The organism is Collinsella sp. 1033st1_E11_1033SCRN_220408 (assembly GCF_039062465.1).
In the GTDB taxonomy this organism is placed as follows: Bacteria; Actinomycetota; Coriobacteriia; order Coriobacteriales; family Atopobiaceae; genus Parolsenella.
Window position 1 is genome coordinate 211,774 of record NZ_JBCLNF010000001.1, and the last position, 57,671, is coordinate 269,444.

The 57,671-nt window shown below is 64.0% G+C and carries 49 protein-coding genes and 1 pseudogene (2 of these 50 only partly in view); 30 read left to right on the forward strand and 20 right to left on the reverse strand.

Annotation, left to right across the window (positions count from 1 at the left end; translation table 11 throughout):
- Nucleotides 1–1,359, forward strand: the 3' portion of a protein-coding gene (locus ABCN07_RS00830) for a transcription antitermination factor NusB (protein WP_343004975.1). The gene continues 81 nt to the left of window position 1, outside the view; only the last 1,359 of its 1,440 coding nucleotides appear in the window; its start codon lies off the left edge, out of view; it ends in the stop codon at nt 1,357–1,359.
- 148 nt (nt 1,360–1,507) lie between these two features.
- Here ABCN07_RS00830 and ABCN07_RS00835 read toward each other — a convergent pair whose 3' ends face one another.
- Complete coding sequence (locus tag ABCN07_RS00835) at nt 1,508–1,762, reverse strand: FmdB family zinc ribbon protein (RefSeq protein ID WP_343004976.1); 255 nt, start codon at nt 1,760–1,762, stop codon at nt 1,508–1,510.
- Between the two features lie 246 nt (nt 1,763–2,008).
- Here ABCN07_RS00835 and ABCN07_RS00840 point away from each other — a divergent pair, with 246 nt between their 5' ends.
- Together ABCN07_RS00840 and ABCN07_RS00845 are read left to right on the forward strand one after the other, a co-directional pair.
- Nucleotides 2,009–2,713: an HAD family phosphatase gene (locus ABCN07_RS00840; RefSeq protein ID WP_343004977.1), complete on the forward strand. Its 705-nt coding sequence runs from the start codon at nt 2,009–2,011 to the stop codon at nt 2,711–2,713.
- Between the two features lie 5 nt (nt 2,714–2,718).
- Nucleotides 2,719–3,399 carry a thiamine diphosphokinase gene (locus ABCN07_RS00845; protein WP_343004978.1) on the forward strand — a complete coding sequence of 227 codons (681 nt, stop codon included), beginning with the start codon at nt 2,719–2,721 and terminating at the stop codon, nt 3,397–3,399.
- A 212-nt stretch (nt 3,400–3,611) separates the two neighbouring features.
- Here the strand turns inward: ABCN07_RS00845 and rpmB are convergent, their stop codons facing one another.
- Complete coding sequence (rpmB, locus tag ABCN07_RS00850; RefSeq protein WP_293813977.1) at nt 3,612–3,800, reverse strand: 50S ribosomal protein L28; 189 nt, start codon at nt 3,798–3,800, stop codon at nt 3,612–3,614.
- A gap of 222 nt (nt 3,801–4,022) precedes the next feature.
- Here rpmB and ABCN07_RS00855 point away from each other — a divergent pair, with 222 nt between their 5' ends.
- The 11 genes from ABCN07_RS00855 (at nt 4,023) to ffh (ending at nt 18,217) form a co-directional block, all read left to right on the forward strand.
- Nucleotides 4,023–4,535: a MarR family transcriptional regulator gene (locus ABCN07_RS00855; RefSeq protein WP_343004979.1), complete on the forward strand. Its 513-nt coding sequence runs from the start codon at nt 4,023–4,025 to the stop codon at nt 4,533–4,535.
- Between the two features lie 13 nt (nt 4,536–4,548).
- Nucleotides 4,549–6,771, forward strand: coding sequence for an ABC transporter ATP-binding protein (locus tag ABCN07_RS00860; RefSeq protein WP_343004980.1), 2,223 nt, complete (start codon nt 4,549–4,551; stop codon nt 6,769–6,771).
- Nucleotides 6,771–8,621: an ABC transporter ATP-binding protein gene (locus ABCN07_RS00865; protein WP_343004981.1), complete on the forward strand. Its 1,851-nt coding sequence runs from the start codon at nt 6,771–6,773 to the stop codon at nt 8,619–8,621. Before ABCN07_RS00860 ends, ABCN07_RS00865 begins: the two co-directional genes overlap by 1 nt.
- A 305-nt stretch (nt 8,622–8,926) precedes the next feature.
- Entirely contained in the window at nt 8,927–9,406 is a 480-nt protein-coding gene (locus ABCN07_RS00870) for an ATPase (protein ID WP_293813981.1), read from the forward strand.
- Between the two features lie 5 nt (nt 9,407–9,411).
- Nucleotides 9,412–9,975 (forward strand): DUF177 domain-containing protein, encoded by a 564-nt coding sequence (locus tag ABCN07_RS00875; RefSeq protein WP_343004982.1) that lies wholly within the window; start codon nt 9,412–9,414, stop codon nt 9,973–9,975.
- Nucleotides 9,976–10,117: 142 nt separating this feature from the next.
- Nucleotides 10,118–10,297, forward strand: a complete 180-nt coding sequence (rpmF, locus tag ABCN07_RS00880) for a 50S ribosomal protein L32 (RefSeq protein WP_293813983.1) — start codon at nt 10,118–10,120, stop codon at nt 10,295–10,297.
- Nucleotides 10,298–10,449: 152 nt separating this feature from the next.
- Nucleotides 10,450–11,442: a phosphate acyltransferase PlsX gene (gene plsX, locus ABCN07_RS00885; protein ID WP_343004983.1), complete on the forward strand. Its 993-nt coding sequence runs from the start codon at nt 10,450–10,452 to the stop codon at nt 11,440–11,442.
- A 106-nt stretch (nt 11,443–11,548) separates the two neighbouring features.
- A complete protein-coding gene (gene rnc, locus ABCN07_RS00890) occupies nt 11,549–12,265 on the forward strand; it encodes a ribonuclease III (protein WP_343004984.1) in 717 nt (238 codons plus the stop codon).
- Complete coding sequence (smc, locus tag ABCN07_RS00895) at nt 12,256–15,843, forward strand: chromosome segregation protein SMC (protein ID WP_343004985.1); 3,588 nt, start codon at nt 12,256–12,258, stop codon at nt 15,841–15,843. The genes rnc and smc overlap by 10 nt, the downstream gene beginning before the upstream one ends.
- Nucleotides 15,843–16,742: a signal recognition particle-docking protein FtsY gene (gene ftsY / locus ABCN07_RS00900; protein ID WP_330027438.1), complete on the forward strand. Its 900-nt coding sequence runs from the start codon at nt 15,843–15,845 to the stop codon at nt 16,740–16,742. The genes smc and ftsY overlap by 1 nt, the downstream gene beginning before the upstream one ends.
- 71 nt (nt 16,743–16,813) lie before the next feature.
- Nucleotides 16,814–18,217 carry a signal recognition particle protein gene (gene ffh, locus ABCN07_RS00905; protein ID WP_343004986.1) on the forward strand — a complete coding sequence of 468 codons (1,404 nt, stop codon included), beginning with the start codon at nt 16,814–16,816 and terminating at the stop codon, nt 18,215–18,217.
- A 77-nt stretch (nt 18,218–18,294) separates the two neighbouring features.
- Here the strand turns inward: ffh and ABCN07_RS00910 are convergent, their stop codons facing one another.
- From ABCN07_RS00910 to ppk1, 6 genes are read right to left on the reverse strand one after another with little or no spacing between them, the layout of a single operon-like run.
- On the reverse strand, nt 18,295–19,119 hold the full coding sequence (locus ABCN07_RS00910) for an HAD family hydrolase (protein ID WP_343004987.1): 825 nt from the start codon (nt 19,117–19,119) through the stop codon (nt 18,295–18,297).
- A gap of 56 nt (nt 19,120–19,175) precedes the next feature.
- Nucleotides 19,176–20,267 (reverse strand): P1 family peptidase, encoded by a 1,092-nt coding sequence (locus ABCN07_RS00915; protein ID WP_343004988.1) that lies wholly within the window; start codon nt 20,265–20,267, stop codon nt 19,176–19,178.
- On the reverse strand, nt 20,267–20,935 hold the full coding sequence (locus ABCN07_RS00920; RefSeq protein WP_343004989.1) for a Maf family protein: 669 nt from the start codon (nt 20,933–20,935) through the stop codon (nt 20,267–20,269). Before ABCN07_RS00920 ends, ABCN07_RS00915 begins: the two co-directional genes overlap by 1 nt.
- 9 nt (nt 20,936–20,944) lie before the next feature.
- Entirely contained in the window at nt 20,945–21,496 is a 552-nt protein-coding gene (locus ABCN07_RS00925) for a DJ-1 family glyoxalase III (RefSeq protein WP_343004990.1), read from the reverse strand.
- A 36-nt stretch (nt 21,497–21,532) separates the two neighbouring features.
- Complete coding sequence (gene rlmD, locus ABCN07_RS00930; RefSeq protein ID WP_343004991.1) at nt 21,533–22,849, reverse strand: 23S rRNA (uracil(1939)-C(5))-methyltransferase RlmD; 1,317 nt, start codon at nt 22,847–22,849, stop codon at nt 21,533–21,535.
- Nucleotides 22,850–22,856: 7 nt separating this feature from the next.
- Nucleotides 22,857–25,562: a polyphosphate kinase 1 gene (gene ppk1 / locus ABCN07_RS00935; RefSeq protein ID WP_343004992.1), complete on the reverse strand. Its 2,706-nt coding sequence runs from the start codon at nt 25,560–25,562 to the stop codon at nt 22,857–22,859.
- A gap of 426 nt (nt 25,563–25,988) precedes the next feature.
- On the opposite strand from ppk1, the pseudogene ABCN07_RS00940 reads away from it, so the two are divergent.
- From ABCN07_RS00940 to ABCN07_RS00955, 4 genes and pseudogenes are all read left to right on the forward strand, one after another.
- Nucleotides 25,989–26,222, forward strand: a pseudogene (locus tag ABCN07_RS00940) (poly(ADP-ribose) glycohydrolase domain-containing protein); the annotation flags it as partial.
- A gap of 131 nt (nt 26,223–26,353) precedes the next feature.
- The gene (locus tag ABCN07_RS00945; protein WP_343004993.1) at nt 26,354–26,812 is read left to right on the forward strand and encodes a TIGR02452 family protein; all 459 of its coding nucleotides are present in this window, start codon (nt 26,354–26,356) and stop codon (nt 26,810–26,812) included.
- Nucleotides 26,813–27,200: 388 nt separating this feature from the next.
- A complete protein-coding gene (locus ABCN07_RS00950; protein ID WP_320679910.1) occupies nt 27,201–27,635 on the forward strand; it encodes an ArgR family transcriptional regulator in 435 nt (144 codons plus the stop codon).
- 68 nt (nt 27,636–27,703) lie between these two features.
- Nucleotides 27,704–29,026, forward strand: coding sequence for an argininosuccinate synthase (locus ABCN07_RS00955; protein WP_293836738.1), 1,323 nt, complete (start codon nt 27,704–27,706; stop codon nt 29,024–29,026).
- Between the two features lie 236 nt (nt 29,027–29,262).
- Here ABCN07_RS00955 and bilS read toward each other — a convergent pair whose 3' ends face one another.
- The 5 genes from bilS to ABCN07_RS00980 form a co-directional block, all read right to left on the reverse strand.
- Nucleotides 29,263–29,790, reverse strand: a complete 528-nt coding sequence (gene bilS / locus ABCN07_RS00960; protein ID WP_343004994.1) for a flavodoxin family protein BilS — start codon at nt 29,788–29,790, stop codon at nt 29,263–29,265.
- Between the two features lie 225 nt (nt 29,791–30,015).
- Nucleotides 30,016–30,702, reverse strand: a complete 687-nt coding sequence (pyrE, locus tag ABCN07_RS00965) for an orotate phosphoribosyltransferase (RefSeq protein ID WP_343004995.1) — start codon at nt 30,700–30,702, stop codon at nt 30,016–30,018.
- 151 nt (nt 30,703–30,853) lie between these two features.
- Nucleotides 30,854–31,654, reverse strand: coding sequence for an amino acid ABC transporter ATP-binding protein (locus ABCN07_RS00970; protein ID WP_343004996.1), 801 nt, complete (start codon nt 31,652–31,654; stop codon nt 30,854–30,856).
- A gap of 9 nt (nt 31,655–31,663) precedes the next feature.
- Nucleotides 31,664–32,317 carry an amino acid ABC transporter permease gene (locus ABCN07_RS00975; protein ID WP_343004997.1) on the reverse strand — a complete coding sequence of 218 codons (654 nt, stop codon included), beginning with the start codon at nt 32,315–32,317 and terminating at the stop codon, nt 31,664–31,666.
- A 108-nt stretch (nt 32,318–32,425) separates the two neighbouring features.
- Nucleotides 32,426–33,298 (reverse strand): amino acid ABC transporter substrate-binding protein, encoded by an 873-nt coding sequence (locus ABCN07_RS00980; RefSeq protein WP_343004998.1) that lies wholly within the window; start codon nt 33,296–33,298, stop codon nt 32,426–32,428.
- 220 nt (nt 33,299–33,518) lie between these two features.
- On the opposite strand from ABCN07_RS00980, the gene ABCN07_RS00985 reads away from it, so the two are divergent.
- The 7 genes from ABCN07_RS00985 to ABCN07_RS01015 all read left to right on the forward strand — a co-directional run bounded on the left by ABCN07_RS00985 (nt 33,519) and on the right by ABCN07_RS01015 (nt 42,041).
- The gene (locus ABCN07_RS00985) at nt 33,519–34,298 is read left to right on the forward strand and encodes a glycerate kinase (RefSeq protein ID WP_343004999.1); all 780 of its coding nucleotides are present in this window, start codon (nt 33,519–33,521) and stop codon (nt 34,296–34,298) included.
- Between the two features lie 41 nt (nt 34,299–34,339).
- Nucleotides 34,340–34,684 carry a glycerate kinase gene (locus tag ABCN07_RS00990; protein WP_343005000.1) on the forward strand — a complete coding sequence of 115 codons (345 nt, stop codon included), beginning with the start codon at nt 34,340–34,342 and terminating at the stop codon, nt 34,682–34,684.
- 99 nt (nt 34,685–34,783) lie between these two features.
- Nucleotides 34,784–36,070, forward strand: coding sequence for an NAD(P)-dependent oxidoreductase (locus tag ABCN07_RS00995; protein ID WP_343005001.1), 1,287 nt, complete (start codon nt 34,784–34,786; stop codon nt 36,068–36,070).
- A 343-nt stretch (nt 36,071–36,413) separates the two neighbouring features.
- On the forward strand, nt 36,414–37,301 hold the full coding sequence (locus ABCN07_RS01000) for an FAD binding domain-containing protein (protein ID WP_343005002.1): 888 nt from the start codon (nt 36,414–36,416) through the stop codon (nt 37,299–37,301).
- A complete protein-coding gene (locus ABCN07_RS01005; RefSeq protein WP_343005003.1) occupies nt 37,301–37,840 on the forward strand; it encodes a 2Fe-2S iron-sulfur cluster-binding protein in 540 nt (179 codons plus the stop codon). The genes ABCN07_RS01000 and ABCN07_RS01005 overlap by 1 nt, the downstream gene beginning before the upstream one ends.
- Nucleotides 37,840–40,203, forward strand: a complete 2,364-nt coding sequence (locus ABCN07_RS01010) for a molybdopterin cofactor-binding domain-containing protein (protein WP_343005004.1) — start codon at nt 37,840–37,842, stop codon at nt 40,201–40,203. Before ABCN07_RS01005 ends, ABCN07_RS01010 begins: the two co-directional genes overlap by 1 nt.
- Nucleotides 40,204–40,835: 632 nt before the next feature.
- Nucleotides 40,836–42,041 carry an aminotransferase class I/II-fold pyridoxal phosphate-dependent enzyme gene (locus ABCN07_RS01015; protein WP_343005005.1) on the forward strand — a complete coding sequence of 402 codons (1,206 nt, stop codon included), beginning with the start codon at nt 40,836–40,838 and terminating at the stop codon, nt 42,039–42,041.
- Nucleotides 42,042–42,379: 338 nt separating this feature from the next.
- Here ABCN07_RS01015 and ppdK read toward each other — a convergent pair whose 3' ends face one another.
- Nucleotides 42,380–45,169, reverse strand: coding sequence for a pyruvate, phosphate dikinase (ppdK, locus tag ABCN07_RS01020; RefSeq protein WP_343005164.1), 2,790 nt, complete (start codon nt 45,167–45,169; stop codon nt 42,380–42,382).
- Nucleotides 45,170–45,732: 563 nt separating this feature from the next.
- Here ppdK and ABCN07_RS01025 point away from each other — a divergent pair.
- The 5 genes from ABCN07_RS01025 (at nt 45,733) to rsmI (ending at nt 51,819) form a co-directional block, all read left to right on the forward strand.
- A complete protein-coding gene (locus ABCN07_RS01025) occupies nt 45,733–46,215 on the forward strand; it encodes a MarR family transcriptional regulator (protein ID WP_343005006.1) in 483 nt (160 codons plus the stop codon).
- Nucleotides 46,208–47,938, forward strand: coding sequence for an ABC transporter ATP-binding protein (locus ABCN07_RS01030; RefSeq protein ID WP_343005007.1), 1,731 nt, complete (start codon nt 46,208–46,210; stop codon nt 47,936–47,938). The genes ABCN07_RS01025 and ABCN07_RS01030 overlap by 8 nt, the downstream gene beginning before the upstream one ends.
- Nucleotides 47,938–49,788, forward strand: coding sequence for an ABC transporter ATP-binding protein (locus tag ABCN07_RS01035; protein WP_343005008.1), 1,851 nt, complete (start codon nt 47,938–47,940; stop codon nt 49,786–49,788). The genes ABCN07_RS01030 and ABCN07_RS01035 overlap by 1 nt, the downstream gene beginning before the upstream one ends.
- 52 nt (nt 49,789–49,840) lie before the next feature.
- Nucleotides 49,841–50,902 carry a cellulase family glycosylhydrolase gene (locus tag ABCN07_RS01040; protein ID WP_343005009.1) on the forward strand — a complete coding sequence of 354 codons (1,062 nt, stop codon included), beginning with the start codon at nt 49,841–49,843 and terminating at the stop codon, nt 50,900–50,902.
- Nucleotides 50,903–50,985: 83 nt separating this feature from the next.
- Nucleotides 50,986–51,819, forward strand: a complete 834-nt coding sequence (gene rsmI, locus ABCN07_RS01045) for a 16S rRNA (cytidine(1402)-2'-O)-methyltransferase (RefSeq protein WP_343005165.1) — start codon at nt 50,986–50,988, stop codon at nt 51,817–51,819.
- A 72-nt stretch (nt 51,820–51,891) separates the two neighbouring features.
- Here the strand turns inward: rsmI and ABCN07_RS01050 are convergent, their stop codons facing one another.
- The 6 genes from ABCN07_RS01050 to ABCN07_RS01075 all read right to left on the reverse strand — a co-directional run.
- Nucleotides 51,892–52,059, reverse strand: a complete 168-nt coding sequence (locus tag ABCN07_RS01050) for a hypothetical protein (protein WP_343005010.1) — start codon at nt 52,057–52,059, stop codon at nt 51,892–51,894.
- 189 nt (nt 52,060–52,248) lie between these two features.
- Nucleotides 52,249–52,908 carry an NAD-binding protein gene (locus tag ABCN07_RS01055; protein ID WP_293824657.1) on the reverse strand — a complete coding sequence of 220 codons (660 nt, stop codon included), beginning with the start codon at nt 52,906–52,908 and terminating at the stop codon, nt 52,249–52,251.
- A gap of 8 nt (nt 52,909–52,916) precedes the next feature.
- Nucleotides 52,917–53,570, reverse strand: coding sequence for a TrkA family potassium uptake protein (locus ABCN07_RS01060; RefSeq protein ID WP_126422528.1), 654 nt, complete (start codon nt 53,568–53,570; stop codon nt 52,917–52,919).
- A gap of 2 nt (nt 53,571–53,572) precedes the next feature.
- Entirely contained in the window at nt 53,573–56,431 is a 2,859-nt protein-coding gene (locus tag ABCN07_RS01065) for a cation-transporting P-type ATPase (RefSeq protein WP_343005166.1), read from the reverse strand.
- A gap of 308 nt (nt 56,432–56,739) precedes the next feature.
- Nucleotides 56,740–57,456 carry a response regulator transcription factor gene (locus tag ABCN07_RS01070; protein ID WP_330027454.1) on the reverse strand — a complete coding sequence of 239 codons (717 nt, stop codon included), beginning with the start codon at nt 57,454–57,456 and terminating at the stop codon, nt 56,740–56,742.
- Nucleotides 57,446–57,671, reverse strand: the end of a protein-coding gene (locus tag ABCN07_RS01075; RefSeq protein WP_343005011.1) for an ATP-binding protein. It continues 1,376 nt past the right edge of the window; only the last 226 of its 1,602 coding nucleotides appear in the window; its start codon lies beyond the right edge, outside the window; its stop codon occupies nt 57,446–57,448. The genes ABCN07_RS01070 and ABCN07_RS01075 overlap by 11 nt, the downstream gene beginning before the upstream one ends.

The following is a 57,671-nucleotide window of genomic DNA, read 5'->3' on the forward strand; positions in this document are numbered from 1 at the left end:
CTCATGCGTGGCGCCCGCGAGATGGAGACGCTCGGGCGTAAGGGCCGTGCTTTGGCCACAAGGCTCGTGCTTGGCGTGAACGTCGCCTCTGGAGAACTCGATCGCCGCATCGACTCGTTCGCCTCTCGCCCTGGCTCCCTTGAGCCACGCGTGAGGGACGCCCTCCGCCTTGCCTCGTTCGAGCTGCTCTATCTCGACACGCCGCGGCAGGTCGCCGTGAGCCAGGGCGTCGAGCTCGTGAGGGGAGTGCAGCCGCGTGCCGCACGCATGGCGAACGCCGTGCTCAGACGCGTGGCCGAGTGCCGTCCTGAGGTTGATGAGGCACGCGAGGCGACGGGCGCCGTCGCCGCGGGGGCCCGCATGTCCGTCTCTGTCGGCGAGCTCGTGGTTGCATCCGGCTATCCCGAGTGGCTTGTCGAGCACCTCGTCGCCGCCGCGGGCATGGCTCGCGCCGCCGGGATGTGCGCGTGCGCCCTCGAGCCCGCGCCTATCTACGCAGCAGCCGGCAAAGTCGGCGTCGAAGGAGTCGAGGGACTTCTCGGCAAGGCCGGTCTTGAGCCTGCCGCCACCGAGCTTCCCGGTTGCTGGCGCCTGGGTATGCCGGCAGGCCTCTCGAAGAGCGGCCTTCTCGGCACGTGTGACGTCGTTGCCGCTGATATGGCGGCGCAGATGTGCTGTCGAGTCGCGGCTGGGGCCGGCCGCGTGCTTGAGGTGGGGCAGGGCCGTGGCACGAAGTCCCTGCTGCTTGCGAGCCTGGCCTCTCAGCTTGGCAGAGGGGCGCACATCGTCGGTTGCGAACTGGTCGCGTCGAAGGCACGGCTTTCTGCTGCTCGCATGGAGAGCGCCGGCCTTTCGGACGTCGTTTCTTGCGTCGAATTCGATGGTACGCACCTTGCAAATGAAGACGAGCTTCCCGAGGCGCTTCGGGGCCAGTTTGACTCCGTCCTCGTCGACGCGCCTTGCTCGGGTACGGGTACTATGCGTCGCCATCCCGAAACTGCTTGGGCGCTTGAGCAGGCGATCGTCGACCCCGAGAATGTGGACTCCCTGCCCAGCCTGCAGCTGAGGCTGCTTCGCGCCGCCGCTTCCCGCGCCGCCGTTGGTGGCTCCCTCGTCTACGCGACGTGCTCGGTCCTTCCGGAGGAGAACTCCTGCGTCGTGGAGCGCTTCCTCGCGAGCGAGGAGGGTCGCGGCTTCGTGCGTGGCGACATCCTCGCGGCGCCCGCCGTTGCGACGCTCGACGAGGGGTCTCGCGCGCCGTTCGAGCGCAACCTCAACGAGCGCGGCGAGTTCCAGTCGACTCCCATCCACGACGCCTTCGATGGCCACTTCTTCGCGAGGCTGATCCGCGAGTCATAGCCGGGTCGCGGCGGTGGCGCGAGGCCGCGTGGCGCCCGCGAGCCTCGCACGCGCCGTCGAGACAGAAAAGCGGGGACCACGCGTCAACGTGGGCCCCGCTTGTATGCCATCGTATGTGTGCGCCGCCGTCCGGCGACGTCAGCTGGCGCTATTTGGAGCAGCTCGAGCAGTCGCCGCCGGAGCAGCCGCCGCAGCCACCAGAGGTGGCGCTCGTCGAGGAACCGCCGCCGCGCTGGTCGGTGTTGTAGAAGCCGGTGCCCTTGAAGGAAATCAATGCGGGCTTGAAGACGCGCTCGCACGGGGCGCCGCACTTGGGGCACGTGATGGCGGGGTGCTCGGACATGGAGTGCACGACCTCGAAGACGTTGCCGCAATCCGAGCATCGGTAGTCGTAACGAGCCATCTGAAGAACCTCCGTGTCTGGGCCGCCCACGCGGCGACCATCGTCAGCGCTCTCGCGCGTTATCGCATAGAAATACGGCCCTACGGCCGCAAAAGGTACTTTACCCAATTTCGCAGGTAGTTTCATCCCTAAGATAACCATACTTTTATATGATGGCCGAGTCTCCGCGTCCGTAGCGCTCGGCTGGTATCATTTCCGTGGAAGAATCCGCGGAGGGGCCTGGTTGCCCCGGTATGAGGGGTACTTATGGCTAAGATTTCTGGCGCTATCTTCGACTGCGATGGCACGTTGCTTGATTCTATGTGCATGTGGAACAGCGTCTTTGCTCGTCTCGTCGAGTCTTACGGCATTGATCCCACGCCCGAGCTTATCGCGCAGATCGAGGCGACCACTCTTCCGCATACGAGCGAGATGCTCCACGAGGATTACGGTGCCGGAGCGAGCTCCCAGGAAGTTCTCGACCACATTCATTCCGTCGTTCTCAACGAGTACGTTACGAACATCAAGGAAATGCCAGGTGCGCGTGCCTTCGTTGAAAGTCTTGCCGCTGAAGGCATTCCTATGATTGTGGCCAGCTCCACCACCTCGAGTGTCCTGCGCCACGTACTCGCGCATTTCGGTTTCGATAAGTATTTCATCGACATCATCTGCACGGCCGAGGTCCGCGACGGTCGCGACAAGGACTTCCCGGACGTCTATCTCGAGGCTCTGTCTCGCCTCGGCACGCCCCTCGAGGAGACTTGGGTCTTCGAGGACGCGCCCTTCGCCGTGCGCGCGTCTCGCCGTGCCGGCTTCCACGTCGCGGGCATCCACAATGACCACGATGGCCGCGACCCCGAGTTCATCCGTGCGTGGTCGGACATCTATTCCGAGAACTACGAGTCTATCTCGCTCGAGGCGATCCACGCCTTCGACGATACGACGCGCAGGCCCGTCCCCGAGGAGGCGTAGGCGCGATGCGCGTGCTTCTCGTCGCAGGCTCGCCCGCTCCTAGCTCGTCCGCCCTCGTCTCTCGCCTTTCTGCCGAGAGCGACCTGGTGCTTGCCGTCGACCGAGGTGCCGATGCCTGTCGCGAGGCGGGCGTCGTCCCCGGTGCCTTCTGCGGTGACGCCGACACCGTGAGTGCCGATGGCCTCGCGTGGGTCCGCGACCAGGCGCGCCGGTGCGAGGGCGAAGACGAGATGCCCATCCGTCTCTTTCCTCCTGCGAAGGATGACACGGACCTCTCGCTTGGTTTTTCGTGCGCGCGTGAGCTCGCTGCCGAGAGGGGCGAGGCCCTCGAGGTCACGGTGACGTGTGCGAGCGCCGGGCGCATGGACCATGCCCTGGCCGTGTTCGGCGTGCTCACGAAGAACGCGGACCTCGCGCCGCGCCTTGTCGAGGACGAGTTCGAGTGTCGCATTCTCGCGCGCGTGGGTGCTACTACCTGGGAGCTGGGGGAGGGAGCTCTCGGGCACCACTTCTCTTTCGTGGCCCTTGCGGACGACACCTGCGTGTCCGAGACGGGGCTGCGCTGGGAGCTCGACCACTTCCGGGTCGACGCCCTGCGCGATCGCGGGATCTCCAACGTCGTTGATGCCCCTGACGCGTGCGTGACCTGCCATGAGGGAGTTCTCGCGGCGTTCCTCATAAGCTAGGCGCGCAGCCGGCGTGAGACGCGTGACGGCGAGCTCTGGCGAATGCGTAGAACGTGGCAGCGGATGTTGACGAGTGCGCAGAGTGCAGCTCCTGCCAATGCCAGCGCAGAGACACGCCAGCGCACGACCGTGCTAATAACAAATAGGGAGCCGTCCGAAGACGACTCCCCTTGATCTTGCATATGTTGTCGCCGAAGAAGCGACGACCGCTACTAGGAGCGGGCAACCTTGCCGGACTTGAGGCACGTGGAGCAGACGTTCATCTTCTGCTTGTGGCCGTTGATGACAACGGTGACGTGCTGGATGTTCGGACGGAACTTACGGTTGGTGACGCGGTGCGAGTGGCTGATCGAACGGCCGGCGACAGCGTGCTTGCCGCAAATGGCGCAAACCTTAGACATTGTTGTAAACCTCCATTAAGCGGCGCGTGGTGCAGCCGCCCTCGACACATAGCTGGATAAGGATAGCACACGAGACGGCTCGCGCAAGCGAGTTTCGTCGAGATGTTGTGTCCGTGCTGTGAAGTCTACCCCAATTTGTGGGTTATGCAACCCCCAAAGGTTGATGTGGATATATTGCCTAACGTTAGAAACTAATACTAGAAGGTAGTAGGGGGTTGAGGAATGGCCGCTGAAGGTCAGGGAATGAGCGCTGAATCGCACACCCGGGCGTTCGAAGCCTACGCGAACCAACTTATCCGCGCCGGCTTCCTGATGTCTCGCCTAAGGTCAGGCCGGAGCATCGACCAGAAGCTCCGCGGCATGCCTGTCGTCCTGCGTGAGCTGATCACCTCAGGCGGAGCGCTTTCGCCGGGTGAGCTCGCGAACCGTATGGGCGTCTCTGATGCGCGCGTCGCGAACATCCTGCGCGCGCTCGAGGAGCGCGGGCTCGTCACCCGCACGGCGTCCGCGAAGGACAAGCGCCGCGTCGTCGTAACCATCACGGATGCGGGGCGCGTCGCAGCGGACAAGATCCGCGAAGAGGGCGTCGAGATGGTCGCGGACTTTCTTAGGGAGCTGGGCGAGGAAGACGCCCGGGACCTCGTCCGCGTCATCAATCGCGTGGCCGAGGTCATGGAGGCGCGCAAGCGCGAGGGCCGTCAGGTCCACATCACGCCGTCCGCGCAGGGGGAATAGAGAGGGGAGTGACATGAGGATCATCAAGCTATTCAAGAAGCACATCCTGGCGCTCGTGTGCGCCGTCGCGCTGATCATCATCAGCTGCAACGCAGACCTCACGTTGCCCACGTACATGAGCGAGATCGTCGACGTGGGCATCCAGCAGGGCGGCATCGAGAGCGCCGTGCCCGCCAACATCCGCGAGCAGGCCCTCGCGGACCTCGAGCTGTTCATGAGCGAGGAGGACGCCGCCACCGTCGAGGCCGCCTATGGCGAGCCTGACGCCGAGGGCATCCGTGCCTACGTGGGCACTGACGAGGCCCGCTCGGAGGAGGGCGAGATCGCGAGCATCATGAGTCTGCCGGAGACCGTGGCCCTCGCGCTCGAGCAGGGCATCGACGCCTCCGCTGCCGGCGCCCCCATCCAGGGGACCGTCACCATGGACGATATCCGCAAGGCCGCCTCCATGGGCATGCTCGACAGGGATCAGCTCGTCTCCGGCGCCGAGTCCATGGCTGACCAGATGGGCTCCATGGGCGGCTCGATCGTGCGCCAGCGCGCTATCTCGTTCGTTGGTCAGGAGTACGAGGCCCAGGGCATCAGCCTGTCGGACGTCCAGAACTCCTACCTCGCGTCCATGACGGCCAAGATGTTCGGCCTGTGTGCCGTCTCGCTCGTCGCCACGATCCTCACCGGCGCCGTGGCCTCGCACACCGCTTGCACCATCGCGCGTGACCTGCGTCGCAAGACCTTCGAGAGCGTCATGCGATTCTCTCCGGCCGAGGTGGGCAAGTTCAGCCAGGCCTCGCTCATCACGCGCTGCACGAATGACATCCAGCAGATCCAGATGGCGACCACGCTCGTCATCCGCATGGTGATGATGGCGCCGATCATGGGCGTCGTGGCCCTCATGCGCGTCTTCGCAACCCAGACGGGCCTCGAGTGGACCATCGGCGTCGCCGTCGTGGCCGTCTCCGCGGTCGTCGGCGTCCTCATGGGTCTCACCATGCCCAAGTTCAAGAAGATGCAGCAGTACGTCGACCGCGTGAACCTCGTCGCCCGCGAGATGCTCGACGGCATCATGCCGATTCGTGCCTTCGGTCGCCAGGATCACGAGCTCGCCCGCTTCGATGACGCTAGCACGGACCTGATGAAGACGCAGCTGTTCACCAACCGCGCCATGAGCTTCATGATGCCGCTTATGATGTTCGTCATGAACTGCATCACCGTGCTGATCGTGTGGGCGGGCTCGCACGGCATCAACGACGGCGTCATGCAGGTGGGCGACATGATGGCGTTCATCTCCTATACGATGCAGATCGTCATGGCGTTCATGATCCTCACCATGGTCTCCGTCATGCTGCCGCGCGCCGAGGTCGCCTGCGAGCGCGTCGAGGACGTCCTCAACACGCAGAGCTCGATCAGGGAGCCCGAGAACCCGCAGCTCCCCACAGCGGATGCCCCGCGCGGCCAGCTCGAGTTCCGTGACGTCTCCTTCAGCTATCCCGACGGCGACGAGAACGTCGTCACGGGTGTCAACTTCACCGTCCGCGCGGGCGAGACGCTTGGCATCATCGGTGCCACCGGCTCCGGCAAGTCGACGATCGCCCAGCTCATCCCGCGCCTGTACGACGCGACGGAGGGCACGGTCGCGCTCGACGGCATCGACGTCCGCGACATGTCCCTCTCCGAGCTTCGCCACCGCATCGGCTTCGTGCCGCAGCAGGGCATGCTCTTCTCCGGCACCATCGAGACGAACCTCAAGTTCGCGGGCGACACCGTGAGCGACGACGACATGCGTGCCGCCGCGAGCATCGCTCAGGCCACCGAGTTCATCGAGGGCCGCGAGGGTGGCTACGAGTCCGAGATCAGCCAGGGTGGCACCAACGTCTCCGGCGGCCAGCGCCAGCGCCTCGCCATCGCGCGCGCCCTCGCCAAGCGCCCCGAGGTCATGGTCTTCGATGACTCTTTCTCCGCGCTCGACTACAAGACCGACGCGAAGCTGCGCGAGGCCCTCGCGACCTCCGCGTCCGACTCCGCCGTGGTCGTGGTCGCCCAGCGCATCGCCACGATCATGCGCGCCACGCAGATTATCGTTCTCGACGACGGTCGTGTCGTCGGGCAGGGCACGCACGAGGAGCTCCTCCGCAGCTGCCCCACCTACCTCGAGATTGCACAGTCACAGCTGTCCTCCGCCGAACTCGGCCTCACCGACGAGGAGATTGCAGCGGTCATGAAGGGAGGCGAGCGCTAATGGCAGGCGAGACGAACAAGACCCAGGCCCCCGCCAGGCGCCAGCACGGGCCGATGGGCGGTCGCGGGCCCATGGGTCGCGGCGAGAAGCCTAAGGACTTTAAGGGCACCATCCGCAAGCTGCTCGGGTACGTCGGCAGGCACAAGATCGCCGTGTTCTTCGCCGTCGCGTTCGCGATGTGCTCGGTCATCTTCAACATCGTGGGCCCGAAGGTCCTCGGCAAGGTGACGACCAAGCTCTACGAGGGCCTCGTCGCCAAGGTCCAGGGCACCGGTGCGGTCGACTTCGACTGGATCGGCAAGACGCTCTTGCTCCTACTCGGCCTCTACCTCGCGAGTTCCGTCTGCAACCTCATCCAGGGCTGGCTCATGACGGGCGTCACGCAGAAGATCTGCTACCGCATGCGCAAGGAGATTGCCGAGAAGATCGCCGTCGTGCCGATGAGCTACTTCAACGGCCACAGCAAGGGCGATGTGCTCTCCCGCATCACGAACGACGTCGACACGCTTGGACAGAGCCTCAACCAGTCCGTGACGCAGCTCATCACCTCGCTCACCCAGATCGTCGGCGTGCTCGTGATGATGCTCTCGATCAGCCTGCCGCTCACGGGCGTCGTCGTGGTGACGCTTCCCGCCGCCGCGATCATCATGGGCGTCATGATGCACTTCTCGCAGCCCTACTTCCGCGAGCAGCAGCAGGTTCTCGGTGCCGTCAACGGCATCATCGAGGAGGACTTCGCCGGCCAGAACGTCATCCAGGTGTTCGACCGCGCCGACGCCGCCGTGAGGGAGTTCGACGAGAAGAACGATCGCCTGTTCATCTCCGGCTGGCGCTCGCAGTTCCTCTCCGGCCTCATGATCCCGCTGATGAGCCTCGTGAGTAACGCCGGCTACGTGGCCGTGGTCGTCGTGGGCGCACAGCTCGCGCTCACCGGAAGCGCCACCCCCGGCGACATCCAGAGTTTCATCCAGTACGTGCGCAACTTCACGCAGCCCGTGCAGCAGCTCGCGAACGTGAGCAACACGATGCAGTCGATGGCCGCCGCCACCGAGCGCGTCTTCGAGTTCCTCGCTGCTCCCGAGGAGGAGCTTGCCGCCGACCCCCAGATTCCCGAGAAGCGCGACGGCCTCGTGGAGTTCGACCACGTCAAGTTTGGCTATGACCCCGAGAAGACGATCATCCATGACTTCTCCTGCACGGCCGAGCCGGGCCAGACCGTGGCCATCGTGGGTCCCACGGGCGCCGGCAAGACCACGCTCATCAAGCTGCTCCAGCGCTTCTATGACGTCGATGGCGGCAGCCTGCGCGTCGATGGCGTCGACGTCCGCGACTGGGACCGCGCGGCGCTTCGCGGGCAGTTCGCGATGGTGCTTCAGGACACGTGGCTGTTCAACGGCACGATCCGCGAGAACATCCGCTATGGCCGTCCCGACGCCTCGGATGCCGAGGTGGAGGCTGCCGCCCGTGCGGCCCGCTGCGACCATTTCATCCACACCCTCGCCGGCGGCTATGATTTCATGATCAACGAGGAGGGTACGAACCTCTCCCAGGGCCAGCGCCAGCTTGTGACGATCGCCCGCGCGTTCCTCGCCGACAGGCCCGCCCTCATCCTTGACGAGGCGACCTCGAACGTCGACACGCGCACCGAGGTTCGCATCCAGCAGGCGATGGACGCGCTCATGCAGGGCCGCACGAGCTTCGTGATCGCTCACAGGCTCTCGACGATCAAGGGCGCGGACACGATCCTCGTCCTTCGTGACGGCGACATCGTGGAGCGCGGCTCGCACGAGGAGCTGCTCGCTAAGAACGGCTTCTACGCGGAGCTTTATAACTCCCAGTTCGAGGAGTAGAGGTGCCGCCCCGGGCAGGGTAACGCACTCGTCTATGGGCCTGATTCCGGAGCGTCTCCGGGGTCAGGCCCTTTTTGCCTTGGGAGCTGTGGGCGGAGGCGGCCGGTCGGGAGCGACCGCGGCCTGTCGGTGCATATTGGGCTCGCAGGTGAAGATTCCCTTGCGCGCCGTAAGCAGCAATCCATATAGCTGCGGGTATGGTAAAGTAATCGGGATACGCGCATGGAGCGCGCGAAGTACCTGCGATTTTCATGTCCCGCTAGCCCGCGCGTTGGGTCTGGGGCCAGCACGAAAGGAGCCTGCGCATGCAGCCAGGTGAGGAGATCGAGAACTTGGTCAACGAGCTCGAGGACATTATCTCCGATGGCAAGAAGCCCATCATGGGCGGCACCGGCAGCAATCCCAAGATTGTCGACGCTGACGCCGTCTACGAGCTTCTTGACGAGATCCGCAACGTCTTCCCGGAAGAGTTCCAGACCTCCCGTCGTATCCTCAAGGAGGAGGACGAGATTCTCGCCCGCGCCCACCAGATGGCGGATTCCATCGTTGCTGATGCCCAGCAGCAGGCCATGATCCTCGCTGGCGACCAGGAGGTCGTCCGTCTCGCCAACCAGCAGGCCGAGGAGATTCGCGACCAGGCCACGCAGTACGCGAGCGACCTTCGCTACCACATCAACGAGTACGTCGAGAACCTGCTCACCGGCATTGAGGACAACCTCAAGAGCGTTATCGGCACCCTCGAGCGCAACCGCCAGTCGCTCGATGACGGCTCTTCGCGCAGGTAATCCCCATGGAGCCTATTCGCGTTCTCATTGACGAGCGCCTCGAAGGCGCTGGAAGCGTCCTGCCCCTTTCCGGTCACATCGACGAGCCGGTCTACGAGCTTGGCGGCCGCGAGTTCAAGCTGCCTGGGGGCATCGACTACGACCTCGTCCTCACCAACGCCGGCGAGGGCATTCTCGCGTCCGGCATGGTTCGTGCCCATGTCCTCGGCACGTGTGACCGCTGCCTCGAAGACGCCGAGTTCGACGTCGCCTCCGAGGTGGACGAGTACTTCCTGTTCGAGGCTCCCGCCGAGGAAGAGCTCTCCGATGACGAGGATGAGGTGGACTTCTCCCTGGTGGACGAGGACCACACGATCGACGTCTCTGAGCCCATCATGACAGCCATCCTCATGGAGACGCCGTTCGTGGTGCTCTGCCGCGAGGATTGCAAGGGCCTCTGCCCCACATGCGGCGCGAACCTCAACGAGGGGGACTGCGGTTGCGCCGCGAAGCGCGAGGCTGAGAAGATCGCGGAGAGCCCGTTTGCGGCTCTTGCGGATCTAAACCTCGAGGATGATGACGAGAAGTAGCATATTTGCGCTTGACGTGAGAATCCTCCACCAAATACTGTGTATCTCTAGTGCGAACGCTCCATTTCGTGCTATCATTCCAATTCGTCTGTGATAGACCGTCGCGTGCGGTGCGGCGTAAGTTCAGTAAGAGAGGTCAACAATGGCAGTACCCAAGCAGAAGAAGGGCCGCGGCGCGACCCACACCCGTCGCTCGGCCAACAGCAAGCTCGCTATGCCGGCCCGCTCCACGTGCCCCCAGTGTGGCGCCGTGAAGCTCCCGCACCGCGTGTGCCCGAGCTGTGGCTACTACAATGGCCGTCAGGTCATCGTAACCGAGTAGCCGCCATTCCTAGAGTGGCCAGAAGGCCGGCCCGGAAGGGTCGGCCTTTTTTGTTTATCGGGACACGGCAGCCGTGTGCGGGATGCTAAGGTGTTAACATCCTGCGCGGGCAGTGCCCCCGAGTCGCTTATGTTCGTGAGAAGGGAACCACCATGGTCCGTGTCGTAGTCGATGCCATGGGCGGAGACGAGAAGCCCGAGGTCGTTCTCGAGGGAATCGCCCGCGCTCTCGAGGCCGATGAAGACCTCGAGGTAGTCGTTGCCGGTAACGAGGACGTCGTCGTGCCGTTCTGTGCTAAGCACGCTCGTGCCGAGGCCCTCGTGACCACTGAGGCCATCGAGATGGACGAGCATCCCACGGAGGCCGTCCGTCGCAAGAAAGACTCCTCGATCGTGCGCGGCTGCCGCGCCGTCCGTGCGGGCGAGGCGGACGCCTTCTTCTCCGCCGGCTCCACCGGTGCCATCCTCGCGGCGGGCACGCTCATCGTCGGCCGAGTCAAGGGCGTGAGTCGCGCTGCCCTCTGCGTCGCCATGCCTGGCGCCGACGGTCACATGACGACCGTTCTCGACCTTGGTGCCAACGCGGATTGCCCGCCGGAGATGATCGTCCAGTTCGCTCGCATGGGCACCGCCTACTCCCAGATCGTGCTTGGCGTGGAGAATCCCACGGTGGGCCTGCTCAACAACGGCACCGAGGAGACCAAGGGCTCCGAGGCAGCTCTCGCCCGCCATGCGGCGCTCGCGGCCACCAAGGGCATCAATTTCTCCGGCAACTGCGAGGGTCGCGACATTCTTACGGGTGACCTCGATGTCATCGTTTCCGATGGCTTCACGGGCAACATCGCCCTCAAGGCCGTCGAGGGAACGGCGAAGTTCATCGTCTCCGCGCTGAAGGCAGCTGCAGGGGAGAGCAAGAAGGTTGCCCTCGGCGCGCTCTTGGCCAAGCCCGCCATGAAGGAGGTCACCGCGCTTCTGTCCGGCGACCGCTACGGTGGAGCCGCCCTGCTCGGCCTCAAGGCACCCGTGCTCGTGGGCCACGGTGCCACCAATCCGGACGCCATCATGAACGGTACGCTGACGGCGGCCCGCTGCGTTCGCCAGAACCTGTGCGGAAAGCTTGCCGAGGCGATTGTCGAGGCGGAGTAAACCCTGCGCGATTGGCGGGTAGCGGGTACAATAACCTGATGTGTGTGACGGCGCTCCACGCGGGCGCCGTCGCCGTATCTAGCCGTTGCGACAGATGGGGGAGAGCATGCCCCGCAACACCGCCACCGAGCGGATTCGCCACATCGAGAGCATCTGTGGCCACACCTTCAATAACCGCGACCTCGTAGAGGCCGCCATCACGCACCCGAGCGCCGTCGAGGGCCTGCCGGTCTCCGCCTCCTACGAGAGGCTCGAGTTCCTGGGAGACTCCATCCTCGGCGCCATCGTCGCGACCGACCTCTTCGAGCGCTTCCGTGACATGGACGAGGGCGCGCTCACGCGCCTCAAGATTACCCTCGTCTCTGGCAAGACCCTCTCCGCCGTGGCAGACCAGCTCGGTATCGGCGAGTGCATCGTCTTTGGCGAATCTGAGAAGGGTACGGGCTCCCGCGGCCTCCACTCCGCCCTCGAGAACGTGTACGAGTCGGTTGTCGGCGCCCTGTACCTCGACGCCGGCTATGACGTCACGCACGAGTTCGTTCAGCGCACGCTTGGCCCCCACATGGTTCCCGAGCTCGCGGAGCGTCCCGTGAGCCCCAAGAGCCGTCTCCAGGAGATCACCCAGCGCGAGCTCCGCTGTGCCCCCGAGTACAAGCTTGAGGGCGAGAAGGGCCCCGCGCACAGCCCCACCTTCACCTCCGTCGTCCTCGTTGAGGGGAGGCGCATGGGCCGTGGCACCGGCTCCTCCAAGAAGGAAGCGGAGAGCGCGGCCGCAAGCGACGCCATCAAGCGCCTCGCCGAGGAGGGCGTCAATTGTTCCTGAAGTCCCTCACGCTGAAGGGCTTCAAGTCCTTCGCGGACCGCACCCATATGGTCTTCGACCCGGGCCTCACCGTCGTGGTGGGACCCAATGGTTCGGGCAAGTCCAACGTTAGCGACGCCATCCTCTGGGTCCTGGGCGAGCAGAGCGCCAAGATGCTGCGCGGCCAGGCAATGGAGGATGTCGTCTTCTCGGGATCTTCTGCCCGCAAGCCAGTGGGAGTGGCCGAGGTCACCCTCGTGCTCGACAACACGGACCACACCCTGCCGGTCGACTTCTCCGAGGTCGGCATCACGCGCAGGATGTATCGCTCCGGCGAGTCCGAGTACCTCATCAACGGCGCTCCGGCCCGCCTCATGGACATCCAGGACATCCTGCATGACTCCGGCCTTGGCAAGGACACGCATTCGATCATCTCCCAGGGCAAGCTTGACTCGATCCTTTCGAGCCGCCCGGAGGAGAGGCGCGTCCTCATCGAGGAGGCCGCGGGCATCTCCAAGCACCGTCGTCGCAAGGAGCGCTCCCAGCGCAAGCTCGCAGACATGGACAAGAACCTCGTCCGAGCCCGCGACGTCGCGCGAGAGCTCAACCGCCAGCTTCGCCCGCTCGAGCGTCAGGTTGACCGCGCGAAGCGCTGGGAGGAGCTTGACCGTCGCCTGTCAGAGCTCACCTGCCAGCTCGCCGTCGACGACGTGAGGCGTCTCCAGCGCCAGTGGACCGAGCTCGAGTCCCGCGCCAAGGAGGCCTCGGCCGCCGTCGAACTCGCGCAGTTCCGCGCGGACGAGAAGTGCCGCGAGCTCGAGAAGCTCCAGAGCCTGCTCGAGCAGAAGGGCCTCTTCGTCGGAGACCTCGGCGAGCAGCGCCGCCGCTGCAGCGACATCCTCGGCCGCCTCGAGAGCGACATGCGCCTCCTCGAGGAGAAGGGCCGCAACATGGTCGATCGCCTCTCTGAGACGCGCATGACGCTCTCGCAGGTCGATCGCCAGAAGAGCGAAGCATCGAGCGAACTCGAGGACGTCTCTGGACGCCTGTCTGACACGCGCGTCGCGACCGAGACCCTCGAGGCGGAGGTCAAGCGCCTTGAACCCGCGGCTCGCGAGGCCACGTCCGCTCGCCGCGAGGCTGGCTCGGCCCAGGCGCGCCTCAATGACGAGCAGCGCTCCTGCCAGCGCGAACTCGACGACGCGACGCTCGCACACGCCAAGCTGACGGACGAAATCAGTAACGCCGAAGTCGAGGACCAGATGTTCGCGAGCCGTCTCGCGCAGATCGACGAGCAGCTGGAGACCGCCGAGGCCGCGCTCGCGAGTCGCTCCGGCAGGCTCGAGGAGCTTGCCTCGAGCATCGAGGACGCCCGCGCCGCCGCGGAGGCCGCCAAGGAGGAGATCTCTCGCCTCGCGGCTGAGAGGGATACCGCTCGCGAGGCCGCGAAGGCCGCACGCGAGGCGTTGGGCGCCGCCAAGGCTGCGCTCTCTGGCGCCCAGGCTAAGCTCGAGGCACTTCGCTCTATCGACGCTGGGCTCGTTCCGGGTTCCGAGTCCCTCGAGGGGCGCGTGTTGTCTGACGGCTCGCTCGCGGGCCTCGTTCGCTATCGCCTCGCTGACATCGTGAGCGCCCCGGCCGAGCTCGACTCGCTCGTCGAGCGCCTTCTCGGCGACACGCTCTCCGCGCCTGTCGTTTCCGCGGGCGCTGACGTCGCGCGTCTCATGGATGCCGCCGCGGGCGAGGCGTCGGCCGCCGGCTCCCTTACGGTCCTTAACCTCTCCGAGACCGCGCCCGTCGCGCCCCAGGGGGAGGGCCGTCGCCTCGTCGACATGCTTGACGTCGAGGATGGCGCCAGGGGCCTCGTCGAACGCCTCTTGGGCGATGTCTTCATCGTCGATTCCCCCGAGGCGGCGGTGCGCGCCCACGCCGCGAACCCGGGCCTTACTTACGTTACCGAGTCCGGCGTCGTTGCGACGAGCGACGGTCGCACGCGGGCTGGCGTCTCCGCCGGCGCCGCAGCGGGCACGCTCGAGCGCAGGCGCGAGGTCGCAGCTCTTGAGGAGGGCATGCCCGCCCTCGAGGCAGCCGTCGCCTCGGCAGACTCGACGCTCGCGAACGCCTCTGCCACCGCGGATGCCGCCGCGGACGCCCTCGCCCAGGCTCGCGACGCCTCCGCCGATGCCGCCGGCGAGCTCTCCCGCCTCACCGGCGAGAGGGACTCCCTCAACTCGGAGATCGGCCGTCTGCAGTCTCAGGTAAGCTCCGCTCGCGACGAGCGCACGCAGGTTGAGGCCCGCCGCGAGAAGGCACGCGAGCGCACCCGCGAGGCCCGTCCGCGCTTGGACGAGCTTAAGGCCAAGGCAGATGCCGCAAAGGACCGTCTCGCCAAGCTGTCGCGCGATCTCGAGGAGGCCAACACCCGCCGTCGCGAGGCCTCTCGAGCGGAGGACGAGGCCACAAAGAAGGCCGCGGACGCGCGCCTCAAGCTTGCGACGAGCCGCGAGCGCCTGCATCACCTCGATGAACGCCAGCGTGAGCTCTCTGGCCGGATTTCCTCCCTTGACGAGCGCGCCCGCGCCGCGGAGGAGGTCACTCGCTCCCTCGAGGTGCTACGCCTCCGCGTCGATCCGCTCCATGAGCGCTACGAGGCGATTCACGAGGCTTGTAAGACCTGGGCAGAGCGCCTGCGTGACCGCGCGAGCCTCGCCGAGGCGGACTCCGACTCCCTCAAGAAGACCATCGGCGACGCGAAGCAGCAGGTCGCGGACGCCAATGCGGCACTTGAGCAGGCCAAGGGTGCCCAGAGCGACGTCAAGGTGGAGAGTGGACGCCTCGAGGTCCGCGTCGAGCAGGCGATCGCGCAGATTACGGCCGACGGTAGGCACGTCCTCGAAGAGGCGCTGCAGATGCCCGAGCCCGATGACCGCGAGGCCACCGAGCGCGAGGTCGCGTCCCTACGCCGCCAGATCGAGAGCCTCGGTCCCGTCAACCAGGTTGCGATGGACGAGTACACCAAGCTCAAGGAGCGTGCGGACTACATCGGAGCTCAGCTCGAGGACCTTGAGAGGGCCCGTGCCGCGCTCGTCAAGATCACCGCGGCCATCGACCGCAAGATGCGCAGGCAGTTCCTCGAGACTTTCGAGGCCGTGAACGCCAACTTCATCGAGATCTTCGGCATGCTCTTCCCCGGCGGTAAGGCACATCTCGAGATGTGCGACCCGGACCACCCCGCGGAGACCGGCATCGAGGTCGTGGCGCAGCCTAAGGGCAAGCGCATCGCGAAGATGACGCTCATGAGCGGTGGCGAGAAGTCCCTCACGGCCCTCGCGCTGCTCTTCGCCGTCTATCGCACGCGAACCGTGCCGTTCTACGTCTTCGACGAGGTGGAGGCGGCGCTCGACGACGCCAACCTCGACAAGCTTCTCGATGCCATCGAGCAGCTCAAGGAGACGACGCAGCTCATCGTTATTTCGCACCAGAGGAGGACCATGGAGCAGGCCGACGTCCTGTACGGCGTCTCCATGCAGGCCGATGGTGTCAGTCACGTTGTATCCCAGCGGCTTGACCGCGCGACAGGAAAGGTGGTCGATGCCTGATGGGGCTTGCTGACCGCTTGAGGAGCGGACTCGCGAAGTCTCGCGAGGCGCTGAACCAGATCTTCTACATGGGCGGCGACGTCGACGAGCAGTTTTGGGAGGATCTCGAGGACACCCTCGTCATGGGTGACATCGGTCCCGAGCTCGCGATGAGTGTCACGGATGACCTCCGCGAGCTTGCCGCAAAGAAGGGCCTGCGCACGGCTGACCAGCTCCGCGAGGCCCTCGCCAAGCGCCTGGCCGAGGCGTTCCCCACCTCCGAGCGCGATCCGTTCGACGACACGCCGAGCTGCGTGCTGTTCGTCGGCATCAACGGCGCCGGCAAGACCACCACGGTGGGCAAGCTTGCCGCAGCCGCGAAGGGCAAGGGCAAGTCCGTCCTCATCGGCGGCGCCGACACCTTCCGCGCCGCCGCGATCGAGCAGCTCCAGGTCTGGGGCGAGCGCGCTGACGTGCGCGTCGTCACCCGCGAGCGCGGCGCTGACCCCGCGAGTGTCTGCTACGACGTGGTCGAGACCGCGGAGCGCGAGGGCACGGAGCTCATGCTTATCGACACCGCCGGACGCCTGCACACGTCTCCCGAGCTCATGCGCGAGCTCGCCAAGATCGTGAACGTCACGCGCAAGCGCGCGAGCATGCCCGTGACCGTCGTCCTCGTCGTCGACGCGACCACCGGCCAGAACGGCCTCGCACAGGCGAAGGAGTTCAACGACGCGCTCGATCTCGATGGCCTCATCGTGACGAAGCTCGACGGCACCTCGAAGGGCGGCATCGCGGTCTCGATCGCGAGCCAGCTCGACCTGCCGATCTGGCGCATCGGTGTGGGCGAGGGCATTGATGACTTCCAGTCCTTCGACGCGCTCAACTTCACTCGCGCCCTTGTGGGCGAGACGATCTAGGCTCGAGCTTACCGAGCCTTCCCTGACGTCTGGCCAGTACTGTCCGCAATGAATCCCAGCTAGGAGCTTCGATGTTCAATAGCCTCTCAGACCGCCTCACGGATACCTTTGACAAGCTGCGTGGCAAGGGTCGCCTCACGGAGGACGATATCAACGCGGCAATGCGCGAGATTCGCATGGCGCTGCTCGAGGCGGACGTCAACTTCCGCGTGGTCAAGGACTTCGTGGCCCGCTGCAAGGAGCAGTGTCTCACGGCAGAGGTCCTTACCTCTCTGACGCCTGCGCAGAACGTCGTCAAGGTCGTTCTCGCCGAGCTTACGGAGCTTCTTGGCTCCACCGAGAGCAAGCTCACCCTCATGCCCAACCGCACGCCCAACGTGATCATGCTCGTTGGCCTGCAGGGCTCTGGTAAGACCACCGCGAGCGCCAAGCTTGCCTACATGCTCAAGAAGCAGGGGCACTCTCCGCAGCTCGCTGCGTGCGACACGCACCGTCCCGCCGCGGCTGACCAGCTCGAGACCCTTGGCGGCGAGATTGGCGTACCGGTCTACCGCGGTGACGGCAAGGACCCCGTCGCGATCGCGCGCGAGGCCGTCCAGGAGGCCGTCGACCACCTCCGCGACGTGGTCATCGTCGACACCGCCGGCCGTCTCCAGATCGACGAGCTCATGATGCAGGAGGCCGTCGACATCAAGAGCGCGGTCAAGCCCGACCAGGTCCTTATGGTCGTCGACGCGATGACCGGCCAGGACATCGTCAACGTCGTTTCCGAGTTCGCCGAGCGCACCGATTTTGACGGCGTCATCATGTCCAAGCTCGATGGCGACGCCCGCGGCGGCGGCGCGCTGTCCGTCCGCGCCGTGACGGGCAAGCCCATCAAGTTCGTCTCCATGGGCGAGAAGCCCGAGTCCCTCGAGGTCTTCCATCCGGATCGCATGGCCAAGCGCATCCTCGGCATGGGTGATGTCGTGGGCATCATCGAGACGGCCCAGGCCAACGCCGACGCCGCTTCCGCCGCCGAAGCCGAGAGGATGCTCCGCGAGGGCTTCACGATGGACGACATGCTTGCCCAGATGCAGCAGATTCGCAAGATGGGCGGCATGGGAAAGATCTTGGGTATGCTTCCCGGCGGAGACAAGGCGCTGCGCCAGATGGGCGGCGATAACTCCGAGGAGCAGATGCGCCAGATCGAGAGCATCATCTTCTCGATGACGAAGCAGGAGCGCGCTCGCCCGGGCATCATCAACGGCATGCGCCGCCAGCGCATCGCGCGCGGCTCCGGACACTCCGTGCAGGACGTCAACCGCCTCATCAAGCAGTGGAGCGAGCTCAACAAGATGATGGGCAAGATGCGCGGCATGATGGGGAGCGGCAACCGCAAGCAGGCCAAGCGCCAGATGCAGCAGATGATGCGTCAGATGGGCGGCGGCATGCCGGGCGGCATGGGCATGCCCGGAGGAAAGCTGCCTTTCTAATCTCACGGAAGCGCTATAGCAAACAATTAGGCCGCCTGCGAATTTGCCGAGATGGCAACGGCGCAGGCGGCTTGCCTCTAACGATGTTGGGGCTCGATGACGCGCTCGACTAATTCGGGAAGCGCTCCGTCGGGCCCCGTCGTGTCGAGCACGAGGTCGCAGATGGGGCGTACGTCGTCGGTCACGTTGGCCACGCCCACGCCAAGGCCCGCCGCGGCGATCATCTCGCGGTCATTGGCTGAGTCCCCGAAGGCGATCGTGTCTGCGATGTTTACGCCGAGAATCTCGGCAAGTTTCCTGAGGCCCTCGCCCTTGTCGCAGCCTAGGGGGTTGACTTCGAGGTAGCGACCGGAGGAGTAGGTGATCGTCGCTCGTCCGTCGAGCATGGGGTCGATGGCGTTGGCACCAAACTCGTGAAGCCAGTCGAAATCCATGTTCATGTAGATCATCTTCGAGACGACGGGTACGCTCGACAGGTCCGGAAGGTCAACTTTCTCGATGCGGCGGAGCGACGCAAGGTAGCGAGACTCGCTCTCGGTCATGCCTTGCACGAGAATGCGACCGTCTGGCGTGTAGGCGTGCATGGAGAGCCCGCGCTCGCGCCCAAACCTCCAGAGCTCGTCTGCGAGATCACGGTCGAGGTTGTGGGAGAAGATCGGCTCGGGGTCGCCAAAACGATTTATCGAGCCTCCGTTGTAGGAGATGACGTACGTACCCTCCATGAGGACGGGGTCGATGTCCTCGAAGTTGTCCATGATGGAGAGATAGCCTCGTCCGGAGCTGGGAACGAACAGCACGCCGAGCTCGCGCAGGCGCTTGAGTGCCGGGAGGTTTGCAGGCGGAATCTGGTGATGCCCGTCAAGGAACGTCTCGTCCATATCGCTTGCGATGAGCTTGTACATTGGAGCCTTTCCGCTATTCGTTCGTACGGGTTTGTGCGCCGGCCTGGTGGGCGACCCTAGAGATCCGCGGCGCCGGGGAGGCCGTGAGAGGTCTTGGCGCTGCGGGCGCCGTCTGCGATGGCTCGCTCGAGGGCGCGCGTCGCGAGGATGCCCACCACGTCGACGGGCATCTCAACCTCACCGGTTGCCATGACGAAGACGGTGTCGCCGTCATTGGTCGTGTGGGTGGGGCGAATCGCGTGGGCGTAGGCATCCGCCGCCATTTGGGCGACCTTCGTTGCCTGAGCCTTCGTGAGCTTGGCGTTGGTGATGACGCAGGAGATGGTCGTGTTCGTGCGCATGGGAGGCTGGGAGCTGCCGTTGTGGCCCGCCTCGAGGGGCATCCTCGCAGCCATGGAGAGTGCGAGGTCACACTCATCCACGAAACCCGCGTCCGTCTGGGAGCGCATGCCGGCGATGACCTCGCCCGTATCCGGGTCGACGATGTTTCCGCACGCATTCACGGCGGCAATGGCGCCGCAGACGAGTGTGCCCGCCTGTTCGACGTCGGTCCCGAGGCCGGACTTCATCGCGAACGTGGGGCCGCCAAGCTTGCCGACGGTGCATCCACAACCGGCACCGACGTTGCCTCTGGGCAGCGGGACCGGCGGGTTATCGAGCGCGCGGGCGCATGCCGAGGCTCCGTCGTGCGCGGTGGGGCGCACGCGCGAGTTTGCGAAGGCCAGGTCGAAGAGGCATGCGCCAGATACGATGGGAACGACGCCAACCTGCACGTCAAGTCCGATGCCACGGCGCTCGAGTTCCTCGGCAACACCAACGGAGGCGGCCAGGCCATAGGCGCTTCCGCCAGAGAGCACGACGGAGTGCAGGACGTCGACCGTCTCCTCCGGGCGGAGGAGGTCCGTCTCTCGAGTGGCGGGGGCGCCCCCTCGGACGTCTACGCCACCCGTGGCGCCTGCTGGGCAGACGATGACCGTGCAGCCGGTGCCGTTCTCCTCGTCTGTGTGATGGGCAATGCGAATTCCGGGGATTTGGGAGACGTCAGCGATGGTCGTGGCCGGCACCTCCGCCGCATTGGCCACAAGGTCACGCGGACCTTCGAGCCTCTTGTCGTCCTGCATCGTTCGACCCGAAATTCTCTTTGCCATTAGTCGCTCTTTCCGACGAAAGCCTCAAGTGCGCGCATCGTTTTGGCCACGGGGAGGCCAACCACATTGAAGTAGTCGCCTTCGATTGTACGCACAAGCGTGCGGCCGAGCCCCTGGATCCCATAGGCTCCGGCCTTGTCGAGCGGCTCGCCGGTTTTGACGTAGGTCTCGATGGTCGCATCGTCTAGTTCGTAGAACGTGACGCTCGTGGTCTCATAGAACGAGAAGGACCTGTGTCCGCCCGTTCGCGTGGGAGATAGGAGGCAGACGCCGGTAGACACTTCGTGCGTGCGTCCGGAGAGCGCGTGGAGCATCTCGATGGCATCTTCCTCGGAATGGGGCTTGCCGAGCTCCTCGCCGTCGATGGCGACGATGGTGTCTGCCGCGAGGATGACGTCGCCGGGCTTGGTCTCTTCTCTGAGGGCGCTCATCGCTTTGCATTCCGCGAGGTGGCGGACCATCTCCTCGCAAGTGGGCTCCTCGCCGAAATCCTCGCCCAGCTCCTCGTCAAAGCTGTTGGCAAACGCCTTGAGCGCCGCCGCCTCATCGATGTCCTGCGGCCTCACGACGGGGTCGAAGCCCATCTCCCTCAGGAGCTCGACGCGCCTGGGGGAACCGCTTGCGAGAACGAGGCGATCTATGCGGCTGGGAAGGTCAAACAGCGACAAAACTCGCACCTACCTTTCGATGAGCATGCCGGAGGCGACGCCGTCAGCGGTGGCCTTGTCGGTGAGAAGCTCGAGCAGGGCGAGGCCAAACTCGACGGCAAAGCCGGGGCCGGACGCGGTTACGAGGTTGCCATCGCGGTAGACGCCGTTCTTTTCCGGGCGAACGCCGGCGGGAAAATCTCCTTCGAAGCCCGGGTAGCAGGTGGCCGTTCGGCCTTCGAGGAGGTCGAGCTCGGCAAGGATGGAAGGAGCGGCGCAGATCGAGCCTACCTTGCGGTTCTCCATGAAGTCGCGAGCGAGCTCGCAGACGCGGTCGGTGGCGCGCAGCGTCGTGGTGCCAGGAAGGCCTCCGGGCAGGACGATGAGGTCGCAGGTGGCGAAGTCATAGGTGTCAAGCGTGGCGTCGCAGTCGATGCCGATACTCTGGGCGGAGGTGACGTGCGGCTCGGCGTTTACGGTGACGAGGGCCACGTCCTGGCCGCCGCGACGGCAGATGTCTGCCGGGGCGAGCGCCTCGATGGTCTCGAAGCCATCGGCAAGAAGGATTGCGATGCGTGCCATGGTGTCTCCAATCTGCCGTGTCGGCGGCTTTGTGGGTTACTTGCGAACGAGCTTGGTGACGGTCTCGACGTGGAAGGTCTGCGGGAAGAGGTCGACCGGCGTGACGGAGACCGGCTCGAAGACGCCGATCTCGCGGAAGCGGGAGAGGTCGCGGGCGAGGGTCGCCGGGTCGCAGCTCACGTAGGCGATGGCGCGGGCGGGCTGATCCGAAAGCTGGGACACGACATCGTCTGCGAGGCCGGCGCGGGGCGGATCGACGACGATGATGTCCGCGTCGTCATCCGGGAACTCGCGGCCTGCGTCTCCACCCACGGCGTCGACGTTGTCGAGGCGAGCCTCCTCGAGGTTGCGGCGGAGATCGCGCACGGCGGGACCATAGGACTCGACGGCGTCGACGAAGTCGCACCTCTGGGCGAGCGGCAACGTGAAGGTGCCGGCGCCGGAGTAGAGGTCCATCGCGATGTCATTTTCCTGCGGGTCGAGCGCTTCCATGACGAGTTCGACGAGTTTCTCGGCACCCTTGGTGTTCACCTGGAAGAAGCTTGGGGCGGAGAGGCGCATGACGTTGCCGGCGATGCGCTCACTCCAGGAGCCAGCCCCATCGAGGCGCTCGACGCCGGCGATCTTGCGGGCCTTGGACGGACCCTTCGTCATGACGCGCACGAGGGACGTGGCGTGCGTCGCTTCGAGGACGCGCTTTGCCTGGCCGCGCGGAAAGGCCCCGGCGGGAGTCCAGATCGCGATTTCCACATCCTTTGTGCGGCTGGAGCGGCGAATGCCCACGCGCTCGATCTCGAGCTCATGAGAGCTCGCGAGATAGGAGAGCGCTCCCGAGACGTTCTTCACGAGCTTGGCGTCGCGCCCCTTGGCGGGAACGTCGAGCAGCGGGAACTCGTCAACGCGGATGACCGTTGTGCCGTCTGCGGCGTACATGCCAAGCGTTGCGTGACGGCCGTCGCGAACGAACGCGAGTTCGGCCTTGTTGCGATAGTGCCAGGCGTCGCTGGGGGCGAGGCAGTCATGAACGAGCTCGTCAGCGTCGGCCATGTGGCCCACGCGAGCGAGCGCGTCGACGACGTTGGCACGCTTCGCGGCAAGCTGGGCCTCGCGTTCCATGCAAGCCCAGGGCGCGCAGCCAAGCACCGTCGTAAGCGGCCATGTGGGGGTGACGCGGGCGGGGGAGGGCTCAAGAACCTCGGTGACCTTCGCTTTCGCGAAGGACTTCCCGTCGCTTACAAGCTCCGCCTCGACGACGTCTCCGGCGATGGCGCCGGAGACGAACACACATTTGCCGTCTTCGGTGTGGGCGATTGCATCGGGCCCGTAGGTCATCCGCTCTATGGAAAGTCTCATGTATGTCCTAGTTCTTCGTGCGTCCAAACAACGTCTTGAAGCCTAACCCAAAAATGGCAAACGCGGTGGCGACACGTCCGCGCGGACGCCTGGCAAGTTGCGTGGCCGCCGTAGCATTGTCCACGCGACGAGACCGGCTCTCTGGAGCGTCCTCGATGAGGGTGGCGGTGACGTGGGCGGGTTCCTCTGCGGGCGTGGCCACCGGCGCGGGCGCGGGCGTGGCCGCCGGCGTGGCTGCGGGTGTCTCTGCCGGCACGGGCTCGCGCGAAGACGCGGCCATGGGAGTTGCCGCCTGCGTGGACGCCTCTTCATGCAACGTTTCCGCTGGCATCGTGCCCTCGGTCTCGCCTGCCTCCTGAACGGGAGCGTCGTCCGTAGGCTCCTTGACCGCGGCCTGCTCAGCCGCGGCAACGGGCCTCGTCTCGATAGCGGGCTCTGGCACCGCTGGCGCCTTCGTCGCGGCAGCGCTCTCAGCCTCCATCGCGTGGGCGTATGCCTCTGCGATGAAGACCTCCTGGCAGTTCACGGAGGGCTCGCCGTCCTCTCGGCCGATTCTGGCCCAGGTTCCGTCGCACGTGAGGCGACGCGCCTTCACGTTGTCCGCGAGCTGAAGCTCCATGAAGTTCTTCACGATCTGCTGGCACGTCGGGTCGAGAACGGGATAGGCGATCTCGACGCGTCGCTCTGTGTTGCGCGTCATCATGTCTGCGCTCGAGAGGTAGATGGTGTCCGCGTCGACGCCAAAGGCGTAGATACGCGCATGCTCGAGAAGGCGTCCTACAATCTGGCGAATCTCGATGCCGGTCGTGCGGTTCTCGATGCCCGGCAGCATGCAGCAGATGCCTCGCACGATCATGATGACTTCGACGCCAGCCTGGCTCGCCTCGGCGAGGCGGTCGATGACGTCGCGGTCCGTCAGGGAGTTCAGCTTGAGGAAGACGCGGGCAGGGGCTCCGGTTCTGGCGCGCGTGATCTCGCGGTCGATGCCGCGCATGATGAGGGGCTTGAGCGACAGTGGCGCCACGCCGAGGTAGCGATAGGAGCCACGGAGGTTGCCCAGGGAAAGGTTGCGGAAGAAGGCGTTGCCATCCTCGGCGATGCCGGGATGAGCCGTCATCAGCATGAAGTCGCTGTACAGCAGGGCGGTCTTCTCGTTGAAGTTGCCGGTGCCAAGGCACGTGATGCGGGATATGCCGCGCGCGTCATGATAGGTGATCTGACAGATCTTCGAGTGACACTTGAATCCCTCGGAGCCATAGATGACGGTGCATCCCGCCTCCTCGAGACGTTCCGCCCACTCGATGTTGTTCTGCTCGTCGAAGCGTGCGCGCAGCTCCATGAGGACCGTGACGTCCTTCCCGTTCTCGACGGCGGTCACGAGGCTCTCGCATAGACGCGAGTGGCGCGCCACGCGGTAGAGCGTGATCTTGATCGAGATGCAGTCGTCATCGTTCGCCGCCTCGTGGATGAGGCGCAGGAGGGGACTCATCGACTCATACGGATAGGTGAGCAGGACGTCGTGGTTCTCGACCTGGCCGCGCATGGGCTCGCCGTCGCGCACCATGGGCGAGGGCTGTGGGGCAAAGGGCGGGAACGTGAGCACGCCCTTGCGGCTTGCGGGAACCTTGCCTTCGAGCTGGTAGACGAACGAGAGGTCTGAGGGCGTCGAGAGGTGGAACATCCTGCGCTTCTCGAGCTCAAGTTCCTTGCGGACGAACGTGACGAGCGACTCGTCGAGGTCTCCGGTAATCTCGGCGCGGACGGGCTGGAGGCGGCTCCTGCGCTTGAGCACCTTCTTCATGTGCTGGCGGTAGTCCTCCTCCTCCTCGACTCCCTCGCCGTCAGGGTCGATGTCGGCGTTGCGCGTGACGCGCACGACGCCCGAGCTCGTGGGGACGTAGGAGCCGAAGCAACGGCCGAGCATGGAGATGATGACGTCCTCAACGAGGGTGTAGCGAATGCGACCCTCGCTGGAGGGAAGCCAGATGATGCGATCCGCGGTCTGCGGGACCTCGACCATGCCGAGAACCCCGTGCTCATCGTTGCCATCGAGGGAACAGACTACGTGCAGGACGCCGTTCTTGAGGTTGGGGAAGGGATGGCGCGGGTCGACGATGAGCGGCGACAGGATAGGAGCCAGGCGGCTCTCGAAGTAGCGGGAGACGGTGACGAGATCGGAGTCCGTGTACTGTTCTGGCGCCAGACGCTTGATGCCCTCCATCTCGAGGGCGCTCTCGAGCTGGGTGAAGCAGCGCTCGCGACGCTCGTATAGGCCCGGGAGGATCGAGAAGAGCTGGGCGAGCTGCTCCGACGGGGTCTCATCGCTCTTGTTGTCTGCCGGCTGGTGCTTGAGCTCAGCGAGGTCAGAGAGGCCGCCGACGCGGATCATGAACCACTCGTCGAGGTTCGACTGGAAGATGGCGCAGAACTTGATGCGCTCGAGGAGCGGCACGGATTCGTCAAAGGCCTCGTCTAGGACCCTGTTGTCGAAGCGAAGCCAGCTGACCTCGCGATTCTGCGTGTAGGAGAAATCGCGGGAACGCTTCTGGGGACGATTGGCGTTGGCGGGCGTCGGGACGACGTCGGCAAATTTGGCAGCCTTGTGCTCGAGTTCGGCGGCGGAGGCCTTTTTCGAGCTCTTTACGGACTTGGCCTTGTCCTTTTTGCGCTTGGAGGCCTTGTCTGACTTGTGTGTGCCTTTGTTCTTGCCCATATGTCGCTCCCGGCTCGTCACGTACGGCATCGAATGCTTCCAACAGAACTAGTATCCACGTAATTCCGGACATCTCTTGTTACGATTCGGTAAGGGTCTTAATGCATCTGATGGGCGTTCCGCTCGGGTCGCTTCATCTCCTGAATTGCTGCCCCATTTATCGACAAATTGCTGCTAGACCTTGCAATTGGCGTTTTATGGCCGTACAGTTCTTGCAAACGTGCTGCTTGATGAGTTGATGCGACAGCGCGCCGCAGATGAACCGCTATCCCTAAATAGCTGACAAGGTTTTTCCAGAGGACGCGAGGAGACATATATATGGCTGAACCGAACAATCGCGCACGTGGAAACAGACAGTCCCGTGAGCGCACGCGCGATGACCGCCGTCGCGAGAGGGCGAACGCCGCCGTCGCCCATACCGCGGAGATGCACGATCGCCTTGGTGCGGAGATTGAGCGCTCGGTGAGGGAGACGCGCTTCTATGACGAGATTCCCGCGGCGCCGGCGGGCAGGGAGACTTTCGTTCCCAGCGTAAGCGTCGTCGACGCGGATTCCGTTTCCGCGGTGCTCGAGCTTGGCCGCGGCCGTGCCGATATGTGTGACCTCGCCGTACTTGACTTCGCATCGTTCACGTATCCCGCAGGTGCCTACATTCGCGGCGCCATGGCTCAGGAGGAGGCCCTCTGCCAGGAGAGTTTCCTGTATAACGTCCTCTCCGCTTTGAGGGCTGGTTCGCGGAGAATCGCCGCCACAATATCAACTGCGAGCTCTATCGCGATCGGGCTCTGGTCGTGCCGAAGGTGCGTTTCGAGCGCGAGCGCTTCCACTCCTATGCTGACGTCATCGTTGCTGCCGCCCCCAACCTCAAGAGGGCGAAGGTCAACTATCACGTGCTCGAGTCCGACCTCGCGCGTTCGATGCGCTCTCGCATTCGCCTCGTGCTTGGCATCGCTGACGTTCTTGGCCATGACAAGCTCGTGCTTGGCGCCTTCGGCTGCGGCGTCTTTGGGTGGGACGCTCTCCGCGTCGCCCAGATCTTTGCCGAGGAGCTCGCGACTGGCAAGCACGTGGCAAGTCAGGTGACCTTCGCCGTACCGAAGGGCCGTCGCGATGAGAACCTCGAGATGTTCCAGCATGTGTTTGCCACGTTCCCCGAGGTTAACGAGGAGCCATACGCTCCCGCCCCGGAGCCCGCGCCCGTTAGCCGCAACGAGGGCGAGGCAGAGGACGACTGGCGCAAGTACCTTTAGGTTCTTGTCGCGATGCCAGCTTCTCCCAGGAAGTGGGGGTTAGCTCTTTCCATCTAGCTGAGACATTGGGTCGCCGGCGCATTCTTGGACGAATGCGCCGGCGATTTTGTATCGGGTGCACGCAGTGTGATCAGCGCGCCGTGCTCGGCGCGCCTAATTCGTCCCGGACTGGAAGATTTGGTCAGCTTCGGCGCCGTCATTGCTGCGAACGTATCAAGCATTCACGATGTTGTGTAAACAAACGGAAAATTGCGAAAATCCCGTATTTTATCGTGCTAATATGCATTCTCGATGCGAATCTAAAGGGTAAATACCCAATGACGAACGCAAATCGCCAGCGATCTTCGCTGCGCGGTTGCTCAAGCATAGCAGCTCGAAAGGTGTCGACGTGAAGAAGCGATATAACCGACAGGACGCGATTCGCGAGATCGTCCGCGATAAGTCAATCAAGACCCAGCGCGCCCTCGTCGAGGAGCTTGAGAAGCTCGGTTTCGTCTGCACGCAGGCTACGATCTCGCGCGACATCGCGGACATGGGCCTACGCAAGCTTCCGGAGGGCGTGTATGTCCTCGCCGAGGACCTGCACCTGCAGCGCATGGTGTCAGACCTCGTCACTAATGTCGTGCGAGCTAACAACATCGTCGTCATCCATACGCAGGCCGGGGCCGCTCAGGGTGTCGCCGCGGCTTTTGACGACGCGAGTCTTCCCGACGTGGCGGGCTGCATTGCTGGGGACGACACGATCATGGTCGTCTGCCTCACTAACGAGCAAGGCGTTTCGCTCGAGCAACTCGTGAACAAGCTCAGAGGCGTGAGCGACTAAGCGCCTCTTGGTCGCTACGCATCCGTTTTTCGACTCTCAAATAGGCATCCAATCGAAGGAGCATCTCTATGTCCGAAAAGGGTAAGGTCGTTCTCGCGTATTCCGGTGGCCTCGACACCTCGTGCCTTCTCAAGTATCTCCAGGATGAAGGCTACGACGTGGTCTCCTGCATCGCCGCCCTCGGCCAGCCGTCCGAGGAGCGCAAGGACATCGATGCCGTGAACGAGAAGGCCAAGATGCTCGGTGCCGTGGCCGCATATGACGTCGACATCCGTGACGAGTTCTGTGAGGACTTCGTCGCCAAGGCGATCTTCGCCAACGGCATGTACGAGAACAAGTATCCGCTGCTCTCCGCCCTGTCTCGTCCCGCCATCTGCCGTCACCTCGTGAAGGTGGCCCAGGCCGAGGGTGCCGTCGCCATCGCCCATGGTTGTACCGGCAAGGGCAACGACCAGGTGCGTTTCGAACTCGAGTGCAAGGCCCTCGACCCGACGCTCGACATCCTCGGTCCGGTCCGCAGCTGGGAGCTCACCACGCGCTCGAGCGAGATTGAGTACGCGCAGTCTCACGGCATCCCCGTTGACGCCACCAAGGAGAATCCGTACTCAATTGACGAGAACGTGTGGGGTCGTGCCATCGAGTGCGGTGTGCTCGAGGATCCGTGGAACTCCGCGCCCGACGGAGCCTGGTCGCTCACCGTCAACGCCGAGGACGCGCCTGACGAGGCCCGCGATGTCGTCATTGGCTTCGAGGCGGGTCTGCCCGTCTCCATCGACGGCCAGCGCATGAAGCTGTATGACCTCATCGCCGCGCTTAATGAGATCGTGGGCAGCCACGGCTTTGGTCGCATCGACATGATCGAGGACCGTCTCGTCGGCCTCAAGAGCCGCGAGTGCTATGAGCAGCCGGGCGCCCTGGCCATCATCATGGCCCACAAGCAGCTCGAGTCCCTGTGCCTGCCGGGCGACGTGCTCCACACCAAGCTTCAGCTCGAGCACGACTGGAGCCGTCAGGTCTACAACGGCCTTTGGTACTCGCCGCTCAAGGACGCGCTCGACGCCTTCTTCGCGAGCACCCAGAAGACCGTCAGTGGCGAGGTCCGTCTGCACCTCTACAAGGGCAACTGCACGGTCACCGGTTCTCGTGCCGATAGCTCGATGTATGACTTCGGTCTGGCTACCTACGATAAGGGCGACACCTTCGACCGTACTGCCGCCAAGGGCTTCATGGACCTCTTTGGTCTGCCCAACCGCGTCTGGGCCGAGCGTCGCATCGAGCGCGAGAAGGCCGCCGGCGTTGCCGCTGCCGCCCAGATCGCCGCGATGGGCGTGAAGGAGGCTGAGGCTGCCGGCACCGGCGAGGCCGGAGCTTCTGGCGCCAGCGCCAAGTAGGCAATCCCTTTCATACGGGATGCGCCCCGCTTCCAGAGGTTTGGAGGCGGGGCGCTTTGCGTTTGGGGTTGAGTTGCGTTTGCGGCTGGGTTGCGCTTGGGGCACGCCGCGTTTGCGGCTGGGTTGCGCTTGGGGCACGCTGCGTGTGGGCGCGCCGCTCGCATTTGGGGCACTTTGCGTATGGGGGCTCGCGTTTGGGGCGCGCCGCCTGCGTTGGCATTGCGCTGTTCGTGGGGCTAGATTAGGCCCGCATCGCGGAGGCTTGCCTCGAGCGCTCGAAGGTCATCATTGTCCGGATGGGTGCGGGCAACCTCGAAGTTCCTGATGAACATCTCCGCGCGCTTGGCCTCTGGACTATCTGGATCAGCATCGGCGAGCATCTTCTTGTAACGCCCAAGGACCGTCTCGGGCATCTTGCCCTGGCACATGAACGAGCCCACGAGGTCGCAGCTCGCGGCGAGGTCCCCACGCATACGCGCGAGTACGCCGTTGAAGTACTCAGCGGACTCGCCGAAGCCACAGGTGCCAAAGATGAACACGCGCTTGTGGGAGAGGCCGCGGACGAACTCCGCCACCTCCGAGGTCGAGGTGCCCTTATCCGTCCACGAACCAACGAAGACGATGTCCGCGTCTGCGGCGTTTGCGGGAGCCTGCTCGGGTGCGCCGAAATATACGCAACCGTCCTCTCCCATTAGCTTAGAGATTCGCTTTGCTATGAGCTCGGTGTTACCCGTCTTGCTCGAGAAGACGATGGAGTAGCTCATGGATACCTCCGAGACCGTGCGATGTGTGGCTGGGCGCGATAGCTGTGCGTGAGTGCGGCGGCATGCCGCCTGCTGCGTTGTCGCGTATGTTCGGTTATACCCGCGATTGAGCTAGCCATACGCCCGGCATGCGTGGCGGGCACAAAGAAGGCGGCCGCCCCGAAATCGAGACGGCCGTCATTTTGTCAGCGTTTACCGGCGGTTGCGGCGGGGTCCCTGCGGACCTTACTGCTCCTTGACGCCGTACTGCTCGTAGTAGGCGTCGATGTCGGCCTTGAGGGCGTCGTCGATGACGACCTTGCCCTCAATCTCATGGTTGTAGAGGGTCTCGACGACCTCGGCCATGGAAACGATGCTAGCGACGGGGAAGCCGTACTTGGCCTCGATCTCCTTCTGGGCGGTGGTCACGCCACCCTTGCCGACCTCCATGCGGTTGAGGGAGACGATGAGGCCCTTGATTTCGACGTCTGCGGCAGCCTTGACCTTGGGGTAGGTCTCATCGATGGACTTGCCGGAGGTGGTGACGTCCTCGACCATGATCACGCGGTCGCCGTCCTGCGGCTCGTAGCCGAGGAGGTTGCCCTTGTCGGCGCCGTGCTCCTTGGCCTCCTTGCGGTCGCAGCAGTACTTGACCTCCTTGCCGTAGAGCTCGTGGTAGGCGATGGCGGTCACGACGGCCAGGGGGATGCCCTTGTAGGCCGGCCCGAAGAGGACGTCGAAGTCATCGCCGAAGTTGTCGTGAATGGCCTGGGCGTAGTACTCGCCAAGGCGCTTGAGCTGGGAGCCGGTGACGTAGGCGCCGGCGTTCATGAAGAAGGGGGACTGACGGCCGCTCTTGAGCGTGAAGCTGCCGAACTTCAGGACGTCAGACTCGACCATGAACTTGATGAATTCGCTCTTGTATGCCTCCATGGGGCTCCCCTCGGGCGTGGTTTGCACATTCGCAACTAGGATAGAGCAAATTCCGCAGCGAAGAGTTGACAAAGGGAGTTGACAAAGGGACAGTCCCTTTGTCAACCTTTGTCAACCCGGACCAGAAAAAGGGACTGTCCCTTTTTCTGGTCTACTGCGTGTAGCGGGAGAGGAACTCGCGGGTGCGGGGGTGCTGGGGGTTTTCGAAGACCTGCTGGGGCGTACCCTCTTCGACGATGCTGCCGCCGTCCATGAAGACGACGCGGTCAGCGACCTCGCGCGCGAAGCTCATCTCGTGCGTCACGATCACCATGGTCATCTGCTCGGCGGCGAGGCCCTTGATGACGCGCAGCACTTCCGCGGTGAGCTCCGGGTCAAGCGCGCTCGTGGGTTCGTCGAAGAAGAGTACCTCGGGGTTCATGGCGAGGGCGCGCGCGATGCTCACGCGCTGCTGCTGGCCTCCGGAGAGCTGACAGGGAACCTTGTCCTCGTTGCCGGTGAGGCCCATCTTTGCGAGGAGCTCGCGCGCCTGCGCCTCGACCTCGTCTTTATTGCGGTGCTGCACGTGGATGGGGGCGTCCGTGACGTTGTGCAGAACGCTCATGTGCGGGAAGAGGTTGTAGGCTTGAAATACCAGGCCAAAGCGCTGGCGTGCGGCCTTGAGGACGGCCGCGTCGCCGTAGCGCGAGCATCCGCTCCCGTCATCCGCGGCGACCCTTACGTCTCCATAGGAAAGGCTTCCGCCGTCGAGCTTCTCGAGTAGCGTCATGCAGCGAAGCAGCGTCGACTTTCCGCCGCCGGACGCGCCGATGATGGCTACGACCTCTCCGCGATTGACCTCGAGCGTGATCCCCTTGAGCACCTCGGTGTCGCCAAATGACTTGCGCGCGCCCTCGATCGAGACGACTCGCTGGTTCGTTGCGCTGGTGTCTGTTGCGATGGTTTCAGGCATCGAAGCCTCCTAGTCGTGGTAGTAGTCGAGTTTCTTCTCGAGTACGCCGAGCGCGACCTCCACCAGGAAGTTGAACACCCAGTAGAAGAGCGCGGCGATGGCAAACGGCATCATGCTCACCTGAGACGCCACGAGCGCCTTGGCGGTGGAGAACATCTCGGCGACTCCGATGGAGAAGGCGAGCGAGGTGTCCTTTACGAGGGTGATGACCTCGTTTCCCATGGCAGGGAGGATGCGCTTGGCAACCTGGGGGAGGACGATGCGGAAGAACGTCTGGCCGTTCGAATAGCCGAGGACCTCGGCAGCCTCATACTGGCCACGCGGTATGGACTGGATGCCCGAGCGGTAGATCTCCGCGAAGTACGCGGCGTAGTTGATGATGAACGCCACGACGCAGGCATGCCATTTGGAGTCCGGCGTGAGTTGAATGCCGAAGACGTAATAAGGGGAGAAGTAGATCGCGAACATCTGCAGCATGAGCGGCGTTCCGCGTAACACGCTGATGAACGCCCGTGCGAGCAGCGCCAGCGGGCGCAGGCGGCTCATTCGGGCGAGCGCCACCGGTATGCCCAGGGGGATGGCTCCGATGAGCGTGAGCATAAAGAGCTTGAGCGACACGCCAAAGCCCTGTATCAGCATGCCCGTCATCGTTGCTATGTCCATGGTGCCTCCTGTGCCGTTCGCGCCGGCGGTGCCTGGGATGCGGCGCCGCCGGCGCATACCGGGTGTGTTGTGCGGTGTCTTGCGGAGCTCCGAGCGGGCGAGCCTTGGCTACTTGAGCTCCCAGTTCTCGTACGAGATGCCGTAACTCGTGTACTTCTCGCAGAGGTCCTTGACGAAGCCGTCCGCGTCCATGGCCTTAAGGGTCTCGGTGACCTTGTCGGCGAGGGCCTGGGAGCCCTTCTTGAAGCCCACGGCGTAGTTCTCGGTGGAGAGGTCCTCGTCGAGCTTGGTATAGGCGTCGGGCTTTGCGGAGAGCTGGTACTCGGCGATGGAGAGGTCACAGGCAACGGCGTCGACGGCGCCGGACTCGAGCTGCATGAAGGCGGTGTTGTAGTCACCGATGGTCTCGAGACCGGCGAACGACGCCGCGAGGTCCGCCTTGTCGCCCTGCAGTACCTCGAGGGCAGCGGAGTCGGTCTGGGTGATGACGTTCTTGCCCGCGAGATCGTCGAGGCTGGAGATGCCAGAGTCCTTCTTCACGACGACGACCTGGCCGTTCTTCATGTAGGGGGCGGAGAAGGTGTAGCCATCCTCGCGGCCCTCCATGGTGAAGCCGTTCCAGATGCAGGTGATCACGCCGGAGTTGAGCTGGGTGTCCTTGGCGTCCCAGTCGATTGGCTCGTACTCGACCTCCCAGCTGTTGCGGCGGCACACCTCGGCGGCGAGGTCGAGGTCGAAGCCGGTGAACTGACCGTCATCGCCGACGAAGCCGTAGGGCGGGTACTCCTGGTCGAAGCCGACGGTCAGCTTGGTGATGTTCGCGGAGTCGTCGGCGGCCTCTGCCGTGGCACTGGCTGCGGTGGCCGTCGTCGCGGAGCCGGAGCCAGCGCCACAGCCGACGAGGCCGAGGCCGCAGACGGCGGCGATGCCGCCCGCGAGGGAGAGGAACTGACGGCGAGAGATGGAGTCGTTGGTGCGCATGTGAGCCTCCTTGGGGTGCCGGGGACGCCGAGCGTCTGCATGACGCCTCGTGGCACTTTAGTCTGCTAAAGTTGCTGACAAGGACTTTAGCAGACTAAAGTGCGCGACACAACGCGTTCTTAGTAACGGTCGTGTTAACAGAAAGAGGTGCACAATGGTTGACAAAGGGACTGTCCCTTTGTCAACCATTGTGCCGCTGCCATAGGGAAAGGATCCTCCGGTGACCGAGCCTTCCATTCTCATTGCGTCTGACTCGTTCAAGGGCTCTGCGTCAAGCTTTCGAGTGGCTGAACTTATAGAACGGGGCATTCGCAGAGTTCTCCCACGGGCGGGCGTCAAGCGCCTGGCTATCGCTGACGGCGGGGAGGGCACGGTGGATGCCGTCATTGCGGCTCGAAATGGCGAGATCCGCGAAGTGGACGTTCTTGGCCCTCTCGGCGAACCCGTCCGTGCCCGCTACGGGCTCTTCGACCGAGACTGCGCCATCATCGAGATGGCGGAGGCGGCGGGAATCACGCTCGTGGAGCAGAATCGCTCGAACGCCCTGCTTGCCTCATCGTACGGCGTCGGCCAGCTCATAGGCGACGCCCTGGATGCTGGCGTCCGTCACATCTACGTCGGTCTCGGCGGATCTGCTACGAGCGGCGGCGGCTCCGGCATGGCCAAAGCCCTTGGGGTTCGCTTGCTCAATGCGAGCGGGGAGGATGTCGCTCCGGGGCTCGCCGGTCTCAGAGACCTCGCTCGCATCGATCTTGCGGGCCTCGACCCGAGGCTGGCGGATACGGAAATCGTTGCCATAACGGATGTCACGAACCCCCTGACGGGTCCGTCTGGCGCCGTCGCGGTGTATGGCCCCCAGAAGGGCATCGATGTCCGCGACGTGGGTGCCGCCGATTCCTGGATGCGCTCTTACGCGCGTATGCTCGAAGCCATATGCGGGCGTGACATCGACGCCGTGCCGGGAGCGGGCGCTGCCGGCACGGCGTCGGTGCGGCGCTAACGGCATTTTGCGGCGCGCGTGTCGAGCGCGGCATCGAGTTCGTGCTTGATGCCATCCATATTGACGAGGCTCTCGAAGGAGTTGACCTCGTTATCACTGGCGAGGGACACATGGACGCACAGTCCGCGTTTGGCAAGGCTCCCGTGGGCGTTGCTCGCCGTGCCAAGGCGAGGGGGATTCCCGTCGTGGCGGTTGTGGGTGGGCGCGCCGAGGACCTTGGCGAGGTCTATGAGAGTGGTATTGACCTCGTGGTCCCTGCTGTCATCGGGCCTTCGACGCTGGAGCAGTGCATGGCGGGCGCCGTGACGTTGTTACCCATCGCGGGGGAGTCCGTGGCGCGCGCGTTCTTGCTTGGAACCCGTGCGCGTCGTGTGGCGAGGCCTTGATTCACGCGTAGCCTCGATTAGTCATGGTAAAGTTGACCACGGATAAGTAGACAACCTAATCGAGTCGCATGATGCGACTCGAAGAAAGGGTGCGTGCCCGTGGCAATCCACATCATCGAAGAAGCGGACCGTTGTCTTCAGTGCAAGAACCCCATGTGTCAGAAGGGTTGCCCCGTCTCCACCAACATCCCCGTGGTCATTCGCCTGTTCAAGGACGGCAAGCTCAATGAGGCCGGAGCGATGCTCTTTGAGAATAACCCGCTCTCCATCGTGTGCTCCACGGTGTGCAATCACGAGGGCCAGTGCGAGGGCCATTGCATCCGTGCCCGCAAGGACACTCCCGTTCACTTCTCCGCCATCGAGAACTTCATCTCAGACCTCTATCTCGAGCGTATGCAGATCAAGCGCAAGCCTGCCAACGGTCGCTCGGTTGCCGTCATCGGAGCCGGACCAGCGGGCATCACGGTTGCCGTGAAGCTCGCTCATGAGGGCTACGGCGTCACGATTTTCGACTCGAAGGAGCGCATCGGCGGGGTCATGCGCTACGGCATCCCGGAGTTTCGCCTCCCGAGCTCCGTCCTCGATCGCTACGCGAAGCGCATGGCGGACATGGGCATCATGTTCCGCGCAAACACGACGATCGGCGGCGCCCTCGAGATTCGCGACCTCTTCCGTGACGGTTACGAGTGCGTCTTCGTGGGCACTGGCGTCTGGCGGCCGCGAACCCTCGGCATGCGTGGCGAGTCCCTCGCTAACGTGCACTTCTCGGTCGATTACCTCGCGGACCCGACGGCATTCGAGCTAGGCGAGACGGTCGCAATCATCGGCGTGGGAAACTCCGCGGTCGACGTCGCGCGCACGGCGCTTCGTCGCGGCGCTCGCCACGTGACTATGTACTCGCGCTCGAAGGAGGTCACCGCCAGCCCGGATGAACTCGCATATGCCGAGCTCGAAGGTGCCGAGGTCGCCTACGGCAGGGCAATCACGATGCTCACGGAGGACGGTCCCGTCTTCAAGCGCGCCATCTTTGACGAGGATGACAACGTCATCGGCTTCGACAACGACCTCGTCCAGTACGACGCGGACTCCACGATCATCTGCATCAGCCAGGGCCCAAAGAACAAGCTCATCCTCACGACGCCCGGCCTCGAGGGCGGGGAGCGGGGCCTACTCCTCACCGACGAGCGTGGCATGACCACGGTCGATGGCGTGTTTGCCGCGGGTGACGTGGTGACGGGCTCCAAGACCGTCGTTCATGCCGTCGAGGGCGCCAAGCGCGTCGCCGAGTCCATGCTCGAGTACCTCGACACCAAGGCCACCGCCGGCGAGGTCGAGAAGGAGCCGCTCGGCTATATCCACCACGTGCACGGCATCATGGACGTGTAGCGCGCAACCTTGCCCGCCGGCTCGCGGAGCGTTGGGAGACGGCGGGCAAGCGACTTTACGCCGGGCGACATGCGCCGGGTGACTCTACGTCGGGCGACATGCGCCGGGCGACCCGTGCCATCTCGCGACCCTCTCGCCAATCATCGGCGTTATGCGGGAGAAACTAGCACGCCATAATTGTATTTTTGCTGTTAAACGGCCCCGTCGCCTGGTCCTATCCTATAGGATTGACGAGTAAGGATAAGAGGGGGCCGTTCTCGCATGTTCGCGCGGCCCTACAGATGGGCGCCCTGCCCGGCGCGCTAATCGCCACGACGAGCGTCAGAGCATCCGAAGGAGAACCGTGCTCCAATTTAAGAACTATGCGCGTCCAGACACCGCAGAGGAGGCGTACGAGCTTCTCCGGAAGGGGCGCATGAATCGCGTCCTCGGCGGCGGGGTCTGGCTGCGCCTCCAAGACAGGCGAATCAGCACGATGATCGACCTGTCGAACCTCGGCCTCGACCAGATCGAGGAAACCCCCGACAGCTTCGTGATCGGCGCCATGGTGACGCTGCACGAGCTCGAGCGCCACGTCGCCTTCAATGAGGCCACTGGCAACGTCTTCCGCGATGCCGTCCAGGATGTGGTCGGCGTGCAGATGCGCAACTGCGCCACCGTCGGCGGCTCGGTCTTCGGCCGCTTTGGCTTCTCGGATGTCCTCACCTCGCTGCTCGCCCTCGATACGGAGGTCGAGCTCGTCGGTGCCGGCATCGTGAGCCTCGCCACCTTCGCCTCCATGCCCTACGAGCGCGACATCCTCACCCACGTGATCGTGCACAAGCATGACTACGCCGCCAATTTCCAGGCGCTCCGCAACTCCGCGACGGACTTCCCGGTCCTGAACGTCTGTGCCGCCGCCTGGGGAGGCGCCTGGCACGTCACCGTCGGTGCCCGTCCGTGTCGCGCCCGCCTCGTTGAGGGCGATCGCCTCGGCCTTCCGCTCGAGTTCACGGACGAGGAGCTTGATGCCTCTTGCGCCCGCCTCGCCGAGCTGCCGATGAGCGGTAACATGCGTGGCTCCGAGCGCTATCGCCGCCACCTCGCTCGCGAGCTTGGCCGTCGTGCCATTCGCGTCGCGGCAGGCCTCGACCCCATCCCCGCTTCTACCTTCACGCCTGCTCCGCGCGCCGTGTGTTCCGGAGACTTGCATGACGGTGACGCGCCCAAGATGGGGGAGGGTGACAACTAATGCTCGTAAGCTTCTTCATTAATGACGAGTACGTCTCCGTTGACGTGCGTCCCGACACGCGCCTGCTCGACTTCCTGCGCGAGCGCGGCTACAAGAGCGTCAAGTGCGGCTGTGAGACCACCAATTGCGGCCTCTGCACCGTCTGGCTCGACGAGACCCCGGTCCTTTCCTGCGCGGTCTACATGCCTCGCGTGAACGGTCGTCGCGTCACCACGCTCGAGGGCCTTCGCTCTGAGTCCGCCGAGTTCGCGCGTTGCATGATGGAGGAGGGCGCCGAGCAGTGCGGCTTCTGCTCTCCGGGCCTCGTCATGAACGTGCTGGCGCTCGATCGCGACCATCCTGACGCGGATGACGAGACAATCAGCCGCTACCTCTCCGGCAATCTCTGCCGATGCACGGGCTACGCGAGCCAGCTCCGCGCCGTTCGCCGCTTCCTTGCCCGTGACCGCGCGACGGGCATTGCCGCGCCCGCGAGCACGGAGGTCACCGGCGTCGCGCCCTCCGCAGACGCATCCGCGAACGAAGGGGAGGTGCGCTAATGGGAACCATCGGTGAGAGCGTCGTCTCTGACTCCCGCGCCGGCGAGCTTCGCCAGCTTTCGCACGCCGTTGTCAAGAAGGATGCGAAGGGCCTGCTCGAGGGTCGTGCCGTCTACACGAACGACCTTGCCCCGCGTGACTCCTACATCGTCAAGCTGCTGCGCTCGCCCCACGCGCACGCGCGCATCCGCTCCATCGACGCCTCGCGCGCCCGTCGAATCGACGGCATCGTCGCCATCTACACCTACGAGGACGTCCCCCAGGTGCGCTACACACTCGCCGGCCAGAGCTTCCGCGAGATGAGCCCGTACGACACGATGATCCTCGACCGCACCGTGCGCTACGTCGGCGACGAGGTTGCCATCGTGGTTGGCACGGACGAGCTCGCCATCAACGCCGCCATGCGCCTCATCAAGGTCGACTACGAGGTTCTCCCCGCCGTTCTCGACTTCAAGGAGGCGCTCGACAACCCCACGATCGTTCATGACGAGGACGACATCCGCGCCTATGTGCCCATGGGCGAGGACTTCAAGCGTAACCTCGTCTGCCACGAGGTCTCCGAGCACGGTGATCTCGAGCGCGCGTTCGAGGAGTCCGACGTCGTCATCGACCGCGTCTACGAGACCCAGGCGACCGAGCAGTCGATGATGGAGCCCTTTAGCTCCTATGCTTACACGGACGCCCAGGACCGCGTGTGCGTGGTCGCCTCCACGCAGGTGCCGTTCCACATCCGCCGTCAGGTCTCCATCGCGCTCCAGATTCCCAAGAGTCGCGTCCGCATCATCAAGCCCCGCGTCGGCGGTGGATTCGGCGCCAAGCAGACCGGCTGCAACGAGGTCTACTCCGCGTTCTGTGCCTATAAGCTCGGTCACCCATGCAAGTGCATCTACACGCGTGAGGAGACCATGGCGAGCGGCAACACTCGCCACAAGGTGCGCATGCGCGTCCGTCTCGGTGCCATGAACGACGGCACGATCACGGCCATCGACCTCTATGCGCTGTCTGACGCTGGCGCCTATGGCTATCACGCGCCCACGACCATCGGCCTCGTCGGTCACAAGTCGCTCCCGATCTACAACCACGTCCGTGCGAGCCGCTTCTCCTATGACGTCGTCTACACCAACACGACGCCCGGCGGCGCCTTCCGTGGCTACGGCGCCACGCAGGGCCAGTTCGCGGTCGAGAGCGCCGTCAACGAGATGGCGGACAAGCTCGGTATCGATCCATGCGAGATGCGCCTCGCCAATATCGTCCACGAGGGCGAGACCATGCCGCAGTACTACAACGAGAAGCTCGAGAGCTGCCGTCTCGATGACTGCCTGCGCCGCGCCATGGAGATGATTGACTGGAAGAACAAGCCGCTCGCCCGTGACCTGGGCGACCGCGTGCGCTCCCTGGGTGTCGCCCTCACCATGCAGGGCTCTGGCATCTCCAACATCGACATCGGATCTGTCGACCTGCGCCTCGAGGATGACGGCTTCTACGTACTCAACATGGGCGCGACCGACGTGGGCACTGGCGGCGACACGATCCTCGCCCAGTTCGCGGCAGAGGTCCTCGGTTGCAGCACCAACCGCATCGTGGTGAACGGCGTCGACACGGACACCTCACCTTTCGACTGCGGCTCCTACGCGAGCTCCGGCACGTACGTTACGGGTATGGCCGTCGTGAAGGCCGCGACCGAGCTGCGCGAGAAGATCCTCGAGCAAGCGGGCCGCGTCATGGGTGTCGAGCCGTCCGCGCTCGACCTCGACGGCGGCCGCATCTTCGTCGCCGATGACGATGACGAGGTCCTCACCGTCGGCGAGATCGCCTCGGGCAAAATGCGTGAGATGACCTTGGACGACCTCTCCGGCCGTCTCATTGGCTTTGGCCTCCAGCCGGGCTTCCTCTCGGCGCACGCGTCTAACTCCCAGCCCGTTTCGCCCCCGCCCTTCATGGCCGGCATTGCCGAGGTCGACGTCGACAAGGCCACGGGCAAGGTCACGGTGGTCGATTACGTTTCCGCCGTCGACTGCGGCACCGTCGCCAACGCGAACCTCGCGCGCGTTCAGGCCGAGGGCGGCATCGCGCAGGGTATCGGCATGGCCCTCACCGAGGACGTGCAGCGTGCTGCGGACGGTGGCCTTCGTACGAACAACTTCATGCAGTACAAGATTCCGTCGCGCCTTGACGTGCCCGAGATTCGCATCGACTTCTGCCCGAGCTATGAGCCCACGGGTCCGTTCGGCGCGAAGTCGATCGGCGAGGTCGTCATCAACACGCCGCTTGGCGCCATCGCGAGCGCCGTCGCGCATGCAACCGGCAATTACGTGCGCTCGCTTCCGATCACGCCCGAGAAGGCGCTATTCGGAGAAGAGTAACTGACGAGTCCCGGCGGGCCGCCTGGGGTGCTTCGCAAACGTCCTCGCGGGCGAGTATCTTGTGCTAAGCGAGGTGCTTCGCGCTGCGGAATGTTTGCTTCAGCACCCCAGGCGACCCTTTCGTGGACGGAGTCGCTGCGTTCCCGGCGCGCCTTTTCGGGCGCTCTCGGAAGGCTATTTGCGCTGGCTGCTTGGATTATGCAATCGCCCACTCTGTTGTTTGACGGAGTGGGCGATTGTTTCTATTCGGGTCGTCTAGCGGCTCACTTTTGTTTCGAGTGTCAACGGCTTTTAGCCTTGCGTTTTCCGCTTTGTTTCTGCAACAAAGACGCAACCAAGGAAAAACGTAGTGGTGGACCTGCGGATTTATAAAACTGCGCGCGACAATTTATTGGCGAGTCCGGCGTCATCTTCGGCGGATTCGGGACGTTCGTGGCCGAGCTCGTGGGCTTCATTGCAATCGCGACCTGGGCCGCCGTCTTCTCCTGGATTGTGTTCTCGATCGTTAAGAGGAACGCATGGCTTTGACGCCGTCCAGAGCATCGACGTGATGTAGGGTATACCTCGCCGGCCGCGGGCGCGGATGCGTCCCGCCCGCGGCCGGGCTTTCCATCTAGACGAAAGGACTTCTCATGAAGTATGACTTCACCAGTCACATAGAGCGTCACGGCATGGACGCGATCGCCGTCGACGGTCTTGGCACCGGGTTCGCCCCGGATGCTCCGGCCGAGGGCTTTGACGGCATCCCCATGTGGATCGCTGACATGAACTTCCCCACGGTGCCAACCGCCACCGAGGCGATTATCGAACGCGCCAAGCATCCTGCGTTTGGTTACTTCGCCCCGACCGATGACTACTTCAACTCCATCATCAGGTGGCACGAGACGCGTAACGGCGTCGAGGGCCTCACCAAGGAGTGCATCGGCTATGAGAACGGCGTCCTCGGCGGTGTTGTCTCCACCTTGGCCCCCTTCATGGAGCCTGGCGACAAGGTCCTTCTCCACAGCCCGACCTACATCGGTTTCACGATGAGCCTCAAGAACAACGGCTTCGACATCGTGCACTCGCCCCTCAAGATCGACGAGGACGGCGTCTGGCGCATGGACTTCGAGGACATGGAGAAGAAGCTCGCCGAGAACAACATCCACGCCGTCGTCTTCTGCTCTCCCCACAACCCCTGTGGCCGCGTCTGGGAGCGCTGGGAGGTCGAGCGCGCGATGGAGCTCTTCAAGAAGTACGATTGCGTCGTGGTCTCCGATGAGATCTGGAGCGACATCATCCTGCCGGGACACAAGCACGTGCCGACGCAGTCCGTCTCCGAGGACGCCCGCAACCGCACCGTCGCCCTCTACGCCCCGTCCAAGACCTTCAACCTCGCCGGCCTCGTGGGTTCCTACCACATCATCTACAACAAGTACCTGCGCGATCGCGTCTGCGCCCGCAGCTCGAAGTGCCACTACAACGACATGAACGTGCTGTCCATGCACGCGCTCGTGGGTGCCTACAAGCCCGAAGGATACGAGTGGCTTGACGAACTCATCCAGGTTCTCGGCGCCAACGTCGACTGGGCCTGCGATTACATCGACAAGCACTTCGACGGCGTCGCCGTTCAGAAGCCCGAGGGCACCTACATGCTGTTCGCCGACTGTAGCGAATGGTGCGAGAAGCACGGGCGAGACATCGAGTGGGTCGAGAAGGAGTGCTGGCGCGTCGGCGTCGACATCCAGGACGGTCGCATGTTCCATGGCCCCTGTCACCTGCGCATGAACCTTGCCCTGCCGCTTGACCGCGTTCAGGAGGCGTTCGCGCGCCTGGACAAGTACGTGTTCAACGCGTAGCCCGTCTTACGAGGGCGGTGTGAGGCCTTGGGCTGACTCCATCGAGCGAGACGTGATCATCTCGCGCGCCACCTGTGGACGAGGTGGCGCGACATCGCTGGCATGCCATGCCCACGGCATGCCAAAAGGGAACCACCCCGACACGGCGAGTCGCTTCGTGTCGGGGTGGTTCTTGCGTGCGGCAAGCGCGGGCGTGGGGGAGACGTTTAGCCTGCGTGGTGCGCTCGCCGCTCGCCCGGGGAGACCCGAACTCCCCGGATGGGCCCAGGGGTGGGATAGTCCCCTGAGATTGGGAGGGGCGTCAGGCCGACGAATGAGCCTGGCGCGCCGGATATTGGCTAGACCTGTTCGGCGAACGGCTGACGCTCACGGACGGGGGCGTAGGCCGGCGTCACGGGAACGTACGGACGAACCTTGCTGGCGAGCGTCGCCTGCGCGGCCGCGAGACGCGCGACCGGGACACGGTAGGGCGAGCAGCTCACGTAGTCGATGCCCAGGTCATAGAACGTGCGGATGGAATCCGGGTCACCGCCGTGCTCGCCGCAGACGCCGAGGGAGATGCCGGGCCTCTCGGAGCGGCCGAGCTCGCAACCCATGCCGACGAGCTTCGCGACGCCCTCGTCGATGGTCTCGAACGGGTTCCTCGGGATGACGTTGGACTCGAGGTAGGTCGGGAGGACCTTACCCTCGACATCGTCACGGGAGAAGCCGAGAGCGGTCTGCGTGAGGTCGTTCGTACCGAAGCTGAAGAAGTCCGCGTGGCGAGCGATGCGGTCTGCCATGACGGCGGCACGCGGGAGCTCGATCATCGTGCCAACGGGGATCTCGCCCAAGCGGACGCCGGTCTCGACCTCGACGTCGATGATGGCGCGCTCGACGATGGCGCGCATCTCTCGAATCTCGGCATTGAGGCAGACGAGGGGCACCATGATGTGCGGACGCGGGTTCTTGCCCTCGCGCTTCAGGCGCACCGTGGCGCGGGCGATGGCACGCGTCTGAAGGGCCGGGAGCTGCGGGAAGGCGAAGCCCAGGCGGCAGCCGCGGAGACCGAGCATGGGGTTGGCCTCCGCGAGGGAGTCGACGCGTGCGAGAAGCGCGCGCAGACGGGAAATCTCCTCGGCAGGGGCACCCTCGCACTCCATGCGGGTGAGGCGGACGGCCAGGTCGCGCGGGCTGTCGAGGAACTCGTGCAGGGGAGGATCGAGCAGGCGGATGGTCACGGACTTGCCGTCCATGACGGAGAGAATCTCGTAGAAGTCACCCTCCTGGGCGCGAGCGAGCTCGTCGGCGGCCTCCTGACGCTCCTCCTCTGTGTCGGAGAGGATGAAGCGCTGGATGATGCTCTTGCGGTCGCCGAGGAACATGTGTTCGGTGCGGGTCAGGCCGATGCCCTCGGCACCAAGCTCGAGGGAGAGGCGGGCGTCTGCCGGGTTGTCGGCATTGGCGCGAACGCCCATGCGGCGGACCCTGTCGGCCCAGTCGAGGACGGTCGCGAGGTCGCCCGTGGTGCTGGGACGCTCGAGCTCGACGGCGCCGAGCATGACCTCGCCCGTGGAGCCATCGATGGAGATGATGTCGCCCTCGTGAAGGACGACGTCAGAGTTGGCGACGGCGACCTCCTTGCGCTCCGCGTCGATACGCAGGGCGTCGGCACCGCAGACACAGGGCTTGCCCATGCCGCGGGCGATGACGGCCGCGTGGCTGGTCTTGCCGCCGTGGCTGGTGAGGATGCCCTTGGCGGCGGTCATGCCCGCGAGGTCGTCGGGCGTGGTCTCCCAACGGACGAGCACGCAGTCGTTGCCGGCCTCGCTCTCGGCCACGGCATCGGACGCGGAGAAGACGACCTTGCCCACGGCGGCACCGGGGCTCGCGTTGAGGCCGCGGGCGAAGACGTTGCGCGTGGCGTTCTTGGCGATCTGCGGGTGCATGAGCTGGTCGAGCTGGGAGGGGTTGATGCGCTGGAGCGCCTCCTCGCGGGTGATGACGCCTTCGCTGACGAGGTCCACGGCGATCTTGAGGGCTGCGGTGGCGGTGCGCTTGCCCACGCGGGTCTGCAGCATGTAGAGCTTGCCCTGCTCGATGGTGAACTCGATGTCCATCATGTCGCGGTAGTGCTGCTCGAGGATGCCGAAGATGTTCTCAAGCTGCTCGCCGGCGGCTTCGAGACCGGGGGTGTGGCGCAGCGTCTCGATGGGCTCGGTGTTGCGGATGCCGGCCACGACGTCCTCGCCCTGGGCGTTCACGAGGTAGTCGCCGTAGAACTCGCGCTCACCGGTGGCGGGGTTGCGGGTGAAGGCGACGCCGGAGGCGCTGGTCTCACCCTTGTTGCCGAAGGCCATGACCTGAACATTGACGGCGGTGCCGAGGTCGTTGGGGATGTTGTTCTGTCTGCGGTAGAGGCGTGCGCGGTCGGACTCCCAGGAGCCGAAGACGGCAGCTACGGCAAGACGGAGCTGGATGGTGGGGTCCTGCGGGAACTGGGCGGAACCATCCTCGCCGGCGAGCTCGGGGTGCTCCTCGAGGCTTACGTTCTCGGCGAAGATGCGCTTGAACTCGCCGGCGAGGGCGCGGAGGTCCTCGGCGGAGAGCTCGGTGTCAGTGGCGACCCCGGCGGTCTCGCGGGCGGCGGAGATCGCGTGCTCGAAGAGATCGGAGTCGATGCCCATGACTACGTTCGAGAACATCTGGATGAAGCGGCGGTAGCTGTCCCAGGCGAAGCGATCGTTGTTGGTCTGCTGGGCGAGGCCGAGAACGGACTCGTCATTGAGGCCGAGGTCAAGCACGGTGTCCATCATGCCGGGCATCGAGAAGGGGGCACCGGAGCGGACGGAGACGAGCAGCGGGTCCTCGGCGTCGCCAAGGCGCTTGCCGCAACGACGCTCAAGATCCTCGCGGGCCGCGGCGATGCCGTCGAGCACGCCCTCGGGCCAGGTGTTGCCGCCGTTGGCGTATTCCATGCAGGTCTGGCAGGTAATCGTGAAGCCAGGAGGAACCGGAAGGCCGATACGGGCCATCTCGGCGAGGTTTGCACCCTTGCCGCCGAGGGTGAAGTTGTCGTGCGCGGTTCCCTCGGTGACGTCAGCGCCGTTCTCATCAAGGCCAAACCTGTAGATGCGCTTCTCCATGATCCTCCCCTGTATTGAGGTTGGGCGGCACCAATTGCCGCCGTCGTCTCGACGCCCATCTGAGGCGTCGACTAGGGAGAGGATATCGCGTCCAAGCGTGAGCAAATGACTACGAATCCGCATACATATAGTCTTCGCAAATGACTATCGATAAGTGAACAACTAAAATCGAGCAGCGGTCTTGCGCTTTGTTACCCAACCACTCGCGGTGAGATACCTGCCGCTCGCGACAAATCAAGAGACTCAGGGAGCATCTGGGAGACCTCGCGACCGGCCATTGCGCCTGATGCTCGACTGGCGTGCGGTTGGCGTGCAGCGGGCACGCGGTGGCATTGCGTTGGGCACGTGGTGGGCTTGCGGTGGTCACGCAGTGGGCACGTGGTGGGCGCGGGCGTCTCGCTCTTGCTGCACCTGGCGTGCTGCGGACGTGCGAATTGACGCACATAGTGGCTTGGGCGCCTCGATTGTTTCGTGGCTGATAACTTCGTTGACATATCAAGCATCGACGCTATTCTCTTGATTCGTCAATTATTGATAAGTCAAGCATTATCAAGAGGCGGAGTTTAATGGGGGAAGATAAATATGCGGTTGGCGAGGGTTACTCCCTGGTTGACGCGCACATGGCTCTTTTGAGGGCGTTTCAGGCACAAAAGGCGCTGTTGAGGCCGTATGGGTCATCGCTTGGCCTTGCCTGCGGCCAACCCCGAGTCATCTCGTATCTGGCGGTTCACGAACGCGCCACCCAGCGAGAGATGGCATCGTTCTTTGGCATGGACCCAGCTGCCGTTTCGCGCATGCTCGATGCTCTCGAGAAGGGCGGCTTTGTCACTGTCGAGGCAAATCCAGGAGACCGGCGCACGAAGCGCCTCAAGCTCACCGATGCCGGTCGGGCGTTGGTGAAGCCGTGGGAGGAGCGCTGCGCCGAAATAGACGAGGCCATGCTTGATGGGTTTACTGATGAGGAACGCGAGTCTTTCATTGGATATCTCGAGCGTGCGAGGAAGAACATGGTGGCGCGTCGCGCCGAGGAGGCGGGCGTCCGTGAGTGACCTCAAAATCATCTTTCGCTATTTCGGTCCGTATAAGCGCGACTTCATTCTGGCTGCCATCTGCATGGTCTTCGAGGGTACGCTCGAGCTCCTGATTCCCTACCTTACGGCGGGCCTTATCGACCAGGGCATCGTTGCGGGGGACATGAGCCACGTCTGGATTACTGGTGGCCAGATGCTCGCTTGCGGCATAGTCGCCATGGGCTTTGGCATGGCGTTCGCCCGCTGCAGCGCTCGAGCGGCAATGGGTCTCGGCGCCAATCTCCGCGACGCTCAGTTCGAGGCGGTCCAGCGCTATTCGTTCGAGAACCTCGACCACTTTGACACGTCGTCTCTCGTGACGCGCATGACGACGGACGTCACCGTCATCCAGAACGCCTTCATGAACGGTTTCAGGCCCATGATGCGCGGACCCGTCATGTTTACGGCAGGCCTCATCCTCGCCAGCATGCTTTCGGTACGTCTCGCCTGCGTCTTCTTCGTCATGCTTCCGCTGCTTGCCGTCGCCCTCGTTCTCATCGTCCGCCGGGTGGCACCGCTTTACGGCGTTCTCCAGGATGTTATGGACCAGCTGAACGACGTCGTTCAAGAGAGCGTCACGGCCATCCGCGCGGTTAAGGCGTTCGTGCGTGACGAGTGGGTCGGGGATCGCTTCGGGGCGGTCAACGGGGACCTCGCTGCCACTTCGACGAAGACCTTCGGCACTGCCGTCTTCAACCTCCCGCTTTTTCAGGCAACCATGTATACGAGTGACATCCTCATCCTGGCCTTGGGCGGCACGATGATCATGGCGGGCGAGCTGAAGGTCGGTGAGCTCACGGGGTTCATGAGCTACGTTCTTCAAGTCACGAACTCCCTCATGATGATCTCGAACGTCTTCCTGCTCATGACGCGTGCGCTTACGAGCGCTCACCGCGTGGGCGAGGTCCTGCGCGAACAGCCTACGATCGCGAGCCCGGAGAACGCGATCGCGGAGGTTCCGAATGGCTCCATCGAGCTGCGTCATGCGAGCTTCAAGTACAACGCCGATGCTTCCGCTGACGTCCTTCATGACATCACGCTCTCGTTCCCTGCGGGTTCGACGGCCGGCGTCCTTGGCGGCACGGGGTCGGGCAAGAGCTCTCTCGTCCAGTTGCTTCCGCGCCTGTATGACGTGACGGATGGTGCCGTTCTTATCGGCGGTCATGACGTGCGCGAGTATGACGTCGCCGCGCTGCGAGAGAGCGTGGGCATCGCGCTTCAGCGTCCCGTGCTCTTTTCCGGTACGGTGCGCGAGAACCTTCTCTGGGGCCGTTCGGACGCTACGGACGAGGAGCTGCTGGAGGCATGCCATGTCGCTGCCGTTGACGAGTTCCTTGACCGAATCGGTGGGCTTGATGCCGACCTCGGCCAGGGAGGCGATAACGTCAGCGGAGGCCAACGCCAGCGACTCTGCATCGCCAGGGCGCTTGTGAGGCGCCCGCGTGTCTTGATTCTCGATGACTCGACGAGTGCAGTCGATATGGCGACTGATGCCCGCATCAGGGAGGGGCTGCGCGGCCTCACCGACGTCACGAAGGTCATCATCGCCCAGCGCATCGCGTCCGTGAACGATGCGGACCAGGTCGTGATCCTTGATGACGGTCGCGTCCATGCCGTGGGCACGCCTGCGGAATTGCTTGCGACTGACCCAATCTACCAAGAGCTTTATCACACGCAGGTTGCTGAGGGGGATGAGGAGTAATGGCCGTCTATTCAACGAAGGGTGGCTCCTCGAAGCCAAAGAACCTTGGCAGCACGGTGCGCAGGCTGCTCGAGTACATGGGTGCGGCTCGCATGAAGCTCCTGCTTGTTGGCGTCCTTGCAAGTACGTGTGCCCTCTGCCAGCTTGCGGGCACCTATATGATCAAGCCCGTGGTGAACTGCCTGACCACCCAGGATGTCGACGGCTTCAAGGCTGGCGTCGTGCTGGCGGCGGTCATTTACGTGGTCGGCGCGCTCTCCGCGCTCGGCTATACGCAGACGATGGTGAGGGCAGCGCAGCGCGTCGTCTTCGACATCCGCCGCGACCTGTTCGCGCATCTGCAGACGCTTCCGCTCAGCTATTTCGACCGTACCCGCACGGGTGACGTCATGAGCTTCTTCACGAACGACGTTGACACGGTCTCCGAGGCGCTCAATAACAGCTTCGCGAATGTGATCCAGGCGGCCATCCAGGCCTTTGGCACATTGGTTCTGCTGTTCGTTCTCGATTGGCGCCTCACGTTGGTAACTGTCGCGTTTGACGTGATGCTCGTCGTGTACGTGCGTCTCGCCGGCAAGCGCAGCTCGGCATATTTCAAGTCTATGCAAGGAACGCTCGGACATCTCGATGGCTACGTCCAGGAGATGTGCGCTGGTCAGAAGGTCGTCCAGGCGTATACGCATGAGGAGGCTTCTCTCGAGGGCTTCCGCGAGCATAACGAACAGCTTCGCGAACAGGGCACGGCTGCTCAGACCTACGCTGCGACCATGGTGCCCATCACGGTTGCCATGACCTACACCAACTACGCCGTGGTGGCGGTCATGGGGTCCTTCCTCGCCGCGAGGGGCCTCACGGATATGGGCAGCCTCGCGAGCTACCTCGTGTTTGTTCGTCAGGCGGCTATGCCTTTCAACCAGGTGACCCAGCTCGGCAACTTCCTTCTCGGCGCTCTGGCCGGTGCGGAGCGCCTCTTCTCCGCCATGGACATCGAGCCCGAGGTGGATGAGGGCAAGGTCACCCTCGAGCACCTCGAGGCGAAGGAGGATGCTCCGGAGCGTGCCGCCGCCGGGGCGAGTGGCTGGGCCTGGCGTAAAGAGAACGGCATCCAGGTGCCCCTTGCGGGAGACGTCCGCTTCCATGACGTTACCTTTGGGTACGAGCCGGGCCAAACCGTTCTCAAGGACCTCTCGCTGTTCGCGAAGCCCGGCCAGAAGATTGCCTTCGTTGGGTCCACGGGCGCCGGAAAGACCACGATCACGAACCTCATCAACCGCTTCTATGACGTTCAGGCTGGTTCCATCACATATGACGGCATAGACGTTCGCGACATCGAGAAGGCGAGTCTCCGCTCGAGCCTCGGCATCGTGCTCCAGGACACGCATCTCTTCTGCGGAACCGTTGCCGACAACATCAGGTTCGGCAAGCTCGACGCCACGGACGAGGAGGTCAGGGCCGCTGCTCGCACCGCGAACGCGGACGGCTTCATCAACCGCCTGCCCAAGGGCTACGACACGCTCGTGACCGCAGACGGCGCCAACCTCTCTGCCGGCCAGCGCCAGCTTCTGGCGATTGCCCGAGCGGCCGTGGCCGACCCGCCTGTCCTCATTCTCGATGAGGCGACAAGCTCGGTCGATACGCGCACCGAGGCCCTCATCGAACGTGGCATGGACGCCCTCATGGCGGGGCGCACCGTCTTCGTGATTGCCCACAGGCTTTCCACCGTCCGCAATGCCAACGCAATTATGGTGTTGGAACAGGGAAGGATTGTTGAACGAGGCACCCATGATGAGCTCCTCGCGCAACACGGCGAGTACTGGCAGCTGTACCATGGAATGAGAGAGCTGAGTTAGGCGGGCGTAGCCTGCCACGCGCTGTCGCGCGGTCGAGGAGGGGCGGGCAAAGTTGCTCAAGGCACGCAAGAGGGATGTCGAGAATCGTCGTCTTCGCGGTGTCAACCTGTCGGGTTGGCTCGTCCTCGAGCCTTGGGTGACGCCGTCCCTCTTCGCTGGTACGGGCGCATTTTGCGAGGCCGAGCTTGCCAGTGTTATGGAGGACTCGCGCTACGCTGAGCTTCTCGAGCGTCACCGCTCGGCGTTCATCGACGAGGGAGACTTCGCCCGAATTGCCTCGCGTGGCTATGACGCGGTCAGGCTTCAGGTTCCTTGGTACGTCTTCGGCGAGGCGGGGCCCATGCCCGGCCCCTCCGAGGGCTGCCTGGACTACGTTGATCGTGCATTTGACTGGGCTGAGGCAGCTGGCATCGAGGTCCTCCTCGATGTCGCCGTCGTGCCTGGCACGGATTCCGCCTCGCCCGCGAGCTTCTTCGGCGATGTCGCCTCCTTCCGCCGCGCGGTTATCGATGTCGCCGCGGCGCTCGCATCACGTTACGCGGAGCGTGAGAACTTCCTTGGCATCGAGCCAATCGGCGCGATAAAAGGCCGCTCGCGTCGTGGGTTGTCCGTTGTTGAGGGAGTGCCGCCGCACCTTCTCCGCAACTTCTATCGCGATGCATACGAGGCGGTCCGCGAAGCTGCTGGAACGCGACCGATTTTCGTCGTGAATGACGCTGGATTGCCGGATGCGTGGCGAGCCTTCATGTCGCCCGCGCGCTATGAAAACGTGTGGCTGGATAGCCATGTGTTCCATTATTCGGACTCTATGAACGCAGCTGGTCCCACGGGCGTTCGTCGTCTCGTGAAGGATACGGAGCAGTATCTCGCTCGCACAAAGAAGAGTGGCCTGCCTGTTATGGTGGGTGAGTGGTCGAGTGCGTTGCCGCTGGCGGATGCTGGCATGACGCCGGAGGGTCGCATCGCGCTCGAGCGCGTATTTACGGCAGGACAGATGAGCGCCTTCTCTGGCTGTGTCGGATGGTTCTTCCAGACCTGGAAGACCGAGGGCAGGCTTTCGAGCTGGGACGCCCGTGTGGCGCTTTCGAGCTTCGAGCACGGAATGCTTGAGTAATGGGGGAACGCGTGAACGATAACGAGACGACGTTCGCGAGGGATGCTGGCGTTGAGCAGGCGCGTCTGGCGCAGCCCGGCGGCATGCTGTCGCTTGTTGGCACGCCGATCGGCAACCTGTCTGACGCCTCGCCCCGAGTGATTGATACGCTTCGCTCCGCCGATGTCCTTCTGTGCGAGGACACGCGCGTGACCTCGAAGCTCCTTGCTCGCTTCGAGATTCGCGTGCCGCTTGAGAGGTGCGACGAGAACGTCATCGCCAACCGAGTGGAAGGCGTGCTCGCACGTGTCGCCTCCGGTTCGCGTGTCGCCTTCGTAAGCGATGCCGGCATGCCTGGCGTGTCCGATCCCGGCCAACGCCTGGTCGACGCCGCTCTCGATGAGGGACTCCCCGTCGAGGTGATTCCGGGACCCAGCGCCGTGACCTGCGCCCTTGTTGCTAGCGGTCTAGGCATGGACCATTTCTTCTTCGAGGGATTCCTGCCGAGAAAGGCGGGGGAGCGTTCGAGGCGTCTGACTGAGCTCGCGCCGATTCCCGGCGCGCTCGTGTTTTACGAGAGTCCCCATCGTGTGGTGGCGACGCTCGACTCCATTGCCGAGGCCTTCCCGGAGCGTCGCGTGGCTCTCGTGCGCGAGCTCACGAAGCTTCACGAGGAATGCGTGCGCGACCTTTCTGGCGAGCTCGCACGACGCGTTCGTGAACGTGGTGAGGTGCGAGGGGAGTGCGTCGTCGTCGTGGAGGGCCCGAGTGCGGAGGAGCTCTCTTGCCTGCGCGCAGCCTGCGCTTCTGGTCCTGCCACCCTGGAGGAGGCCGTCGCCGAGGGGCTTGAGGCCGGAGAACCCAAGAGTGCCCTGGCAAAGCGCCTGGCCAAGCAGTTTGGCATCCCAAAATCCGAGGTCTACGACAAACTCGTTTAACCCCGCATGGCTGCAAAAGGAAACCTGCAAAAGGGACAGTCCCTTTTGCAGGTTTCTTGATGTTGGTCTGGGTTACCCGCGCTTCGAGCCCTGACGGCGGATGCCGCCCTTGTGGCCGCAGGCTTTGTTCGGGCCTATGCCCGCGCTGCGCGCGGGCCCGCCAAAGGCCTGGCGCCCAAGCTGCTGCTTTGGCGGCAGGGGCATATCGTAGTGGCGCTTGGCGCCGCTGGGCTTCGTCATCGCTGGTCTCCTTCGCATTCCGACCCGCTTACGGTAGCGTCTTTCCATCGTGATTCCAAGCGCGCCCGGCACCGTCGTCGTTGCCAGCCGCGCCCATCTTCCTCACAAAAATACCGCCGAGGCCAGCCCGTGGCTGGTCCCGGCGGTCATGCGCCAAGCAATGGTGCGGGGCCTATCGAAGATCTTGCCTTACTGCAGCGAGTGGCTCAGGAAGTCCCTGCCCTGCTCGCTCGCGAAGGCGACCACGCGGTCACCGGCGCTAAACGCGGTGTCACCGTTGGGGATGAGGATGTTGCCCTCGTGCTCAAGCGCGACAAAGACCAGGCCATCGGGGATCTGGAGCTCGGCAATCGACTTACCCACCATCGCGGAGCGCGGGCGAACCTCGCCCTGGACGATCTCGTGACCATCCTTGCCGAGGCGCATGATAGTGAAGACGTCCTCCATGTCGAGGCCCTCTTCGACGGACTTCGTGATGATGTCCGCCTGGTCAACGGCGATGTCGACGCCCATGGACTCATCGAACATCCAGGCATTTGCCGGGTTGTTCACGCGGGCGACGACGCGATTCACGCCGTACTCCATCTTGGCGAGCATCGCGACCACGAGGTTGACCTCGTCATCGCCCGTTACGGCAATAATGACGTCGGCCTGGAGCACGCCGGCCTCTTCGAGGACATCCGGGCTCGAACCCATGCCCCTCACAACGGAACCCTCGGGCAGCTTCTCCTCGAGGCGCTGCGCAACGGCCTTCCTCGACTCGACGATGCGAACGTTGTAACCGCGGTTGCCCAGCAGAGTGGCGAGGTAGGAACCAACCTTGCCGCCGCCGACAATGATGATGTTCATACAGCCTCCTAATCCGTCATGCCGAGCATGGCGCGGAACTTGCTTGCCGAGGTCGCCTGGACGGCGGCGTAGATGATGTCACCGTGGTCGAGGACCGTGCCCTGGGTGGGAACGAAGGTCTCGTTGTCGTGAGAGACGGCGACGATGCTAATCTCGCCAATGGCAGTGAGCTCGCGAACAGGACTGCCCTCGAGCATCGGCGGCACGTCGGCGCGAACGAGGCGCACGTCGCCGGAACCGATGCCGGTGACGTCATCGAGCTCGTTGAAGGTCAGGAGCTCGCAGACGCGCCTCACACCCCAGTCGGTGGTCGAGATGCTCTGGATGCCGAGCCTGCGGTACGTCTCGGCATTGCCGATCTCATACAGGCGCGCGATGACGCGCGGGACGCGATAGGTCTGTCGAGAGATACGGGCGACGACGATGTTCGTCTCGTCAGAAGCCGTGCAGGCGATGACGGCGCTCGCACGGTCGATGCCGGCGGCAGCGAGGACCTCACGGTCGAATCCGACGCCCGCTACGGTCTGGCCGCCAAACGTGGGGCCGAGCGCCTTGAGACGCTCGGGGTCCTGGTCGATGGCGCAGACCTCGTAGCCCTGCCTGTCGAGCTTGCGAGCGAGGCTCGTGCCCATGCGGCCCATTCCTACGACGATAACTTTCATCTTTACCTCTTTTCCGGTGCCTGCTTGATGGCGACGCCGTTGCGATCGATGTGGTTCCTCTTGCGAACGATGGCCTTTCGGGCCTCCTCGAGGAGGAGGATGACGGGCGGCAGCAGCACCAGGAACACGAAGTCATTCAGGACGAGCGGGCTGGTGTGGAAGACGCTCTGGAAGGGCGGGAACAGCGTGATGAAGATGATGAGTGCAATCTCGAAGAGAATACCCTTGTTGATCTGCTTGTTGGAGAACAGACCCACCGAGAAGACGGATGCGGTCTCCGTGCGGCAGTTCCAGACCTCGCCGATCTGCGTGAAGACGATGGCCGCGAGTGCCATGGTCGTCGCGCGGACGTAGATCGGATCAAGGTCGTTGCCCACGCCAAACATCTCGATGCCGGGGTGCCAGCCGTTCATGACCTGGCAGAACATGAACGCGGCGAAGGAGAACAGGGCGCCGAGCATTCCGTACCACAGGAAGGCCTTGCGCATGACCTTGCCGGAGAGCAGCGGCTCGTTGGGGTTGCGAGGCGGGTTGGCCATGACGTCAGCCTCGGGAGGCTCGGTGCCAAGACCAAGGGCGGGCAGCATGTCGGTGCCAAGGTCGATGGTGAGGATCTGCATCGTCGTGAGCGGCAGCGGCACAGCGCCACCGGAGAGCAGGTAGATCGCAGAGGGGACAGCCTCGGGCACGTTGGAGTTCAGGATATAGAGCATGAACTTCCTGATGTTCGCGTAGACCGCGCGGCCCTCTTCGATGGCGTGGACGATCGAGGCGAAGTTGTCGTCGGTCAGGATCATGTCCGCGGCCTCCTTGGCCACGTCCGTGCCGGTGATGCCCATGGCGACGCCGATGTCAGCCCTCTTGAGGGCGGGGGAGTCGTTCACGCCATCGCCGGTGACGGCGACGATCTCGCCCATCTGCTGCAGGTTCTCGACGACGCGCAGCTTCTGCTCAGGCGCCATGCGGGCGAAGACGACCTCGCCCTTCAGGGCCTCCTTGAGCTCGTCGTCAGAGGTCTTCTCGAGCTCGACGCCAGAGAAAACGCGAGGGTTCGGGCCCTGGACGATGCCGATCTTGCGGGCGATGGAGAGGGCGGTCAGGCCATAGTCACCCGTGATCATGACGACGCGGATGCCAGCACGACGGCACTCGGCCACGGCGTCGGCGACCTCGGGCCTGGGCGGATCCTGCATGACGAGGAGGCCGACGAAGGTGAGGCCACACTCGATGTTCTCGGGCGTGTAGTCGCTCATCGAACGGGGGATGGAAGTGTCGTCCGGGCTCAGGGGACGGTAGGCGAGGGCAAGCACGCGTAGGCCGTTGGCGGCATAGCCGTCGTTAGCGTCCATGATGCTCTTACGCATCTCGTCGCTCATCGGCATGACCTTGCCGTCAGTGCGGTAGTTGTCGGAGAGACGGACGACCTCGTTGGGAGCGCCCTTGACGAACGCAACGCGAGAGGCGCCATCGAGCGGACGCTTGAGCTGGTGGATGGTGGTCATGCGCTTGCGGCGGCTCTCGAAGGGGAGCTCTCTCACGCGAGGCATCTCGCGCTCGAGGCCCTCGAGGGAAAGGCCGGCCTTCTGTGCGCTGACGAGCAGGCAGGCCTCGGTCGGGTCGCCGAGGACGGTGTAGCGGCCACCCTCCTCGTCCGGCTCGACGAGACGGGCGTTGGAGCAAAGGGCGCCACCAGAGACGAGCAGGCGAAGCTCCTCATTGTCGGCGGCCTCCCACTTGTCCTTGCCGCAGAGAATCTCGCCCTTGGGGGCGTAGCCAACGCCGGAGACCTCGTACTCGCGGTCGCAGGTCCACAGGTGGTTAACGGTCATCTCGTTCTGGGTGAGGGTGCCGGTCTTATCGGTGCAGATGACGCTCGTGGAGCCAAGTGCCTCGACGGAGCTCAGCTTCTTCACGAGGGCGTTGCGCTTGCTCATGCGCTGGACGGCCATGGCGAGGGACAGCGTGACCGTGGGGAGCAGTCCCTCAGGGATGAACGCCACGACCATGCCAAGTGCGAAGATGAACGACGAGGCTAGGCCATTGCGAACAAACAGCACGTCGAGGAGGAAGAAGACGATGCCCATGCAGAGCGCGAACAGGGTGACCTGCTTGGTCAGTCGGTCGAGCTGACGCTGGAGCGGGCTCTCGGAGTCCTCCATGTTCTGCGTGAGGCTGGCGATCTTGCCAAACTCGGTCGCCATACCAATCTTGGTGACGACGACGCGTCCGTTGCCCTCGGAGACCGAGGTGCCGGCGAAGACGAGGTTAGGGGTCTCGGCGGCGGTAAGGTCGGCCTCGAGGACGGCGTCCGCGGTCTTCCTCACGGGGTTCGACTCGCCCGTGAGCGTCGACTGGTCGACCTGGAGGTCAGACGCGCGCACGACGCGGCCGTCCGCGGAGATCTTGTCGCCCTCGGCGAGGACCATGACGTCACCGGGGACGAGGTCCTCCGCGAGAACCTGAGCCTGCTGGCCGTCGCGGATGACGTTGACGTAGGACGGCAGCATCTTCTTCAGAGCCTCGGTAGCCTTGTCTGCCTGGTGCTCCTGCCAAAAGCTGAAGCAACCGTTGATGAGGTTGACCAGCCAGACGGAGACGCCAAGCTCGGGCATGCCGGCCACGAAGGCGATGATGCCGGCCACCCAGAGGAGGATGGCCATAAGGTGCGTGAAGTTTGAGAGGAACGCAAGGATGGGCGACTTCTTCTTACCCGCCTGGATAAGATTCTTGCCGTACTTAGCCTGCAGTTCGCTCACTTGGTCACTCGCGAGGCCGGCTTGGCTCGTGCCTAGCGACTTGAATACCGCGTCGCTCGTGAGTGCCGCGATCTGCGGCACCTCTTCCTCGTGCGTATCGGACATGGTGTTCAAGGACCCTCCTTTCCTTGTTCGCGCACGCGTTTTCTGACGCGTGCGACCGACGGTTGTTTCACCGTTGCAAGGGGAGAATATCCTCGCGATGACACTGGCTTTCAGTCTTTTTTGGGTGCGCGCAATTCCACACCTCACAGGCATAAAGTGTGCGTGAAGGTGACCTAAAGATAGCCTAAAGACCGAGGTAAAGCGTTTATTACGTCCTTATATGCCTTGTTCACATATGTGCAGGCGCGAAGCTTGCAGGTCGAGCTCGAGCCTACTCGCGATTCGGCTCGAACCACCAGCCAAAAGCCCTATTCGTCCGCGACGCGCATCATGCGGTAGCCCACGCCAATGTGCGTTTGGATGTAGCGCGGGTGAACCGGGTCGGGTTCGATCTTCTTGCGGAGGGTTCCCATAAAGACGCGGAGCGAGGCAAGGTCCGCCTGGTGATTGTTGCCCCAGACCTCGTGCAGGATGAAGCTGTGCGTGAGGACCTTGTCGACGTTGTGCGACAGAAGGCAAAGGAGCTTGTATTCGATGGGCGTCAGGTGCAGTTCTCCGTCGCCGAGGTATGCGATGCCTGCCGTGTAGTCGATTCGCAGGTCGCCGTTCTGGAATGTCGAAGGCTCTTGCCCTTGCGCGGGTGACTGATAGTTGAGTCGGCGTAGCGTCGTGCGGATTCGCGCCAGCAGCTCGCCTACGGAGAAGGGCTTGGTGAGGTAGTCGTCCGCGCCTGCGTCGAGCGCGCCGATCTTGTCGGCATCTTCGCTCCTCGCAGAGACGACGATGATGGGCATCTGAGACCAGCTGCGAATGGCACGGACGACCTCGATGCCGTCGATGTCGGGAAGCCCGAGATCGAGGAGGACCACGTCCGGCGCGCTCGAGGCGGACGCCGCGATGGCGCCTCTCCCGGTGCTCTCGCTGAGATGGCGAAATCCCTGTGTGTCGAGAGTCGTCAGGATGAGGTTCCTGATCGTTGGGTCATCCTCGACAACGAGAATCGTGGGACTCGATTCAGTCGGCATCTTCCGAGGCTCCTTCCGTGAGCTCATAGCGTGGCAGCGCGAACTCGAACGCGCATCCGTGGGGAATAGCGTCCCTAACGACGATGCTACCCCCATGTGCCTCCACAATCGACTTGCAAAGGGAGAGGCCAAGCCCGACGCTTCGCTTGGAATCCGCGAGCGCCCGGCCGATTGTATAGAAGGATTCGAAGACATGCGCCTTATCGCCATCTTTG

Bases quoted from the DNA above. Each gene is read 5' to 3' on its own strand.
- bilS (WP_343004994.1), bottom strand. From the start codon at position 29,790: ATGAGCTACTCCATCGTCTTCTCGAGCAAGACGGGTAACACCGAGCTC.
- ABCN07_RS00875 (WP_343004982.1), top strand. From the start codon at position 9,412: ATGGAGCCTATTCGCGTTCTCATTGACGAGCGCCTCGAAGGCGCTGGA.
- ftsY (WP_330027438.1), top strand. From the start codon at position 15,843: ATGGGGCTTGCTGACCGCTTGAGGAGCGGACTCGCGAAGTCTCGCGAG.
- ABCN07_RS01060 (WP_126422528.1), bottom strand. From the start codon at position 53,570: ATGAAAGTTATCGTCGTAGGAATGGGCCGCATGGGCACGAGCCTCGCT.
- ABCN07_RS00915 (WP_343004988.1), bottom strand. From the start codon at position 20,267: ATGGCAAAGAGAATTTCGGGTCGAACGATGCAGGACGACAAGAGGCTC.
- ABCN07_RS00970 (WP_343004996.1), bottom strand. From the start codon at position 31,654: ATGCCTGAAACCATCGCAACAGACACCAGCGCAACGAACCAGCGAGTC.
- ABCN07_RS00840 (WP_343004977.1), top strand. From the start codon at position 2,009: ATGGCTAAGATTTCTGGCGCTATCTTCGACTGCGATGGCACGTTGCTT.
- ABCN07_RS01070 (WP_330027454.1), bottom strand. From the start codon at position 57,456: ATGCCGACTGAATCGAGTCCCACGATTCTCGTTGTCGAGGATGACCCA.
- ABCN07_RS00865 (WP_343004981.1), top strand. From the start codon at position 6,771: ATGGCAGGCGAGACGAACAAGACCCAGGCCCCCGCCAGGCGCCAGCAC.
- ABCN07_RS01065 (WP_343005166.1), bottom strand. From the start codon at position 56,431: ATGTCCGATACGCACGAGGAAGAGGTGCCGCAGATCGCGGCACTCACG.
- ppk1 (WP_343004992.1), bottom strand. From the start codon at position 25,562: ATGGGCAAGAACAAAGGCACACACAAGTCAGACAAGGCCTCCAAGCGC.
- pyrE (WP_343004995.1), bottom strand. From the start codon at position 30,702: ATGGAGGCATACAAGAGCGAATTCATCAAGTTCATGGTCGAGTCTGAC.
- rpmB (WP_293813977.1), bottom strand. From the start codon at position 3,800: ATGTCTAAGGTTTGCGCCATTTGCGGCAAGCACGCTGTCGCCGGCCGT.
- ffh (WP_343004986.1), top strand. From the start codon at position 16,814: ATGTTCAATAGCCTCTCAGACCGCCTCACGGATACCTTTGACAAGCTG.
- ABCN07_RS00860 (WP_343004980.1), top strand. From the start codon at position 4,549: ATGAGGATCATCAAGCTATTCAAGAAGCACATCCTGGCGCTCGTGTGC.
- ABCN07_RS00845 (WP_343004978.1), top strand. From the start codon at position 2,719: ATGCGCGTGCTTCTCGTCGCAGGCTCGCCCGCTCCTAGCTCGTCCGCC.
- rnc (WP_343004984.1), top strand. From the start codon at position 11,549: ATGCCCCGCAACACCGCCACCGAGCGGATTCGCCACATCGAGAGCATC.
- ABCN07_RS01035 (WP_343005008.1), top strand. From the start codon at position 47,938: ATGGCCGTCTATTCAACGAAGGGTGGCTCCTCGAAGCCAAAGAACCTT.
- ABCN07_RS00870 (WP_293813981.1), top strand. From the start codon at position 8,927: ATGCAGCCAGGTGAGGAGATCGAGAACTTGGTCAACGAGCTCGAGGAC.
- ABCN07_RS00955 (WP_293836738.1), top strand. From the start codon at position 27,704: ATGTCCGAAAAGGGTAAGGTCGTTCTCGCGTATTCCGGTGGCCTCGAC.
- ABCN07_RS01015 (WP_343005005.1), top strand. From the start codon at position 40,836: ATGAAGTATGACTTCACCAGTCACATAGAGCGTCACGGCATGGACGCG.
- ABCN07_RS01005 (WP_343005003.1), top strand. From the start codon at position 37,301: ATGCTCGTAAGCTTCTTCATTAATGACGAGTACGTCTCCGTTGACGTG.
- ABCN07_RS01010 (WP_343005004.1), top strand. From the start codon at position 37,840: ATGGGAACCATCGGTGAGAGCGTCGTCTCTGACTCCCGCGCCGGCGAG.
- rsmI (WP_343005165.1), top strand. From the start codon at position 50,986: ATGCTGTCGCTTGTTGGCACGCCGATCGGCAACCTGTCTGACGCCTCG.
- plsX (WP_343004983.1), top strand. From the start codon at position 10,450: ATGGTCCGTGTCGTAGTCGATGCCATGGGCGGAGACGAGAAGCCCGAG.
- rpmF (WP_293813983.1), top strand. From the start codon at position 10,118: ATGGCAGTACCCAAGCAGAAGAAGGGCCGCGGCGCGACCCACACCCGT.
- ABCN07_RS00855 (WP_343004979.1), top strand. From the start codon at position 4,023: ATGGCCGCTGAAGGTCAGGGAATGAGCGCTGAATCGCACACCCGGGCG.
- ABCN07_RS00910 (WP_343004987.1), bottom strand. From the start codon at position 19,119: ATGTACAAGCTCATCGCAAGCGATATGGACGAGACGTTCCTTGACGGG.
- ABCN07_RS00980 (WP_343004998.1), bottom strand. From the start codon at position 33,298: ATGCGCACCAACGACTCCATCTCTCGCCGTCAGTTCCTCTCCCTCGCG.
- ABCN07_RS00975 (WP_343004997.1), bottom strand. From the start codon at position 32,317: ATGGACATAGCAACGATGACGGGCATGCTGATACAGGGCTTTGGCGTG.
- ABCN07_RS00925 (WP_343004990.1), bottom strand. From the start codon at position 21,496: ATGGCACGCATCGCAATCCTTCTTGCCGATGGCTTCGAGACCATCGAG.
- ABCN07_RS01050 (WP_343005010.1), bottom strand. From the start codon at position 52,059: ATGACGAAGCCCAGCGGCGCCAAGCGCCACTACGATATGCCCCTGCCG.
- ABCN07_RS01055 (WP_293824657.1), bottom strand. From the start codon at position 52,908: ATGAACATCATCATTGTCGGCGGCGGCAAGGTTGGTTCCTACCTCGCC.
- rlmD (WP_343004991.1), bottom strand. From the start codon at position 22,849: ATGAGACTTTCCATAGAGCGGATGACCTACGGGCCCGATGCAATCGCC.
- ABCN07_RS01025 (WP_343005006.1), top strand. From the start codon at position 45,733: ATGGGGGAAGATAAATATGCGGTTGGCGAGGGTTACTCCCTGGTTGAC.
- ABCN07_RS00835 (WP_343004976.1), bottom strand. From the start codon at position 1,762: ATGGCTCGTTACGACTACCGATGCTCGGATTGCGGCAACGTCTTCGAG.